This window comes from Leptospirales bacterium, from assembly GCA_019694655.1.
GTDB lineage: Bacteria > Spirochaetota > Leptospiria > Leptospirales > Leptonemataceae > SSF53.
Window position 1 is genome coordinate 1 of sequence record JAIBBN010000015.1, and the last position, 57,671, is coordinate 57,671.

General features: G+C 56.4%; 49 protein-coding genes (1 of these 49 running past the window's edge). 12 read left to right on the top strand and 37 right to left on the bottom strand.

What is annotated here, in order from left to right; all coding sequences use genetic code 11:
* Positions 1 to 74 precede the first annotated feature (74 nt).
* The 28 genes from K1X75_15505 to K1X75_15640 form a co-directional block, all read right to left on the bottom strand.
* A complete protein-coding gene (locus tag K1X75_15505) occupies positions 75 to 758 on the bottom strand; it encodes a TylF/MycF family methyltransferase (GenBank protein ID MBX7059468.1) in 684 nt (227 codons plus the stop codon).
* Positions 759 to 807: 49 nt separating this feature from the next.
* Positions 808 to 1,773 (bottom strand): hypothetical protein, encoded by a 966-nt coding sequence (locus tag K1X75_15510; GenBank protein MBX7059469.1) that lies wholly within the window; start codon positions 1,771 to 1,773, stop codon positions 808 to 810.
* A complete protein-coding gene (locus tag K1X75_15515; protein ID MBX7059470.1) occupies positions 1,773 to 2,573 on the bottom strand; it encodes an SDR family oxidoreductase in 801 nt (266 codons plus the stop codon). The genes K1X75_15510 and K1X75_15515 overlap by 1 nt, the downstream gene beginning before the upstream one ends.
* Positions 2,570 to 3,274, bottom strand: a complete 705-nt coding sequence (locus K1X75_15520; protein ID MBX7059471.1) for an acylneuraminate cytidylyltransferase family protein — start codon at positions 3,272 to 3,274, stop codon at positions 2,570 to 2,572. Before K1X75_15520 ends, K1X75_15515 begins: the two co-directional genes overlap by 4 nt.
* Positions 3,275 to 3,287: 13 nt before the next feature.
* Positions 3,288 to 4,304 (bottom strand): Gfo/Idh/MocA family oxidoreductase, encoded by a 1,017-nt coding sequence (locus tag K1X75_15525; protein ID MBX7059472.1) that lies wholly within the window; start codon positions 4,302 to 4,304, stop codon positions 3,288 to 3,290.
* Positions 4,301 to 4,945 (bottom strand): imidazole glycerol phosphate synthase subunit HisH, encoded by a 645-nt coding sequence (gene hisH / locus K1X75_15530; GenBank protein MBX7059473.1) that lies wholly within the window; start codon positions 4,943 to 4,945, stop codon positions 4,301 to 4,303. The genes K1X75_15525 and hisH overlap by 4 nt, the downstream gene beginning before the upstream one ends.
* On the bottom strand, positions 4,932 to 5,717 hold the full coding sequence (locus K1X75_15535) for an imidazole glycerol phosphate synthase cyclase subunit (protein ID MBX7059474.1): 786 nt from the start codon (positions 5,715 to 5,717) through the stop codon (positions 4,932 to 4,934). Before K1X75_15535 ends, hisH begins: the two co-directional genes overlap by 14 nt.
* A gap of 24 nt (positions 5,718 to 5,741) precedes the next feature.
* Positions 5,742 to 7,052, bottom strand: a complete 1,311-nt coding sequence (locus tag K1X75_15540) for an N-acetyl sugar amidotransferase (GenBank protein ID MBX7059475.1) — start codon at positions 7,050 to 7,052, stop codon at positions 5,742 to 5,744.
* Positions 7,043 to 8,110 (bottom strand): nucleotidyltransferase family protein, encoded by a 1,068-nt coding sequence (locus tag K1X75_15545; protein MBX7059476.1) that lies wholly within the window; start codon positions 8,108 to 8,110, stop codon positions 7,043 to 7,045. The genes K1X75_15540 and K1X75_15545 overlap by 10 nt, the downstream gene beginning before the upstream one ends.
* Positions 8,111 to 8,112: 2 nt before the next feature.
* Positions 8,113 to 9,315: a UDP-N-acetylglucosamine 2-epimerase (hydrolyzing) gene (gene neuC, locus K1X75_15550; protein ID MBX7059477.1), complete on the bottom strand. Its 1,203-nt coding sequence runs from the start codon at positions 9,313 to 9,315 to the stop codon at positions 8,113 to 8,115.
* 3 nt (positions 9,316 to 9,318) lie between these two features.
* The gene (gene neuB, locus K1X75_15555) at positions 9,319 to 10,320 is read right to left on the bottom strand and encodes an N-acetylneuraminate synthase (GenBank protein MBX7059478.1); all 1,002 of its coding nucleotides are present in this window, start codon (positions 10,318 to 10,320) and stop codon (positions 9,319 to 9,321) included.
* Positions 10,317 to 10,934, bottom strand: coding sequence for a NeuD/PglB/VioB family sugar acetyltransferase (locus K1X75_15560; protein MBX7059479.1), 618 nt, complete (start codon positions 10,932 to 10,934; stop codon positions 10,317 to 10,319). The genes neuB and K1X75_15560 overlap by 4 nt, the downstream gene beginning before the upstream one ends.
* The gene (locus K1X75_15565) at positions 10,931 to 12,064 is read right to left on the bottom strand and encodes a LegC family aminotransferase (protein MBX7059480.1); all 1,134 of its coding nucleotides are present in this window, start codon (positions 12,062 to 12,064) and stop codon (positions 10,931 to 10,933) included. Before K1X75_15565 ends, K1X75_15560 begins: the two co-directional genes overlap by 4 nt.
* Positions 12,065 to 12,104: 40 nt before the next feature.
* Positions 12,105 to 13,103 (bottom strand): NAD-dependent 4,6-dehydratase LegB, encoded by a 999-nt coding sequence (locus K1X75_15570; protein MBX7059481.1) that lies wholly within the window; start codon positions 13,101 to 13,103, stop codon positions 12,105 to 12,107.
* Positions 13,104 to 13,115: 12 nt separating this feature from the next.
* Entirely contained in the window at positions 13,116 to 14,069 is a 954-nt protein-coding gene (locus K1X75_15575) for a hypothetical protein (protein ID MBX7059482.1), read from the bottom strand.
* On the bottom strand, positions 14,059 to 15,000 hold the full coding sequence (locus K1X75_15580; GenBank protein ID MBX7059483.1) for a Gfo/Idh/MocA family oxidoreductase: 942 nt from the start codon (positions 14,998 to 15,000) through the stop codon (positions 14,059 to 14,061). Before K1X75_15580 ends, K1X75_15575 begins: the two co-directional genes overlap by 11 nt.
* The gene (locus K1X75_15585) at positions 15,000 to 15,344 is read right to left on the bottom strand and encodes a hypothetical protein (GenBank protein ID MBX7059484.1); all 345 of its coding nucleotides are present in this window, start codon (positions 15,342 to 15,344) and stop codon (positions 15,000 to 15,002) included. The genes K1X75_15580 and K1X75_15585 overlap by 1 nt, the downstream gene beginning before the upstream one ends.
* 431 nt (positions 15,345 to 15,775) lie before the next feature.
* Complete coding sequence (locus K1X75_15590; GenBank protein MBX7059485.1) at positions 15,776 to 17,599, bottom strand: ABC transporter ATP-binding protein/permease; 1,824 nt, start codon at positions 17,597 to 17,599, stop codon at positions 15,776 to 15,778.
* Positions 17,596 to 18,597 carry a UDP-N-acetylglucosamine 4,6-dehydratase (inverting) gene (gene pseB / locus K1X75_15595; protein MBX7059486.1) on the bottom strand — a complete coding sequence of 334 codons (1,002 nt, stop codon included), beginning with the start codon at positions 18,595 to 18,597 and terminating at the stop codon, positions 17,596 to 17,598. The genes K1X75_15590 and pseB overlap by 4 nt, the downstream gene beginning before the upstream one ends.
* A 12-nt stretch (positions 18,598 to 18,609) precedes the next feature.
* The gene (locus K1X75_15600) at positions 18,610 to 19,587 is read right to left on the bottom strand and encodes an SDR family oxidoreductase (GenBank protein MBX7059487.1); all 978 of its coding nucleotides are present in this window, start codon (positions 19,585 to 19,587) and stop codon (positions 18,610 to 18,612) included.
* Positions 19,584 to 20,564, bottom strand: coding sequence for a GDP-L-fucose synthase (locus K1X75_15605; protein ID MBX7059488.1), 981 nt, complete (start codon positions 20,562 to 20,564; stop codon positions 19,584 to 19,586). Before K1X75_15605 ends, K1X75_15600 begins: the two co-directional genes overlap by 4 nt.
* Before the next feature lie 22 nt (positions 20,565 to 20,586).
* A complete protein-coding gene (locus tag K1X75_15610) occupies positions 20,587 to 20,937 on the bottom strand; it encodes a MarR family EPS-associated transcriptional regulator (GenBank protein MBX7059489.1) in 351 nt (116 codons plus the stop codon).
* Between the two features lie 203 nt (positions 20,938 to 21,140).
* Positions 21,141 to 22,109, bottom strand: a complete 969-nt coding sequence (locus K1X75_15615) for a dehydrogenase (protein MBX7059490.1) — start codon at positions 22,107 to 22,109, stop codon at positions 21,141 to 21,143.
* Positions 22,106 to 22,537: a DUF86 domain-containing protein gene (locus K1X75_15620; protein MBX7059491.1), complete on the bottom strand. Its 432-nt coding sequence runs from the start codon at positions 22,535 to 22,537 to the stop codon at positions 22,106 to 22,108. Before K1X75_15620 ends, K1X75_15615 begins: the two co-directional genes overlap by 4 nt.
* A 5-nt stretch (positions 22,538 to 22,542) precedes the next feature.
* A complete protein-coding gene (locus K1X75_15625) occupies positions 22,543 to 22,941 on the bottom strand; it encodes a nucleotidyltransferase domain-containing protein (protein MBX7059492.1) in 399 nt (132 codons plus the stop codon).
* A gap of 71 nt (positions 22,942 to 23,012) precedes the next feature.
* Positions 23,013 to 23,666: a ribosome biogenesis GTP-binding protein YihA/YsxC gene (gene yihA, locus K1X75_15630; protein ID MBX7059493.1), complete on the bottom strand. Its 654-nt coding sequence runs from the start codon at positions 23,664 to 23,666 to the stop codon at positions 23,013 to 23,015.
* Positions 23,659 to 24,213, bottom strand: a complete 555-nt coding sequence (thpR, locus tag K1X75_15635; protein ID MBX7059494.1) for an RNA 2',3'-cyclic phosphodiesterase — start codon at positions 24,211 to 24,213, stop codon at positions 23,659 to 23,661. The genes yihA and thpR overlap by 8 nt, the downstream gene beginning before the upstream one ends.
* A 4-nt stretch (positions 24,214 to 24,217) precedes the next feature.
* A complete protein-coding gene (locus K1X75_15640; protein ID MBX7059495.1) occupies positions 24,218 to 24,916 on the bottom strand; it encodes a 2-C-methyl-D-erythritol 4-phosphate cytidylyltransferase in 699 nt (232 codons plus the stop codon).
* A 121-nt stretch (positions 24,917 to 25,037) separates the two neighbouring features.
* Between K1X75_15640 and K1X75_15645 the strand changes: the two genes are divergently transcribed.
* Complete coding sequence (locus tag K1X75_15645) at positions 25,038 to 26,405, top strand: serine/threonine-protein phosphatase (protein ID MBX7059496.1); 1,368 nt, start codon at positions 25,038 to 25,040, stop codon at positions 26,403 to 26,405.
* A gap of 6 nt (positions 26,406 to 26,411) precedes the next feature.
* Here the strand turns inward: K1X75_15645 and K1X75_15650 are convergent, their stop codons facing one another.
* The gene (locus tag K1X75_15650; protein MBX7059497.1) at positions 26,412 to 27,491 is read right to left on the bottom strand and encodes a KamA family radical SAM protein; all 1,080 of its coding nucleotides are present in this window, start codon (positions 27,489 to 27,491) and stop codon (positions 26,412 to 26,414) included.
* Positions 27,492 to 27,582: 91 nt separating this feature from the next.
* Here K1X75_15650 and efp point away from each other — a divergent pair, with 91 nt between their 5' ends.
* The 3 genes from efp to K1X75_15665 are packed head-to-tail and all read left to right on the top strand — an operon-like array spanning position 27,583 to position 30,419.
* The gene (efp, locus tag K1X75_15655) at positions 27,583 to 28,149 is read left to right on the top strand and encodes an elongation factor P (GenBank protein MBX7059498.1); all 567 of its coding nucleotides are present in this window, start codon (positions 27,583 to 27,585) and stop codon (positions 28,147 to 28,149) included.
* A gap of 43 nt (positions 28,150 to 28,192) precedes the next feature.
* Positions 28,193 to 29,350 carry an ACP S-malonyltransferase gene (locus tag K1X75_15660; GenBank protein MBX7059499.1) on the top strand — a complete coding sequence of 386 codons (1,158 nt, stop codon included), beginning with the start codon at positions 28,193 to 28,195 and terminating at the stop codon, positions 29,348 to 29,350.
* A gap of 34 nt (positions 29,351 to 29,384) precedes the next feature.
* The gene (locus K1X75_15665) at positions 29,385 to 30,419 is read left to right on the top strand and encodes an NAD-dependent epimerase/dehydratase family protein (GenBank protein ID MBX7059500.1); all 1,035 of its coding nucleotides are present in this window, start codon (positions 29,385 to 29,387) and stop codon (positions 30,417 to 30,419) included.
* A gap of 11 nt (positions 30,420 to 30,430) precedes the next feature.
* On the opposite strand, the gene K1X75_15670 is transcribed toward K1X75_15665, so the two are convergent.
* The gene (locus tag K1X75_15670; GenBank protein MBX7059501.1) at positions 30,431 to 31,546 is read right to left on the bottom strand and encodes a hypothetical protein; all 1,116 of its coding nucleotides are present in this window, start codon (positions 31,544 to 31,546) and stop codon (positions 30,431 to 30,433) included.
* Between the two features lie 128 nt (positions 31,547 to 31,674).
* Here K1X75_15670 and K1X75_15675 point away from each other — a divergent pair, with 128 nt between their 5' ends.
* Positions 31,675 to 32,454: a TIGR02206 family membrane protein gene (locus K1X75_15675; GenBank protein ID MBX7059502.1), complete on the top strand. Its 780-nt coding sequence runs from the start codon at positions 31,675 to 31,677 to the stop codon at positions 32,452 to 32,454.
* Here K1X75_15675 and K1X75_15680 read toward each other — a convergent pair.
* Both K1X75_15680 and K1X75_15685 read right to left on the bottom strand, forming a co-directional pair.
* Positions 32,375 to 33,415 carry a hypothetical protein gene (locus tag K1X75_15680; protein ID MBX7059503.1) on the bottom strand — a complete coding sequence of 347 codons (1,041 nt, stop codon included), beginning with the start codon at positions 33,413 to 33,415 and terminating at the stop codon, positions 32,375 to 32,377. The genes K1X75_15675 and K1X75_15680 overlap by 80 nt on opposite strands.
* Complete coding sequence (locus tag K1X75_15685) at positions 33,412 to 35,532, bottom strand: carboxy terminal-processing peptidase (GenBank protein ID MBX7059504.1); 2,121 nt, start codon at positions 35,530 to 35,532, stop codon at positions 33,412 to 33,414. Before K1X75_15685 ends, K1X75_15680 begins: the two co-directional genes overlap by 4 nt.
* Before the next feature lie 228 nt (positions 35,533 to 35,760).
* Here K1X75_15685 and K1X75_15690 point away from each other — a divergent pair, with 228 nt between their 5' ends.
* From K1X75_15690 to K1X75_15715, 6 genes are all read left to right on the top strand, one after another.
* Positions 35,761 to 36,093 carry an STAS domain-containing protein gene (locus K1X75_15690; GenBank protein ID MBX7059505.1) on the top strand — a complete coding sequence of 111 codons (333 nt, stop codon included), beginning with the start codon at positions 35,761 to 35,763 and terminating at the stop codon, positions 36,091 to 36,093.
* An 81-nt stretch (positions 36,094 to 36,174) separates the two neighbouring features.
* Positions 36,175 to 37,335: a metallophosphoesterase gene (locus K1X75_15695; protein MBX7059506.1), complete on the top strand. Its 1,161-nt coding sequence runs from the start codon at positions 36,175 to 36,177 to the stop codon at positions 37,333 to 37,335.
* Between the two features lie 138 nt (positions 37,336 to 37,473).
* A complete protein-coding gene (locus tag K1X75_15700) occupies positions 37,474 to 43,599 on the top strand; it encodes a hypothetical protein (protein MBX7059507.1) in 6,126 nt (2,041 codons plus the stop codon).
* Between the two features lie 47 nt (positions 43,600 to 43,646).
* Complete coding sequence (locus K1X75_15705; GenBank protein MBX7059508.1) at positions 43,647 to 45,920, top strand: transglycosylase domain-containing protein; 2,274 nt, start codon at positions 43,647 to 43,649, stop codon at positions 45,918 to 45,920.
* Positions 45,921 to 45,933: 13 nt separating this feature from the next.
* The gene (locus K1X75_15710; protein ID MBX7059509.1) at positions 45,934 to 48,558 is read left to right on the top strand and encodes a DUF4118 domain-containing protein; all 2,625 of its coding nucleotides are present in this window, start codon (positions 45,934 to 45,936) and stop codon (positions 48,556 to 48,558) included.
* Positions 48,545 to 49,261: a response regulator transcription factor gene (locus K1X75_15715; GenBank protein ID MBX7059510.1), complete on the top strand. Its 717-nt coding sequence runs from the start codon at positions 48,545 to 48,547 to the stop codon at positions 49,259 to 49,261. The genes K1X75_15710 and K1X75_15715 overlap by 14 nt, the downstream gene beginning before the upstream one ends.
* On the opposite strand, the gene K1X75_15720 is transcribed toward K1X75_15715, so the two are convergent.
* The 5 genes from K1X75_15720 to K1X75_15740 form a co-directional block, all read right to left on the bottom strand.
* The gene (locus K1X75_15720; GenBank protein MBX7059511.1) at positions 49,213 to 51,192 is read right to left on the bottom strand and encodes a KUP/HAK/KT family potassium transporter; all 1,980 of its coding nucleotides are present in this window, start codon (positions 51,190 to 51,192) and stop codon (positions 49,213 to 49,215) included. The genes K1X75_15715 and K1X75_15720 overlap by 49 nt on opposite strands.
* A 94-nt stretch (positions 51,193 to 51,286) precedes the next feature.
* On the bottom strand, positions 51,287 to 53,293 hold the full coding sequence (locus K1X75_15725; protein MBX7059512.1) for a KUP/HAK/KT family potassium transporter: 2,007 nt from the start codon (positions 53,291 to 53,293) through the stop codon (positions 51,287 to 51,289).
* A gap of 72 nt (positions 53,294 to 53,365) precedes the next feature.
* Complete coding sequence (locus K1X75_15730; protein ID MBX7059513.1) at positions 53,366 to 54,406, bottom strand: ABC transporter permease; 1,041 nt, start codon at positions 54,404 to 54,406, stop codon at positions 53,366 to 53,368.
* A complete protein-coding gene (locus tag K1X75_15735; protein MBX7059514.1) occupies positions 54,403 to 55,404 on the bottom strand; it encodes an ABC transporter permease in 1,002 nt (333 codons plus the stop codon). The genes K1X75_15730 and K1X75_15735 overlap by 4 nt, the downstream gene beginning before the upstream one ends.
* On the bottom strand, positions 55,401 to 57,395 hold the full coding sequence (locus K1X75_15740; protein MBX7059515.1) for a hypothetical protein: 1,995 nt from the start codon (positions 57,393 to 57,395) through the stop codon (positions 55,401 to 55,403). The genes K1X75_15735 and K1X75_15740 overlap by 4 nt, the downstream gene beginning before the upstream one ends.
* Positions 57,396 to 57,515: 120 nt before the next feature.
* On the opposite strand from K1X75_15740, the gene K1X75_15745 reads away from it, so the two are divergent.
* Positions 57,516 to 57,671, top strand: partial view of an extracellular solute-binding protein gene (locus K1X75_15745; protein ID MBX7059516.1) — the beginning only. The gene runs 1,632 nt beyond the window's last position; the window shows 156 of its 1,788 coding nt (coding positions 1-156); it begins with the start codon at positions 57,516 to 57,518; its stop codon lies beyond the right edge, outside the window.

The following is a 57,671-nucleotide window of genomic DNA, read 5'->3' on the forward strand; positions in this document are numbered from 1 at the left end:
ATATTCCTAGTCCCTGCTGTAGGGACCGGCCTTCGGCAGCTCAGTGAGTGTCCGCTATCGTGGCGATGGCCTCGCTACAGCTGAATATAGCTGATGTGCGGCTCAAAGGGAAATGACTGCAAACTGTAATCCCGCAGATCCAGAATCTCTAGCAAGGCGGCAGTCTCCCCTGGCCATTTCGGATCATTCAATTCATCAAAAGCAACTATGGCGCCTTTTGGCATGCGCGGAAGAAAGTGCTGCAGAGCAATTTTCGTGGGCTCATAGATATCGAAATCAAGGTATAGCAGCGATACCAGAAGATGTGGATTTGTGCTTAAATATTCCGGAATCGTCCTGGTTGCGTCTCCTTTAACGAGAATGATTTTCTCCTGGTGACTTAGGAGGCGGGTGCTATTGAAGTCCGCAATGCATTCCTGAATTTCAGCAAAGGTATCGTACTTTGGATCAAGATGGCCGATTTTCGCTGCGGAAGCATTGCCGCCAAGATCTTCGTTGGCAATGCTTGGAAAGCCTTCAAATGTATCAAAGCCAACAATTTTTCTAAGAAAATTGTATGGCTCAAGGCATTCGGCCAATTTTCCCCATGCAAGGACGCCGGAACCAAGGTAAACCCCGCATTCTACAATCGACCCCTTTACCGTCTGGGACATCTTGAATAGCTCATATTGAACAAGGAGTCGTGCAAGTTCATGCCGTCTGATATATTTTGTGAAGGTCAATATTTGTTGCGATGTCATTGGCGTGTTTTGAGGCATTGGAATTGCTCCGAAATACTTACATTCGCGCAGCGGGCCAGGAAAGCAGTCAGGATTTGTCTGGCGAGCTTGTTTGTTCAGGTCGTATTATCCCCTGGGCCAGACCCGTGACTGGCTGCTGCAAATAATCATGAAAATTGCGCAACTCGCCATACTCACTGGAATCTTCGAACGCTCTCTTGATTTTCCACATATCGCTCTCATGCCACGAACCGGCGAAGTGCAGGAAGTAATTGGACTGAAGGGCGGCTTGAATGCACTGAATTATCAGGCGATTGTCCTCTCGGCCGGAAGAATAAAGAAAGGGATAATTCCACGCCATTTCATAGACCCAGATGGCTTGAAACCTGTAGTCGAGCCAATTGACCGGACCGGCGCTTTGGATTTCAAAATTTATATGCGTTTGGTCCCCGCCTCCCGTCACTGATTGTACATTGCGATCGTACTGCATGAACCAGTTCTCCATGCATTCGGCATGAAATCCGGGGTTGAACAAAATCAGACCCATGCAGGCCTCGTCCTCTTGTGGCGGCAATTTATGGTAGCCGTACAGTTGCTCGAGGGACATAAATAGGGCTGAATCTAGCGGATAGCTGCTGCTGTAATGTGTATGACGGAGAAACGCCAATCGCCGCTGGACGAGGTGAAGCGGAAATGGCAATCCGCTTCGAATAGAAACCAATCCAATTTGACCCGGTTTGGTGAAATCAAATATGTTTGGCGCAAACGGATTAATAAGTATATCTGTGTCCAAATAGCAGACGTTTCCACCGCCTAGATTCGCTTCGAGCAAACGATGTCCGATCAACATCTTCTGCCAGGTCGCTTTTTTCCAGCGGGGGTGGTCTCGGGGTATCAAGTCTTCATCAAAGGCAATTAAGCCGAGGTCATATCGCTCGCAGTATTCCAGCCAGGCAGGCGAAGCGTAGAGCCGCCATGCATCGAAGTATTTCTGTCCAATTGCAATGGTGCAAATCAGATCGCCGCCGATCCCCGGTTGGCGCAGGATTTTCATTACCAGGCGCTCCAGCCGCCGTCGAGCGCTAGATTCTGTCCGGTTACATAGGAGGAAAGATCGCTCGCCAGATAAGCGATCGTTCCCATGATATCGGACTCGTCTGCCATACGGCGAAGTGGCGTGCGCGCCACATATCTTTCGACAAATTCGAGTGGTTGATTTCTCAAAAAGCCTCCTGGTGAAACAGCGTTCACCCTGATCTCTGGCGCAAGCGTCGTTGCCAGCCAGCGAGTGAGCTGTATTAGCCCGCCTTTTGATGCGGCATAGGCTGCCGGATTTCCCATCGTCGTTCCGTCGTAGAGCTTCCAATCAGGCCCGAGGTGTCCGTAAAGTGATGCAACATTGACAATTACGCCGCGCCCGGACCGACGCAGACTTGGCGCCAGACCCTGGCACAATTCAAAGGCGGCGGTCAGATTTACTTCAATTGCCCTTCGCCAGGTGGCAACGCTCTGTTTTTCGAAGGGCTCTACCCAGCCGCTGAGATTTGAATCACCTACGAATGCAGCATTGTTAATGAGTACATCCAACGGGGAGTCAAAGCCGATGACTAAAGTAATAAGGCGTTTCCGATCAGCTTCGACCTCAAGATCGCATTCAATAACCTGCGTCTTTTCGACTGCTTCGCCCAGCCGATCCAGGGTACGCGAGAAATCGGCGCCGGGTCGATCTACAAGCTGCAGAGTCGCGCCTTGGCCCGCCAGCATCTCTGCAATTGCCCCGCCCAGTACGCCAGCTGCTCCAGTCAGCAGAACGCGGCGGCCGAGGAGCGAGGAGAGAGACAAGAGGGCGCTCATTCAGTTGTTCCCTGACAGTTGAAGAGACAATTAGCGATTGCAAAATCCAGGGGCGTATCTATATCAATTGCGCGCTCGGCCGGAACCTCAATGGCTTCGACTCTGCCGGAAAAAAGACCCGGCGAATTCAGTACATAGCCTGGCCGCGCAACATAGACCACGGTCGTAATATCGAAAACAGCAGGAGCATCCTGGCGTCTGCTAATCTGACTGATCGGCGGATTCACAAGTCCAACGGCTCCGTCTGCTTTTGCAACGACCATATTAAAGTAGGGACTTCTATGCGCCGGAGTCATTGCAAGAACAAGGTCCGCAGTCCCATTGCCAAATTTGCTCAGGGCTCGCTGAATATCCTGCGGAATTCTCAAAGGTGAAGTCGCTGGGGCCACTACCAGCGCATCTGGAAGCCTGCCTTCACTCGAACTAAGAAACCGAAGTGCGTGCCGCCAAACTTCCCACTCCGGCGAATGATCCTGGGCGAGTTCGGTCGGCCGCATAAAAGGCGACTCGGCCCCGGCGTCGCGCGCTGCTGCTGCGATCTCTTCTGAGTCTGTTGAGATGAGAACACGACGTATTGATTCCGTTTGCATAAGATGACGGACAGCAAGACCAACCAATGTTTCGCCGCCCAGGCGACGTAGATTCTTGCCGGGTAAACCGCGCGAACCACCGCGAGCACATATAAGGCCAACCGCATCCATGGATACCACCGCTTCAGACCGCGTCAAGTGTTGCAGGTGAGATTCGCTGGCCAGTCTCTGCAGACTTGCGCGCGGCCTCCACGTAGCATAAGGCGCGAACTCCGTCATCCAGTCCAGGCTTGGCGTCCTCCCCTTTTTTGATCGATTCGAGTAGAGCTCGCCACTCAGCTCGATATGACCCGTCAGCGTCTTGCTCGCCAGCATAAACAGTTTTCCAACCCGCGGCGTCTTCGCTTCTTTCTACACGATCGCTTACGGCATTCCAGCGAAGCGATCCATATTCGCCGATAGCCAGACACATGCGAGCAGGAGTTCGTTGAAGGAAATCCAGATTGAGAGAAATCAGAGTTTGTTGCATATCGCCTGAGGAGTGTGTCACGGCAACCAAGCTAGCGCAATCCTCAACGTTGATTTGTAAATCACTCAAATGAGCCGAATAAGATTGAATCCATGCGAATTCGCCAAAAATCCAGCGCAAATAGTCCAGCTCATGACTAAGCTCGAGTAGCGCACCGCCGCCCAGTTCACTTCTCGCACTCACGGATTGGCGGTAGTCGCGCCCTGGCCGCCAGGATGGGAGCCATTGACCGACCGAGGCTTGGACGAAACGAACCTTACCAATTTCAGATGAATCAATAAGTTTTTTGAACTCCTGTAGTGCGGTACTGTAACGCAAATTGTATCCTAATTGTGCTATTCTTCCTCCCGCCCGAAGCGATCTTTCAATTTTCCGACCGCTTTCCGAATCGGCAGCCAGAGGTTTTTCAATCAGAAAGTTCGTTTCGGATGGCAAGAGACATTCTATAGCCGCACAATGCATGGTTGCGGGGCCACAAACAACGGTTAGCTGAGGCTTGAAGGCGCAAGCATCGGAATAGGAATTGAGCAGGCCATTGCTTTCGGATGGCGGCTCATATGCTGTGTCGCGCCTCAAGACTCGAATGTCGGCTTGCGGCAACAAGCTGCGCGCGATCCGCAGATGGCGTGCACCAATGCTGCCGTATCCGGCTATAACTATCCGTTCAATCACTGTAAGAAATTCTTGAGGATGCTTAGCCCTACAGAGCCGCTCTTTTCTGGATGAAACTGGCATCCCGTTACGTTGTTCCTTTTGACAACCCCGGCAACCGAATGCCCGCCATAATTTGCATCAGCCAATCGGTCTGAAGGATGGACTGGCATTGCCATAAATGAATGCACAAAATAGACAGAGTCGCCGGGTTTGACCTCTGCCAGCGAAGTGTCGCGCCAGGGGGGCGAATTTGTGGCTGGGTAGAGTGCGCTCCAACCTATATGCGGTATCCTTTGAGAGGAACCATCCGTTGTCACTGAAGGTACAGGCGCTACGCGACCGGGAATGAGCGCCAGGCCTTTATGCAGACCGAACTCTTCGCTTTCCTCAAATAGCATTTGCATGCCCAGACATATGCCAAGCAATGGAGCGCCGCTACGTGCGGCTTCCAATATTGGTTCAAAAAGTTGAAGCGAACGCAGAACATTCATCGCAGCGCCAAACGCCCCAACTCCGGGGAGCACCAATCGGCGCGCTCTGCAAATAATTTCGGCATCCGATGATAAAGTGACGCGTGCGCCGAAATGCTCGAAGCCCCGTTGGACGCTGAGTAAATTCCCTACTCCGTAGTCAATGATGACCACTTCATTCGATTGCATCATCGTACCTTCGAACCCGAATCCCCGCTTCTTGTGCAGTGCGGCGAACATCACTCACTCTTGCGCGACCGTAGTGAAGGATATCGGCAAAAGCGACCGCACTGACATTCTCGGCGGCAGCAGCAATGATATCCTCTGTTCTTCCCATGCCGCCGCTGGCGATGACCGGCACGGAAACGCGGCCGGTTACTGCTTTCAATAAAGGCAAATCAAAGCCGCGCCGCGTTCCTTCGCGGTCCACAGAAGTGAGCAGGATCTCCCCGGCCCCAAGGGCAGTGGCTTCCTCCACCCAGGAAACTACATCGCGACCGGTGCGTTCACGACCGTTGTCCGTGTAAGCTTCCCACTGATCAGCGGCCTGCTGTTTTGCTTCCACAGAAAGCACCACGCACTGGCTGCCAAAGGTCTCGGCAAGCTGACGGATAAGATTCGGATTGCTGATCGCCGCAGTATTGACGGCAACTTTGTCTGCACCTGATCGGAGCAGGGATCTTGCATCCTCAACGGCGCGAATACCCCCGCCGACGGTCATGGGGACAAAAATGTCCCTTGCCGCCTCTCGGACAATATCCGACAGGTGATTCCTGCCGTACAAGCTTGCCACGCAGTCCATATACAGCAATTCGTCTGCACCCTGGAGGTAGTACTTGATGGCATATTCGTTCGGCGGGCCGATAACTCGCAATCCTTCAAGGTGAACCCCTTTAATTAGATTGGGGCCCTTGATGTCCAGTCGAGCAATCAGTCGCAAATTCGCGCCACTTTCACTCATTTTAGAAGAAGCTTCATTCGTTGTTCAGTCAATTGGATAGCGAAGTTTCCAAGCGTCTCCTTCGGCAACCCATAAGTGCGGAGAGCGAAATTGATCAGCCAGGCGCAAGAAATACTCTCGATCCATTAGCGGACGCTCAAACATTCTGCTAGCTTCCGGGAATTCGCGCTCCGGAATACTCAAATATTGATATAGCTCGTTTTCAAAGCGAGCCGGAAATTCATGATCGAAGCGGCGTACCAGCGCCGCGCCCTCTTCGCGCGTAATGTCGCCTGATCGGATTTCCTGTGCGGCGTCATAAGTTGCGCGACCGATTCCAAATTTGACGCCCGTAGTGTAATAGTGCAAATCATCGATCCGATCATCAATGCTGTTGTATTTTGAATAAGTTCCTGGAGTCCTCTCGGGGGATGCCGCAAATCCGCCATGCTCTACAGCGTAGTAGTAGCAACTCTGAGGATGCCACTTCAGGTAATAGCCAAGATAGTGGACTTCAACGCCCGTTCTGTTCAAATGCTCCGGATTGGCTGGGAGGTACGGTTGAAGATCATTTTGATCGACACCAAATTGGGTCTTCAGATCCGCAACGGATACTCCGCCCAAGAATATCGATGCCTGATTCTCCGCGCTAAAGTAGGACCAATCTCGTTTGGCGGTTTCTGTGTCGCCAATCGGATTTCCATATTCTGCTTCGTTTTCACCAAAAAAAACAAGAGGGATATTGAAAAGCAGCGCCATCTTAGGCGCCAGCGATTTCTGCCCGAACATGAAGGCCTGAAAGGGATGAAAAAGCAGCTCAGTCGAAAGTCGAGTTAGCAGACGGTGGATTCGACCATTTGGCGTCATGAGATAGTTGTCGTGACCAGCATGAATCCATGATTGAAAATTTCTCCACCCCCATTCAGTGTAGACATGCGGAGCCCATGTTACCGTTAGCGGATGCATGCCATAGTTATGCTTGAGTACATGCGAGGCATAGAAGCTGTCTTTTCCGCCGGAGCCAGGGACGATGCAGTCGTACGATCCATCCGATTTGCGGTGGCGGTCGCATAACTCTTTTAGCTGCTGCTCGCGAAGATTCCAGTCAATGGCGTAGCGCTTGCGCTCAGCAAAATTGCAAGCATCGCAAATACCGTGCATGTCAAAATTGATAGTCGCTTTTCGAGATTCTTTTGTATGCTTGTATTCGACTGCGGAATTTGGCCGCTGATTGGAAATGACGCACTTTTTGCAGTAGGAGACAGTCTGCGGCAGCCCGTAGAGCGTGCGCGGATTCGGGTTATCTCGGGAGTATTCCGTCCTGTCAGTGACTGCGGGGTATTTCATCAATTCCATGAATCCAGGCTCCTTCGTTGCCGCGTATCGCTCGCTTCCCCGGCCCTTCGCAAGTCCTCTGGCGCACCAACGTCAAGCCACGGCTCGTGCATTGGGTAGGCGACCGTTCTCTGTCCTTTGGACCGCAGGCGCTCGAAGAGTGTCGGCATATCGCAGCGCTCATTCGGAAGAACTTCATCGAGGGCCGCCGGCTCAAGAGCGTAGACGCCGGCATTTACGTGTGTGCGATGGAGCGGCTTTTCCTCAAATCCGGTAATCTCGACGCCTTCGGTTTGGACTACGCCAAACGGATGCTGCCACTCATGGAGGCGCACTGCCATAGTCGCACAAGCACCATACCGGCTGTGGAAGGCGAGTAGCTCGCCGTATTGAATATCAGTAAGTACATCGCCATTGGTTACAAGAAAAGGCATATCTGGACGTGGAGCAAGGAGACTGAGCGCACCGGCCGTGCCCATTGGTCTTTCCTCGCGAAGGTAGTCAATTTGAACTCCCCAACGTTCGCCGTTCTGGAAGTATTCTTCGATCATGTGGCCCAGATACTGAATTGCCAGAACGAAACGAACGAACCCCTCGCCTCGAGCGCGGTCGATAATGTGCTCGAGCATAGGCTTCCCTGCCACAGGCAGGAGCGGCTTCGGACAGGTTTCGGTATGCGGTCGAAGCCTTGTCCCTAAGCCGCCAGCCATTATGATCACGATGTTGCTTCGCTCCGGCCCCGCCGCGACCTCGTCCCAAAGGTGCAGACCAACGACCCTGTGTAATCCATCAACAATAGGTACTTGTTGTATTTTATTGACATGCATTAGCTGATTGACCACTTCATGGCCCACTTCTGGCGGCACGACAAATGGCTTTCTGTGAAGTACAGACTCGATCGGGTCTGCTACGGTAACTCCGCGTAACATTCCTCTGCGGATGTCGCCGTCAGATACTGTACCCTCCAATTTATCACTTTCAGATACGACGAGGACAATCTTCAAACCGCTTTCATTCAGGCTTCTAACAGCGTCCCCCACCGTTGTCGCCAGTGTCAGTCTGCACTTCTTCCAGTCCATACTCAATTCGCGATCGGACAGGTTGCATCGCGAGCGCTACCTGACACTGGAAAAGTCACATCGTGAAAATGTTTCGAGGCCACTTTGGTCCGATCGAAGGATCGTATAACGGAGACTATGCGTTTTGCAGCGAAGCCATCTCCAAATGGGTTTTGGCTATTGCCCGCATTCGCTCTGAATCCGGGCGTCAAAGAGCGCCGTATCGCCGCGGCAATTTCGAATTCGTTCAAACTACAATCAATGACGCTGGACGCGCGAACGCGACCAGCTTGTCTAATGCCAATATTCACCGTGGGGGTTCCCAGCCCAGGCGCCTCGAGCAATCCGCTTGATGAATTACCGACTACGGCGCCGGCGACAGCCATGCATGAAAGGTAGCGAAGCTGACCTAAAGACTCAAAAGCAAATGCTCTTGGCCGATCGCTGCAGAATTGCTGGATCTGACTTCGTATAGTCGCATTCCCTGGATCGGCGTTTGGCATTGTAAACAAGATCGTAGCTTCGTCAATTGCAGCTAGTGCACGTAAAACGCATCCCATTTGCTCGCCCGGGTCAATTGGATCCAAAGTTGCTGGATGAAATGTCGTTAGCAAAATCGGCGGTTTCAATGAAACCTGCAGGTCCGATTCCAGCTCTAGCAAATTCAGCGGTCTAAGACGCCTAATGCTTTCTATTCCAAGGCCGCCAACGTTGTACACACGATCAGGCTCCTCCCCAAGCTGAACCACCCTGCGGGCATATTCTTCGCAGGCCACAAAGTGCAAATGTGACATCTTCGTTATTGCATGACGGATGGAGTCATCGAAGGCGCCCTCGCTGATCTCGCCGCCGTGAACATGCGCGATAGGAATTCGGCAAATCAAAGCTGCCGTAGCTGCCATCAGGATTTCATAGCGATCGCCTAGCAAAACGAGCCATTCCGGTTGCAATTCGCGAAAAGCGTCGGCCAAACCGATCAGTTCAAGTCCCATTGATTTAACTACGGAACCAGGGCTATCGTCAGCCAGAAGCATTTCGACCCGCTTACTAACTGTAAAGCCATCGCGTTCAATTTCAGCGATAGTTGCACCATGAGCGGCAGATAGGTGAGCGCCGGTTGCAAGAATCTGCAAATTCATATCGGGCGACTCTCGCACTTCCTCCATCACCCAACGCAACAATCCATACTCAGCACGACCACCGGTTACAAAGCAAACCCTGATCATAGATTACAACTCAATGGGCTCATCAGGTTGAAAATCGCGAACGGCCTTCCGACCAAGCAGGAGGTCCCAGTGCAACGGCGACAGACCGACTGTGTGGCGGCGAGTCGTCATGTTTTGTTCGCCGAGCGTATCCCCGGAGTGAATCACGGTTGCTGCAACAATGCGCTTCCGTGCTACCTGCGCATTGGCAAGCTCGGTATCGTAGGGCCTCTTTATTCCGTCGCCAAGAGCCAACTCAACATTTCTTACCGCCCGTACCATCTGCCCGAGCTCGTCTGGCTCCACACTCGCTCGATGGTCTGGGCCTCGCATATTTCGGTTCAGCGTGAAGTGTTTCTCAATGACCGGCGCGCCAAGGGCTGCTGCCGCAATGGCGGCCTCAATGCCAGAACTGTGATCTGAGTAGCCGCAGGGAATGCCAAAGGTGTTCGCCAGAGTGCGAATCGCTTTCAAATTTAAGGAAGCAAAGGGCGCAGGGTATTCCGTAGTACAGTGGAGCAATATCAATTGCTCTCGTCGCATGCCCGCATCGATCAAACAGCGCAGGGCCGCATCAATTTCACCCAGAGTAGCCATGCCCGTTGAAATCAACAATGGCGTATCAAGGCGCGCATGCTTTCTCAGTAAAGGGATGTTGGTCAGTTCGCCAGAGGGAATTTTCAAATATTTCGGTTTGAGCGCAGCCACAAGCGTTAGACTCTCTTCGTCAAAAGCAGTGGAAAGAAATCCTATCCCATGTTGCTGGCAGCGATCCGCCAGCAGCGGATAAGTTGATTCCGGGAGCTGCAAGGAAGAGAGCATTGCTAGTTGCGATTGATCATTTCCAATTGCGCTCTTTTGGTAACCAGCCTTGTCTGCATTCGCCGTGGCAAGTAGCTCCGCCCGAAATGTTTGAAATTTCACAAAGTCTGCGCCAGCTTCGGCCGCCACGTCCACCATTCGCAACGCAAGGTCGGGATCACCGTTGTGGTTTACGCCCGCTTCTGCAATCAAAATGATACTCATTGTCTCAACTCGGCTGAACTCGGCCAGGAGCGAATGACACGATGGCCCATAGGCACGATCGAATTATTTCCAATTGTGGTATTCTCACGCACTATGGCGCCGCTTCCGACGAAACTGCGCTCATGTACGCGTACGCCGCCATTCAGAATCACACCTGTGGAAATATGACAATGGTCCTCGACAATCACATCATGCTCCAGCAGTGCACAGGAATTGATGATGCAATTGGCTCCTACTGAGGCGCAGGAATTGACAAATGCAAAGTGAAATATGACTGTTCCATCGCCAATGGCAGCGCTTCGGGCGACCCGCGCGGTAGGTGCGACGATCTTCGGCGTAATAAATCCGGCATCGCGAACGCTTTGCCAGGCGCGAGTCCGCGACTCCGCGGTCTTGATTTGACCGATGGCTACTATGGCGTAGTCAGCTACAGCCCGCAATTTTTGCAAATCACCGTCGTGTCCCAGGATTGGCCTTCCCAGAAGTTGCTGTCCAACTTGCTCAGGCGTACCCACAAGCCCCACTATGTCATACTCGCCTGCCGTTTCAACTACATCAATTACCGAGCGAGCGTGACCGCCAGCGCCCACGAGCAAGATCTTTGGAGCTGTCATTCTTGTGCAACCAGCCCGGCTCCACTTGGGAGATTTATCAAAGAATCCTGAAGTTTAAGGGCCGTAGAAACAGGCAGGCAAGGGAAGCGACTGTAAGGCGCCTGTTCATGCAGTAAATTCCAGACGGGACGAGTTGTCAGCCCATTCTGATTGGTTTGTTGCAGAATCTGATCGCGTACTGCTCGATCACCTCGATTTAGCTGGATAGCCTGCAGCCAGAAATTGCTCCGCCCATGTGCCGGCTCCGCTATGAGCCGAATGCCCTGAATTGAGTCAAGCGCTGCAGCATAACGATGGTAGAGGAGACGCTTTCGCTCCAGCAGAACCGGCAGCTGCTCTAGCTGCGCACAGCCAAGGGCGGCATTCAAATTAGGCATTCGAAAATTGTACCCTACCGAATCATGTTCATAAAGCCAGGGATGCGGCTTTTTTGCCGTCGTGGACAGGTGTCTGGCTGTGCGGGCCAAATCGTCATCGTCTGTTAACAATGCTCCACCACCCCCGGTTGTAATAGTTTTGTTTCCGTTGAAGCTAAATATTCCGAACCGGCCAAAACGCCCCGTATGCACCCCGCCAAAATACGAACCAAGAGACTCGGCCGCATCCTCGATCAGCTCAAGGCGAAAATCGCGACAGAACTTTTGTGCGGACTCCAGGTTGGCAGGCCTGCCAAAGATATGTACAACTATTGCGGAGTGAATACGCCTGCCAGTCTGCTTGTTCCAACAATAGCCGCTTCGAAACTCGACAATTGACTTCAGTTGATCCGCTACCCGATCAAAGTCAAAAGCGAAGCACTCTTCATCGCAGTCGACAAAGTGCGGTATCCCTCCAGCGTGAACAACAGCGGCAGCGGTTGCGGCGAAGGTCAAAGTCGGAGTGAGCACTTCATCGCCAATTTGTAACCCGGTCGTCCTCAATGCCAGCTGAAGGGCGGCCGTGCCGTTGACGACGGCAATTGCGTTTCGAGCGCCAGTAAAATCGACCAGTTCGAATTCAAAGCGCTCTACAAACTTTCCAACTGAAGAAACAAACGTACTATCAATGCATTGCTTCAGATATTCAAGTTCATTTCCCTCAAATGTGGGCTCATGCAGCGGGGCCGGTCCCGAGGGGAGAATTCGGCGCATGGCTGTGACAATTTGTTGAGGGAGTTCGTGATTCACAACTTCAAATATTGTAGCGATCAGTCTTGTAGGTTGCTACGTGACCGGAATCGCGGAACCACTGAATTGTGGCATCTAGCCCCTTTCGGAAACCCTCTAGCCCGCAATAGACAGGCTGCCATTGTAGCAATTTGCCAGCCTTGTCGTTGGAAGCCCAAAGTCGCTCGACTTCGGATCGAGCGGGGCGCAGACGCATATCATCGGCGACGATTTCGATTTCGACGCCCAATAGCCGGGCAATTTCAAGGGCCGTATCGAGGATCGTCACCTCAAAATTGCTGCCAATATTGACGACCTCTCCCACTGCGGCGTCCGAATTCAGGGCGGCGAGAAAGCCAGCGCACGTATCCGTTACGTAATTGAAATCTCGCGTTGGATGAACAGCGCCGAGTTTGATTTTCCTTTTGCCGGCCAGGATTTGGGTAATTATGGTTGGAATCACTGCGCGCGCCGATTGCCGCGGACCGTAAGTATTAAAGGGTCGAACAATTGTCACAGGCAATCCAAACGAAAAATGAAAAGACATCGCCATTTGATCCGCGGCGATCTTGCTTGCCGAGTAGGGGGATTGCGGCTGGAGCGGATGCTCTTCGGTAATTGGAACAAAGCGAGCTGTTCCGTAGACTTCGCTTGTTGAGGTATGAATTACACGCTCCAAACCCAATCCGCGAGCCGCCTGTATGATATTTAGCGTTCCCTTTATATTAGTATCAACATAGGTATCTGGTGAATGGTAGGAGTAAGGTATGGCAATCAGCGCAGCCAGATGCAAGACAGCCCGGCAATCGGTCATGGCCTCGCGCACCCCATGCGGATCTCGCACATCGCCGGGAAACACTTCGAAGTTCCCCCGCACATCTGCGGCGCAATGATCCAACCACCCCCAGGAGGAAAAGGAATTGTACTGAACAAATGCACGTACGTCATAACCTGCGCGCACGAGCGCTTCCGTTAGATGAGAGCCGATAAATCCGTCGGCGCCTGTAATCAAAACTTTATCCAAGTGCGCACTCTCTCAGGTAATTGGTACGAAATCCGCTGACGCATCCATGGTCGCTCGGTAATGAACCAAGAGCGCGGAAAGGTACGCTACGTGCTGCTTGATCGATTGGTCGAGGGTCGGGAGCAGGCACGCGTCACGCTCAAGGAGCGACATAATCAAAGGTGTTGTCAGTTCGCTCTGTAGCTCACAGCGACCGCGAACGATTCGACCATCAGAACATTCCGCGATACCATCGGACTCGTGGATTTTCCAGACAAGATTTTCATAACTCAGGCTGCATCGAAACTGTCGATCGTGTTCCTTGCTGCTAACCAGCAGGCTGGAACCGTTACTGAAATTGAAATGTAGCGAGCCGTAAACATCGTAAAAGCCAGTGCGAGTTGAAGGACTCCACTGTCCTATCAATTCGTCTGTGGACATAGATTCAAGCGAGGCTTCGTGCCATCTCGAGGCAAGATCCAGGTAGTGTATAGCATTGCATGCCAGGCCACGGACATCCTCATATCGCCAGTGGAGAGTCCGATCCTGGGGAATTTCAAATCTGAGATTCTTGTAGAGCGTCCAACTGAGCATTGGCGTATTGACCCAGGTCCGCTGGCCTCCATTGGTCGCCTGGTGCAGTATATCAAGGTCCGACGGCCTTTGAGCGAGTACTTTTTCCAGCACCCAATAGCGTACCGTCGTGCGATTGGCTATTTGGACTACAGTATTGGCTCGGACATTGGCTGTGGTGGCGACAACGGCAAGATCTACTATTTTTGGCGCGTTCTTTGCTTGTGTCGTATATACGATTTTGTGCGCCGTCTTATCGCCGCCAGCTTCCTGCCACCGGATTTTTGCCTGTCGTAGAGCTTCCTCGGATGGATCAAGAACAGTGCAGTGGATACTTGCTGGAGCTGTGACCAAGCCTTGCAAATAGCGCGATCCCAGCTGGCCGGCCCCGGCGATTAACAGACTAGCATCCATAGATAGCGTGAATCAGTCGCATGGTCTTGACGCTTTCGCGAAGGTCAGGCAACATGGTAGGTCTGCGAGTGGCAAAAGCAATAGCGTCATCTGCCATTCGGCGCAGTCCCGGCTTGAATTCCGTATCCCAGGCATCACGCGGCTCTTCGACAATCTTGCGTTCACCACGTTTCTGGCTCGCTGCGACTTCAAGCGGCCGCAGCTCCCAGCGTTGCGATGCAGTGGAAATAGATACCGACCATGGTCCCGGCATGTTCCACAATGCTGTGTAAATGCCTCGGTCGCCAGAGTCAAAATCAAGAATGGCAGAGAACGCCTCTGGATTCTCAAACGTCCAATTCCCAAGGCGAGTTACTACATCCGCCTTGCCGCGACCGAATACAGAGAAATAGTCGATCAGATGGATTGAATTGGCGTACATCCAGTTTTCGAGAACCTCCCGGGGCTGGCCGCCGGCCGCGGCTCGTTCTAGGTCCTCTTGGTCTTGTATGTGTATTACCCGCGGTCCTTGGTCATTCTGGAGGCCCCGCGCCGCGGCCGCAGTGCTTGCATAGTACCGTCGATTCAACGCTACGCGTATGTCGCCGGCACGACTTCCCGCACATTCAAGTATGTATTCAGCCTCTGACAAATTTCGACCGACAGGCTTTTCTACCAGGAGCTTTGATGGAAATCTCAATGCATTGACGCATACATCCCTGACTGACAATTCAGGCACGGCTACTACTGTCAGATCGGGCCTGGCTTCTTCCAGGAGTTCATCGATGGAATCGGTTGCCAAAGGCAATCCAAAGGCGCCAGCAAATGCGATGGCCCGTTCTTTGCTTCGGGAGCAGACGCCGACCAGAACAGCGGTGTCGAGGCTCGCATAGACTTTAGCGTGCTCGGCTGCCATGTAGCCGGCGCCAATGAAAGCTACTCGCGCTTTCATCAGCAGCGCTCCATAGGACCGCGTTGATGTTGAAATTGTTGCGGCTCGAGGGTCGGAATCAAGTCCGGTCGTAGCGCTTCCCATATCAGCGCTGCTACCTGTTCGTGTCCCCGCGTAGTTAGATGGTGGCCATCGTCCAGGAGGAGTTCCGCCTCCAATGCTTCAACGCTCAAAACCAATACATTTGCCGGACTATCTTTCTTCATTGAGTTGTATTTTTCAACGGACGAGGTAATTCCGGGTGATCTACTCTCCATGGCATCCGGCGGACGCGGCGTAAGTAGGACAACACTGCGCCCGCCGACAGCAGCGACACTGGCTATCATGCTATTAAGGGTTTTCATGAATGGGCGAGGCCGTGTTAGTCGAAAGGACCAAATCCGCTGCAATAGAGGACGAAATTTGATCAAGTTCCTGCGCAACGTTGGCCAGAGCAGCGGGCCGAGGAAGGGAAGCCTGCGCAAAGCGCGGAGATGATATGTAAACGGCTGCGGTGCACAATCTACAATTCCAGAATTGAAAAAATAGTAGGAAGCCGTATCCGCCGCTGCCTCCGGAAGGTAGCCGAAATCGCGGTGAAGAATTTCGGCAAGTTCTTGGATTCTGGCGCCGCCAAGGCCGCGCAATATGCAGCGAACAGAAATACCGGACGGCACGGCTCTCTTCACTCGCTCTTCTACGAGCAGCGGGTATGTTTCACTGAGTCTTTGGATTCCACGACGGGGAAATGCAACGGAATCGGTGTAGAAGTACAGGTGTACTGCATGCGCTGGCATTAGGCGACGTCCGACTTTTTGCCTGCCAGAAGAACTTCTTGATAGCTGCCAATTCGCTCTACTCGCCCTCGGCCTAGCTCCACAATCCGGTCACAGCGTCTGAGAGTTGATATCCTATGAGCTACAATAATTATTGTGAGTTCGGCAGACAGCGCGTAAACTGATTCCATCACCGCCTGTTCCGTCTCATCGTCCAAAGCGCTGGTAGCTTCATCCAATAGTAGGACGCTGGGTGATTTGTAAAGAGCCCGCGCGATGCCCAGACGCTGCCGCTGCCCGCCCGACGTGCGAACGCCATTTTCGCCGACTTGAGTATGATAACCCATGGGTAAGGAGTCAATGAATTCGTCTATTTGAGCCATCGCAGCTGCTCTTTTGACCCTATCTACATTGATAGCATCCGCCGAATGTCCAAGGGCGATGTTTTCGAGAATAGTCGCATCGGCAAAAAAGATATGCTGGGGTACATGAGAAATTTGAGTTTGCCACGATCGAGCGGCTTGCGGATTAAGCGGCGTCCCATCAATGTCAATGAATCCCGCCGTTGGCGTTAGAAGTCCCATCAGTAAGTCTAGCAAGGTGCTCTTCCCTGATCCGGTGCTTCCGACTATGCCGAGCCTTTCGCCCTTCTTGATTGAAAAGGACACTGAATGTAGCGCGCGTTCACGTTCGGAATCATGGGCAAAAGCCAATTCATGAATAGAGATTTCTCTCTTAAACGGAAGTTTTCGAACGCTGTCAGGCTGGCTGAAGGCAGGTATCGGTTGTTCCAGAAGCGCGAGGACATCAAGTAGCATCGGCCTGCTGGAGCGAAGACTTACCCAGGATGCGTAAGCCATTTGCAAGACAGGCAAGAGTCTTTGAGCGCCGAGGGCCAGTGCAGCGAAAATCGGAATGCTGTTCAAAACAGACCCGGAAGATTCCTTTGCAATCGGTAAGATTACAACGGCAACCAGGACTATTGCTGCCGTTTCAATTAAAGTCCTGGGGCTACCGGCGACAAACATATTGACAACATTTGCTCTCGAAAGTCGAGCCTCAATTGTCCGAAACAATCCCGCATAGCGCTCCTGAGTGCCATCCAACAGTACATCTCGGATTCCACCGAGACTCTCCGTTAGCAGCTTTTTGGAGGCAACCGCTTCGCGTGAGAGTATTATTCCGTTTGCATAGACCTTCCGTCGCACTGTAGTCGCTACAAACAGATAGATGACGGCAAAGCCCGCAAATAAAACGACCGACTTGCTGGGATCGAGCAAGAAAAGGAACGCCGATACTGAGAGCACTAGCAATGCTCCGTTGATAATTGCGAATACCGGCAAAATAACGCCGCTAACCAGCGCCTTAGCCTTGGACGCGCCAATAGCAACTTCAGCGCTGTTTCGGCCAGTATGCACAAAATAAGGTTGATACAATGTCCGGCGAAAGACATCCACGGCAAGTTCCGCGCCTACGGCGAATGAAAGTGCGGTAGTGAGCCATTGCTGCAAGAGCCTTGCGCCACCAGACAGCACGGTTGCTCCAATAAAGAGAATAGTAATTGGAACCAGCAAGTCACCTGGCGTCGCTGCGCCAGTCGCAAAAACAAGGGGACTTGCGAAATTGGACTGAAATACCCGCTCGGGCATCGTTAGAATTGAAAGAAAAGGCACCAAACTACCAATTGTTAGCGTCTCGGCCGCTGAAGAAAAGACCATAAGCGCTAGAAGTAATGCAAGCTGCCGCTTGCGGCGAGTTGCCAATTTAGACCAAAGCCTTCGAATGGCGCCTTGCTCTTGCAGTGCAGGGGTATGCGATTGTTCTGCAGCTGATATCGAGTTCATCCGACAGAATCCCTCGGGGAGATGTTTCTTTTGATCCACTCCCGAAGCTGCGCCACGCTCATCCAGTCGCCATTGCTATCCGAACGATATGTAAAGCCTTCCGATACGAGCGCGCCTTTTCCAATCCTCATGGGGTCCTTGTTCCACTGATTGATTGCAGGTAGTATTTTGAAATAGTTTGTATATTCAAAGGTTGTAAGAGCGTCTTCGATTCCAATCATTTGTTCATGCAGTTTCTCGCCAGGGCGAATTCCGATCACTCGAGTCGCCGTCCCCGGACGTACTGCTTCGGCAATTTGGGTTATGGTCATCGAAGGAATCTTTCTCACGTATATTTCGCCGCCTTGCATATCTGCGAGCGCATGCCAGACTAGATCAACAGCCTGTTCTAGCGTAATCATGAAACGGGTCATACGAGGATCGGTAATAGGTATTGGCTGGTCCTCCGGAAGGGAAGCGAAGAAAGGAATTACGGACCCCCGAGAACCCATGACATTTCCGTATCGAACAACCGCAAAGCGAGACTGGTGGGCGCCCGCATTGGAATTGCTAGCGACAAAGAGCTTATCCGATGCTAACTTCGACGCGCCGTAGAGGTTCACTGGGCTGCTTGCTTTATCAGTAGATAGCGCTACTGTCCGGCGAATACCCCGATCGATACATGCATCGACGAGATTCATTGCGCCAATGACATTGGTCTTGATGCATTCAAATGGATTGTATTCCGCCGTGGGCACGATTTTTGTTGCGGCGGCGTGAACGACGATATCGACGCCATCTAAAGCGCGTCGCAATCGATCGATGTCGCGAATATCTCCAATCAGGAAGCGAACTCGAGGATCTTCGGAAAATAGCGCGGCCATCTCCCACTGTTTCATCTCATCGCGCGAGAAAACAACTATGCGAGCTGGATTCCACTTCTTCAGAGTTTCTCGAACAAATGTTCGACCGAAAGAGCCGGTGCCGCCGGTGAGGAGAATCGATGCGCCGTCTAACACTGTAGCAAATCCTTAATGAATTTCCGGCGGGAATTCCGTTGACCGGCTTGTTTGGATGCGATTGCTTTGGCTAAACAACCGGTGCAGCTGAAATGGCCTGTTCTCGGCAGCCGACTTCAAGTCCCGCAGCTGCCGATCAATATCGCCGAGGCTTGTACCCAAGAGCCTCGCAGTGAAATCGTTACAGAGGGACATATCGCGGGGCCTTGGCGCGGGGAATTTCTGATCGGAGAGTCTCCCGGCGAAAAACGTGGCGTCTGACTTGCCAAACGTTCGAAGCAGAGCAATCCCAAATTCGTACTTGCTTAGCCGCTGATCGCCAACTACATGATATACGCCTTTTGCCTGAGCATTGAGAAGTTGCTGGCAACATGCCACCAAGTTATCTACATAGATTGGAGTGAAGAAGGAGTCTGTAAAAAGGGGCTTCGATTCGCCTTTATCGGCGGCGGCGAGAACCCAGTCGCTCAGCGAGCTTCGACCAGCTGGCGCGTAGCCAAAGAAATTCGTTCGGATAATGAGCGCCTGCGAGTCAATCTCTAACACCAATCGTTCAGCGAGCGCTTTTGTAAGGCCGTAGACATTGATTGGCGAAATAGGATCACTTTCGATATAGTTGCCGCATTCGCCGTCAAAGAGCTGGTCGCTGGAAATATGGACGAATTTCAGTCGAAGTTGAACGCAGGCCCGGCAGAGCCTGGCAGCGAGAAGAGCATTTGCCTCTACTGCTGCAGCTGGAAACTTTTCGCATTCGTCCACATTAGTTAGTGCTACAGCGTTGACCACGTATGTCGGCTGGATTTCTTGTAGAAGCCCGACCATGGACTCTGTTGACCATTCAGTCAACTTGTGCCATGGCCGTCCAAGTGGTCGCCCTTCTACTCGACGATGAATCAACTCTATTCTGATTCCCTCTGGCTGACAGATGGCCCAGTTCGAACCGAGGAGGCCGTCGCCTCCGAAAATAGCAATGCAGCGGTTCTCATTCATGGAATATGGCGACGGGCGCTTGGCGGTATTCCGCTACTTTCGCTCAAGTAATCAGCATAGGCCTGTCGCAATCCTTCGCGCAGTTCCACTTGATGTCGCCAGCCCATTCGATGTAGTTTCGAAACATCCAGCAGCTTTCGCGGCGTCCCATCCGGACGGCTGACATCGAATGTTACCCGGCCACTGAAGCCTGTCACCTCCCTGATGGCTTCCGCCAAATTTTGTATGCTAACCTCAATGCCGGAACCAATATTGATGAAATCCCCGCCGTTTGCTACACCCTGAACGTCGTAGTTCCGCATCAAGAACACACAAGCACGCGCACAATCATCGGAGTACAAAAACTCGCGCAGGGGCTTGCCAGTGCCCCAGATCACAACTTCTGAATCGCCAGCGGTCTTTGCCTCGTGGAAGCGCCGAAGGAGAGCTGGGATTACGTGCGAGTTTTCAGGATGATAGTTGTCGCCCGGACCATAAAGATTCGTCGGCATGGCTGAGATGAAATTCGTCCCGTGCTGACGGTTATAGCTCTGGCACATGATGATGCCGGCGATTTTGGCAACGGCGTACGGTTCGTTGGTTGGCTCCAATTTGCCGGAAAGGAGCTGATCTTCGTCCATCGGTTGATGGGCAAATTTCGGATAGATGCACGAGGATCCCAGAAATAGAAGTTTCTTCGCGCTATACCGCCAGCAGGCATCGATGATATTGTTCTGAATCTCCAGATTCGAATAGATGAACTCCGCCGGAAAGGTGTTGTTAGCATGAATTCCGCCAACTTTTGCTGCGGCCAGAAAAACGTAGTCGGGGCGCTCTTTATCAAAGAAGCTGCGCACCTGGCACTGGTCCTGCAGGTCCAGTTCGGCGTGGGTACGTCCGATCACATTGCGATAGCCGTCGGCCTCTAAGGCCCGGACAATTGCCGAACCTACCAATCCGCGATGGCCGGCCACGTAGACTTTTGCCGCTCGATCCATGAGAGTTGTCGGCGCTTGCGCCCTAGCCCCGCTCCAGCTCCGGAAACATCTGCTGCGCCGTTTCCGCCTCAGCGGCCAGTTCATCGATCTGCGACTTGAGCTCCTCATATTCCCGGAGCTTGCGTCGAAAAAATCGCAGCGTCAATCTGGCCTTTTCCTCAATTCCCTGCGGGGTCAAATAGTAAGCATACGCAAACTTATTACGGTTGTTCTTGAAGTTACGCGCCTTGATCCAACCTTTCTCGATCAGCGCCGCAAGGCAATAGTTGGTCTTTCCTAAACTTACACCCAGAATGCTGGCCAGCTCGCGCTGGTTCACTTCCGGATGTTCAACCAGTATGCGCAAGATTCGATGACGGAGTTCGTCGTCCATGGTTGCTTGATCCGCCGGCAAGGCCAGCGGAAGGGGAGAGCGAGCAGGCCTGGCACGGCTTCGCCAGGTGAGTCCCAGGGCCTCAAAATGCAAGGCCACTAAAATGGCCCTATTGGAAACGTCAAATCATTTGTTCAACAGTTGAACACAAATCTAACCTGGGCGCCAGAAAATGGGCGCTGGACATAATGCCGCCTTTTGCCTCAAAATTCGCCCTCCAGGGGCGCGGCGCTGGCCAGCGCCTCGCCGCGCAGAAAGCGCAGGGCGTCTTCTGTGGCGCCTCGTTCCATAGCGGCGCGGGCGTCGGCGGCGCAAGATCCCATATGCTGGGTGAGCAGGATGCGGTCTTCCCCAAGCATCGGCCCGGTGTAGGGCTCGCTGCCAAAGACATCGAGCGCGGCGCCGCGCAGGTGTGCGCCTCGCACGGCGGCCAGCAAAGCGTCTTCATCCAGAATGCCGCCGCGCGAGGTCTGCACCAGCCACGAGCCTGCGGGCATGCGCTGCAATTGCGCCGCGCCAATCATGTTGCGGGTAGCCGAGGTCAATGGCAGATGAATGCTGATGGCGTCGGAGTTCGCCAGTAGCGTATCCAGATCGGTTTGCTCGGCTGGCAGATCGCCGGCAATGTCCTTCAGCGCTACACGGCGGTCGCGGATATCGTGAATTAAGATCTGACGCGGCCGGAAGGGAACGAGCAAGCGCGCCAGATAGGCGCCGGCGCGACCAAAACCAAGGATGCCAATGCGACAATCGCCGATGCGACGGCCAATGATCCGATCCCAGCGGCCAGCGCGCATGCCATGGTCGGCCTCGCCAACGGAGCGCATCGTCGCAATCAACAGTCCCAGAGCCAGCTCGCCGACGGCGGAAGTTACGGCATCTGGCGTGTAGCTCACGGCGATGCCGCGCTGCCGACATAGCTCCAGCGGCACAGAATCAAGACCAATGCCAACGCGCGCAATCATACGCAAAGTTGTGCTTAGCTCAATCAGCGGACGGAGCTCTTCTGAGCCCGCAATGATTACCTGGGCCCTGGCAGCAAGCGAAGCGCTTTCCTCAGCGCGTAGAATCCGTCCCTCTGGGTTAAGTTGAAAGGGAAAGCCGGAAGAGCGCAGCAGGTCCAGGGGGGCCGCATCAACGCGGCCAAAAGGGAAAGCCGATACAAAGATCATCTGACTTCGCCGCGATCCAGATAGGCGACAATGGCCGATGCAAACTGTTCTAATGCTTGCAATCCGGACGGCAGCTCGGCGACAATTCGATTGGCGTCAACTTGACTGTAGCCGTGGGCAATGCGATTGCGCAGCGCTGTCATCGCCGCCAGTTGCAATGCAAGGTTGTCCGGAAGGATGCCGTGTTGGGCCAGCGCCAGCGTCGCAGCTGCGGCCGACTCCGGCAGGGTCAGCGCTTCGTCGGTCAGAATATGCGATGCAATATCAACGACTTCCTGAATGCAAACCAGCAAACTCATTGCGATAGCATCATCGATGTCGGCAGAGGGGACGACGTTTTCCAGTCGGCGGTCCAGACGAATCTGCAAGCGCCGTCTGTGTTCGTTCATCGTGGTCAGTTTGCGAAGTACTATGTCGCGATTGGTCATGATGGCTAGGCTCGAAATTGTCGGGCTATTGCCTGCTGCCCAAGAAGGTAGACAGGTTCAAAATCCCAGTATTCAAGCGCCGCCCTGGCCTGCCAGGCCGCCCAGGCGCCGGGCTCAAATTCATATAATAGACGTCCATTCCTGGCGATTTCGTTCTTAAGCACCGTCGAAGCGCAATCCAGGTTGATGAGGTCGACTTCCCGATGGGCCAGCAGTGAAAATTTCACGCTCATGTTCAACTCGTGCGACAGTGAAAGCGGAACGCGCGCCTGCACGGCAATATCCACATCGCTTTTGGAATGAAAGCGCGGCTGCAAAGCCGAGCCAAAGACCGCGGCAAGGCGCAGATCCGCGCCTTCCCGAATGGATTCGGTCAGTCGCTGCAAAAGAGATTGCTCAATCAAAGAACGAGTCCTCTTACGCTAAAGTCTTGCCCGTCCACTGCAATCCGCAAGCGAAATCAAGAGGCGGGCAATCAAGAAGGATTCGCATTCTGGATGACCAGGGCTATGCTCTCCAGCGCTTCGCTCAATCCTTCGCCGTTGGTATTGGACACTCCTATGCTGATATCCTCGTAGCCGGCCTTTTGCCATTGGCGAGATTTCTGCAGCCGTTCTTGCTTGCTCAGCTTATCCCATTTGCTGCGCGCAAAGATCAACTCTCGTCCTTCGGCTCGACAAAAATCAATTACGCTCAGCTCTTCGTCAGCTGGTTCGCGCCGGCAATCGAGAACCAGTACGGTCAATGAAAGACGAGGAGCGTGCAGCAGAAACTGATCAACCATGCGTCGCAGCGCAGCGCGCTCAGCGTGCGAAGTTCGCGCGTAGCCGAAGCCCGGCAAATCGGCCAGCACCACGCCCTGCGGCGGGCAGGCGCCTGGCAGAGCGCGATACAGATTGATGCTGCGCGTCTTGCCCGGTTCGGCGGATGTTCGCGCCAGATTCTTCTGGTCGCAGAGGGCGGAGATGAGCGACGATTTTCCTGAGTTGGATCGCCCGGTAAATGCTATCAGCGGGGCCGGGCCAGTATCCGGCAGCATTCGGACATCCGGCCACGAGCCCAGGTAGCGAACCTCGCGCAGAAAACGCAACGCCTCGCGGCGTTCTGTCTTGCGTTGACCCTTATGCATCGCGAACCTCGCCTTGCAACGGAAATGACTGGATGAGTGTGTGGCGGGCGCCTTCTGGACGCAGTTCGCTGGCAAAGAGACCGAATTCTTCAATCGGAAATGGATCGCTGGCAAAGGCGCTGAATTCATTCAAATATTCCTGGAGTCTCTGGTCCGAGACTTGTTTCAGTCGAGCCAGAGTCAGGTGCGGATTGAAACCGCCGCGTTCGACGGGCAATCCAGGCGCACGGCAACAGCGTTCTACTGCGCGCTGCAGACCAAGCAAAGCCCCGTTTTGTTCAATGCCAGCCCACAGCGTTGCTCCTGGTCCTTTGCGCCGAAAGCAGCCGACGCCGCGCAAGCGCAGCTGAAAGGCAGGCATTACAATCCGCTGAAGCCGCTCGCTCAATTCGTCGGCCTGCGCCTCGTCCAGGTCTCCAAGAAACTTCAATGTAATATGCATTTGCTCAGCTTCGATCCAGCGTACGCCGGGCAATCCATGGCAAAGCTGCAGCGCAGCTGAGCGCGCACCCTCATCCAGGTCTACGGCCAGGAAAAAACGCGACACCGGCTCAGGCGACTCCGCTACCGCTTAGCAGACGCTCCAGCACTGCAAGATCGTGCAAGGACGTCAGCTTGAGATTTCGTTGGCCGGCTGGCGCAAGTTCGGCGCCAAGTCCCGCCGCCGCCGCCCAGGTTAATAGATCGGTATACTCGCCCTCCGGCGCCCGTTGCAGCATCGTACGTAGCGCTGCAGCCCGCGCCGCTTGCGGCGTCTTCACAGCAAAAAGACGGGTTCGATCCAGAGGGCGCAACATCGGGCCGCTCACGGCGGCTGCTTCGACGACGGTCTCCGTCAGCGGCGCAACCAGCGAAGCGATGCCATCTCTGGAGCGCGCGACCGCCGCTTCCAGCTCGTCCAGCTCTGCGGCCTCCAGGATGGGCCGCGCCGCATCGTGAATCAACACCAGGTCCGCCTCTGGCAGAGTCGCTAGCGGCACCGCTTCGAGCGCTGCCAGTGTAGATGCATGCCGCGTGGCGCCGCCAACAACAAGCGCATCAAATAAAGATTCCGCCAGGCGCCTTGTCGCTTCGAGGTGTTCGGCGGGTGCAACCACAACCAAACGGGCAGCCGGTCGCGCCTGATGGATTGCTTCTATAGAATGCAGAAGCACTGGTTTGCCGTGCAATTGCAGAAACTGCTTGGGCTGCGCGGCCCCGACGCGAGCGCCCACGCCCCCGCTCAAGAGGATGAAATGCAGCCGTGGCATGTGCGGTCATTTTTCGCCGGCGCCGGCCGGATTCGCCATTCTCTTTTGTCGAAAATAGGAATTGGGAAGCTCGAATATTTTGTCTGACCGGGCTATGCGAAGCCCGCCGAAGAATTGGCCAATGACCACCGTGCGACGCATTCTATATGAGCGAGTGCAACAGCTGAACTTTCTGCTGCACGGCGATCGCGTACGCTTCGCGGTAGAGCAGCGGCTGTTTAACATGGCGGCCCTTTACGGCGCTCTGGTGGGCATTGCCTTTACCGCATTCAACGTCTCGCTTGGACTGGGCTGGCAGAGCGTTGCTGTGCTGGCCCCCAGCGGCCTTATTTTTGGAGCGATCTATGCGCTCTCGCGCTTCAGTCGACGTTGGCGAGACCGCTACTATAAGATGGCCTTTCCGGCCATGCTGCTGGCTAGCGCTGGCATGCTGCAGCTGTGGTTTGTCAATGGCGGGTCATGGGGGGGAAGTCAGTACTTTCTGTTCGTGCACATTGCCATGGCCGTTATTGTTTTGCGCGGATGGCATCGCCGCTTTGGGGTCACAATGATTCTGGCGCTTGCCTTCTGTCTGCTGCTGGTAGAGTATCAGCATCCGGAGTGGATCCGCGACTATGATACGCGCAGCCAGCGCTATACGGATCTTTTTGTCAGCTTGCTCTCCGGTCTGGCAGCCATTGGCATTATCGTTGGAACTTTGCAGGTGGGTCTTTCACGCCGCGTCAAGAATGCTCAAGATGACCGCCTGCTCTTAAAAGAGGACCTCAGCCTGGCCAGAATGCTGCAGGGCAAGGTTTTCGAAATCAGCGCCGCCGAGGTGAGCGACTTTGAGTTTGAGGTAGCACATCATTCCTCAGGCGAATTGACCGGCGATCTCTACGACGTGACGCGCCTTAGCCCCGATCGCCTGCGCATCTTTCTGGCTGACGCGCGCGGACATGGCATCAATGCGGCGCTGTCGGCTATGATCATCAAGAGCGAGTGGCTGCACACCGATCCTCGATTGCGCAGTCCTGGAGAAGCGCTCACTGCAATCAATCAGACGATTGTTGAGCGTTACCAGGATTCCATCAGCTTCTCGGCCATTGTCGCCGACATCGATGCCGCCGAGATTTGCTATGCTTGCGCCGGTCAAATTTCCCTTGCTCTGGCTGAGGGCGGGCAGGTGCGCGATTTGACCGGCGGCGGTCCGCCTGTCGGCATGCTCCCGTCGCTGAGCTATCCTGAGGAGCGCGCCGCGCTCAGCAACCAATCGCTCTTGCTGTTCTTTACTGATGGCTTCACCGATGCCATCGATGTCAATGGACGCTTCCTGGGCGCCGACTGGGTGTCGCGATTGGTTGAGTCGCTCGTTGCGCCCAATGCCAGAAAGCTGGCAACGTCATTCGTTGACCGCTTTGCCTTGATGGTCGGCCAATCGCCGCGCGGTCTTTTGCCCCAGGATGACTGCACGCTGTTGGTCGTCAGTCCCTATCGTCGAACCGTGTAGCAAGAATCAGTCGAGAACAATATGCTGCGTCCCCGCATGAGAGCGGAAAACGAATTGGCGCCGGCCATCTGCGCCGTCGCTCGGTCCTGATTCCAGCATGTCCGGCGTCAGTTCTACTTTGCCGCCGCCGCCGGGCAAATCAACAATGTAGCGCGGGATGGCGATGCCTGGCAAACTGCCGCGCAGCTTACGCAGGATTTCCAGGCCGCGTTCCAGCGGGGCTCGAAAGTGGGATACGCCGCGGACTTCGTCGCAGCGATGCAAATAATAGGGCGTCACGCCAATACGCAGCAGCTGCAATAAGAGTTCGCGCTGCGCCTCGACGGTGTCATTGATCCCGCTCAACAGAACCGATTGATTCAACACCACGACGCCTGCCTCGCGCAAGCGGCGAACGGCGATTGCCGCCGCCGGTCCTGCTTCGCGTGCATGGTTGAAGTGCGTGACCAGCGTAATCGGATAGGACTCGGCCAGCGCTGCACACAAGGCCGCGGTGATTCGCATCGGCGCGGTGACCGGCATGCGCGTATGAATGCGGATGCTGGCCAGATGAGGCGCCTCGCGCAGCGAGCGCAGGATGGCCTCGAGGCGAGGATCGGATAGCGAGAGCGGATCTCCGCCGCTGAGAATCACTTCGCGCAGCGAATCTTGGCGGCGGATGTAGCGCAAGGCGGCATCGATGTCAGCGCTGGACGGCGCCGATTCGGCGCGCGATACCTTGCGCTTGCGAAAACAAAAGCGGCAGTAAACTGCGCAGCGATGGGTAACATACCACAAAGCGCGGTCGGGATAACGTCGCACCAGCCCCGGCGCAACCATGTGCGACTCTTCGGCCAGCGGGTCCTCGTCGCGATTCCACGGATCGTTGAGTTCGTCTGCGGCCGGCAGTAATTGCCGCAAGATCGGACAGTTGCGATCCCCGGCGTCGATCAGACTGACATAATGCGGCGTCGCTGCAAATCGAAAGCGATCGGCCAGCTCAGTTTCCAGTTGCGATTGCAGCAGCGCTTGCTCGGCGCTGAAAAAGTGCGCCAGCTCTGGCCGCATGCGCAGCAAATCTGCAAAACTGCGCGCCTGCCGCCGCATCTGCCAGCGCCAGTCCTGCCACTCGGCTGTGCGGCCCTCGCCAGGGAATGGTTTGACGCCCGACCCCATTTGCTAAACCCTTACGCCTGCCATGATCAATGCAATAGATATCAAGAAAGGCATGGTACTGAAGATCGATAACGAACTCTGGTCCGTATCCTTTGCACAATTTGTGAACCCTGGCAAAGGCAGCGCCTTTGTGCGAACCAAGCTCAAAAATGTAAAGCGCGGCAACGTAATCGAACGCACCTTCAAGTCCTCGGAAAAGGCCGAGGACGTCGAGCTGGAAAAGCGCTACATGACCTACCTTTACCGCGATGGCGAGGCCATCGTCTTCATGGACAAGGCGGACTTCGAGCAGTTCCATGTTCCAGCGGTCATGGTCGAAGATTTGATTCCGTTCATGAAAGAAGAGATGGAGGTTGAGGTCACATTCTACGAAGGTCAGCCGATTGGCGTCATCCCGCCAACTTTTGTCGAATTGATTGTCAGCTATGCCGAGGAAGGCCTGAAGGGCGACACCCAGGGATCGGCGCGCAAGCGCGTTCAGGTGGAAACCGGCGGCGAGGTCATGGCGCCGCTCTACATCAATCAGGGCGATCGCATCAAAGTCGATATGCGTGATTTCAGTTTTGTCGAGCGCGTCAACAAGTCCTGAGCCAGGGGCTCAGCAAATGTAGCTTCAAGCAGGGGAGATGCAGATGTCCGATACCTTATTTCAACAGGCGAAAGCAGGCCAGGCGCGCTTCTTTGTGCAGTTTGGCGGCCAGGGCGCGCCCTGGTTCAAGGAACTGTCAAAGTATTTTGCCGAGCCTCGCATGAAGCGCTTCTTTGACGTGGCGCTGGAAGCGCTCGACGAGGAGCGCCCGCGCGTTGAAGGTACGGTTGGACTGCCGCTGGGCCTGGACATCAAGCGCTGGCTGGCCGATGAAGCCAGTCTGCCCGACGATGAATACCTGGGTTGCGCGGCTGTCTCCATTCCGATGATTCAAGTTACGCAGCTGGCGCATCTGGAATCGATCGTACAAAACGGCTTTGATCGCAAGAGCCTGCTGGAGTACACAGTAGCGGCCAGCGGTCACAGCCAGGGATTGATCCCCGCTTCGCTTGTAGCGCTCGGTCTGGAGGGCGACGCATACTATGCAGCCATGGCAAAGTATGTGAAATACTTACTGTATCTTGGCGTCAGCGCGCAGAAGGCCTATCCGCACTTTGCGCCCAGCGAGGCGGAAATCGCCGAATCGACTGCTCTCGGATCGGGCGCGCCTGCGCCGATGGTCGCCATCCTGGGCGAAACTCACGCCAGCATCGAGGCTGCCGTGAAAGAAGTGAACGCCGGCCTGCCGGCGGACCAGCAGCTTCACGTCAGTCTCTATAACTCTCCGCAGAATCGCATCGTTTCATCCTTTCGCGCTTCGCTGATCGCACTCAACAAGAAGCTCAAGCCTTTGATCGACGAGAAGAAGCTGAAGTTCGTCTATTTGCGGACGACCTGTCCTTTCCATTGCCCGCTGATGAATTCCGTCGGCGAGTTCTTTGAACCGGAGATCAAGCGCATTGGCTTCGACTACTCCGGCGCTCAACTGCAGCGACCGGTATATTCCTTCTACGATTCCACGGACTTGCGTCTGCAGGCCGAAAAATTGCCGATTCGCATGTACGTCGACATGGCCATCCATCCGCTCTACTGGGAAAAATCGATGAAGCCGGCGGCAGAAAACAGCGCTATCACGCACATCCTGGATTTCGGTCCAGGCAAGACCAGCCAGCGCCTTTCCACGGATACGCTCAGCAGCTTGCCGCGGCAATTGCCGGTACTGGCGGCGGCCACGCCCAAGGAAGCTAAAGAGATCGTCTGAAGCGATCGTTGTTGGAGCAATAAGGAGCAGGGTGATGAAGGTTCTGGTTACGGGCGGATGCGGATTTCTGGGCTCTCATGTTTGTGAACTATTTCGCAAAGAGGGCTGGGAGGTTGTCAGCTACGACAACATGACCAAGTACGAGCTGGGACGCACGGGCTACGGAACGGATAAGACGCGCGACTTCAACTGGAACGAACTCAAAGCGATGGGCTGCCAGATGGTTAAGGCCGACGTGGCTGACGCCGAAGCAATCCGCGACCACAGCTCCGGTTGCGACTATATCGTTCACACCGCCGCTCAACCGGCGATGACGATCTCCTGGGAAGACCCGCGTCTCGATTTCAGTACCAACGTCCTTGGCACCTTCAATGTGCTGGATGCGGCCAGAAAACATAAGATTTCGGCGGTGAATACCTCGAGCATCCACGTCTACGGCAATCACATCAACAATACGCTGCGCGAGGGCCAAAGCTCCTACGAACGCGATCCAATTGCCATTGGCGAAGATGAGCCGGTGATGGTTGGCGAGCTTTCGCCTCTGCACGCTTCCAAGATGTCCGCCGAACACTACGTGCGCACCTTCACCGATATGCTGCAGACGCCGTCGGCCAGCTTTCGTTTTACCGGCATCTACGGCCCGCGCCAGTTTGGCGGCGAGGACCACGGCTGGGTCGCCAATTTTGCGATTCGCGCTTTTTTTGGTCAGCCTTTGCGGATTTTTGGAACTGGCAAACAGGCGCGCGATATTTTGTTCGCAGCGGACGGCGCCCAGGCCTATCTCGATTACTTTCGCAAGCCCGCGCCCGGAGTGTACAACATTGGCGGCGGACCGGATCATAAGATCAGTTTGATCGAATGCATCCACATGATCGGCGAAGTACTGGGTCGTAAACTGGATATCGAGTATCACGCGGAGCGTCCCGGCGACATGCGTTATTTCATCTGTGATATCTCGCGGGCGCGCAAGGCCTTTGGATTTGCGCCAAAATTCAAGCCACGGCAGGGCGTGGAGCGACTGCTGGCCTGGATCGAGGCCAACAAGTCAGTTTTTGAAATCAAGAACTGACAGCGATCGCCCTACAGCGGCAATCGACAGAGTTGCCGCGCCGCTTGCAGGTCTCCGCTGCGGATCGGCCGGGTCAGAGCGTCGACCTTCATACACAAATTGCTCTCTGGATCCAGATTGCTAAGCAAGCGCCGCTCGAGGCGCGACAGTTCGCCGTCAAAGGCGCAGGCCATGGCCAGCAGTTCCAGCGCCAGTCGTCGATCGCGCTGGGGCGCCTGCGATAGCTTAGCTACATAGAGATCCCAGTCGTCCAGCTGCTCGCTGAAGGGCAGCTGAAACTCGTGGTTGAAACGCAGCAGCAGGTATTCGAGCGTTGGATGAAAGCGTTGCGCCAGCACAATCGCATTGCCAATGGTTTGCAGCAGCAGCAGCCGCAGCCCGCGATCGAATTGCGGAAGATGGGGCAGCACCTGATCCAGGATATCCTCCGCCAGGATACGAGAAAGCAAACGAATGCGCACCTCGCGCAAAACGACAATCATTACCACGGCATCCCATAGCGCAGTGATCGGCGCCGCAATGTAGTCGGCGTAGGCGCGCAGTGCGCTACGGGCCAGAGCCTTGCGCAGCACGATCTTGGAAAGCACATTGGACAGCATGACTTTCAGCTTATAGACGACAGTGCGCACCAGGAGCGTGCGTTTGTTGACCATACGCATCGAGTCGATTTGCAGCAGCTTCAGATTGGGATCTGGAATCTCGAGGGCAACGCGCGAAAGCATGTTAGGCAGCCTGGTGATCAGCCCAGGGTGCTCTTCCTGGAGGTGGACCCCGGCCAGTTGAGCGATGCGATATACGGCGTAAAGGCCCAGGCGATAGAGCAGATAGATTTCCAGAGCGCTGCCGACGGCAAGCGAACCGCCTACAGCAGCCCACTTTTGATAAAATATGGAGGAGAACAATTCTGGCTCCGCCGGAAAACTCAACTCCAGCCAGACCAGCGGCGCAGTAATAACGAAGCCAATCACAAAGGAAAGCGCCGCCGAAAGAAGAATCAGGCGTTGGCTCTGGCGGCGAAAGTCGTGGTGATGCTCCCGGTCGGCGCTGCCGCTACGCATCAAGGATTGAAGTACGCGCAGGCCCCAGCGTTCCAGCAATCCAGGCTTATACTGATGCTCCTGTGACATGGTTCCTCCGCCAGCTACCGCGGTGGCGTCCGCTCTGGCAGTGGCCGCGCCCCAAGGCAACCCCGATGCGTTGATTTCGCAGCGGCTACGCCAGGATCGGAGTTTGCAGCGCCGAGTCCCTGCCGGAAATGGCGCAGGCGGCGCAGGCGGTGAAACACGGATCGCTGACTCATATTGTGGTGCTGGCAATTACAGGCTTGCTTGCCTTTTTGCTGGTTCGAATCGGCCGTCGGCGCGCCGGCTCGGCCATGGCGCGTCTGCTGGAACGGGGCATAGCAGCCTTGTTGTTGCTCAATGCCGTCGCCTACATCGTCTACCGCTGGCTGCAGGGTTACTGGGAGTTGCGCTACGATCTGCCGATGGAATTTTGCAGCTGGGCTACGATTGTTACGGCCTGGGCGCTCTTCAAGCGCTCCCAGGCGGTGGCCGAGCTGGCTTACCTGTGGGTCATGGCCGGGTCCTTACAGGGCGTTCTCACGCCGGATCTGCAGGTGGACTTTCCGCATCCCTATTTTTTTATGTTTGTAGTTGGCCATTCCGGTCTGGTCATTGCCGCGTTGTTGCTTGCCGCCGGAATGGGGCTGGCGCCGCGGCCGGGCGCGATCGGCCGCACGCTGCTCTACACGCAGATCTATTTTGTGAGCGCGCTGCTACTGGACTATGCGCTTGGCGCCAACTATGGATACCTGATGCACAAGCCGGCGGCCGGATCGCTTCTCGATTACCTTGGCCCCTGGCCCTACTACTGGCTGAGCCTGCAAGCGCTGATGATGGCGCTGGTGAGCCTCGCCTATCTGCCCTTTTATCTGGTCAATCGACGTTTAGCGGCTAGCGCGGGACATGTCGATGCAGAAAGCCCTCGTTTACCTGGTTCCACTGGTTCACCAGCTGTCCGCGTCGCTGATTGAGTCGCTGGTTTACCTGATTGTAGCGAGCGCCAAGCGCATTCATTTCGCCGACCAGACGATTGAAGCTGTCCACGGACTGCTGGGTGCGGCTCGCTGGCGGCATTAGATCCATTGAGCGCCTGGCTTCGTCGAATTGATCCTTTTTCAGGAGATAGTCCAGAATTGTCGGCATGTCGCGCGCGGCCTCATCGCGATAGAATTCCAGATTGTTTCGACTGGCCGCCAGCAGCGATGTGTCTGCATTGTAGGGTCCAAAGGAAGAAAGTTCGGTCAATCCTTGCTCCGCGTAGTCCAACAGTGTTTCCCGATTTTGCTCCAGGGAGCTGACATCTGCGCGGTTCAGCGCATCCATCAAGTGGCCTTCTTGCTTGTAGCTGCGAAAATTTAATAGAAAGATCTTTGAGTGGTAGTCCAGGACCTGTGACGCAATCTGCAATTTGCGACTGTTCTCGCTTTGCGCTTCAATGAGCGTAATGCGATAGTCTGCCGCAAAGAGGGCTTCCTGCTGTCGCAATCGCGCAGAGGCCTCGTCCAATTTTTCGTTGGCCTTTGCTCGGGCGCTCAGGTAGGCTTCCATGTCGTCGTAGGATTGCTCACGGATCTCTTCGAGATTGACCAGATTGGCGTAGTCGCGGCGCAGCACGGCATAGAGTGTGTTGTAAAAGTCGAGCACTGCATTTTTGTAGCGCTGATCGCCATTGTACGGATTGACCTGATTGGCGCGGAGGATTGCGTTTTCGACAGAGCCAATCAGGGCCGCGCGCTTCGCCTCAACTGCGGCGGGATTGGAGCCGTGCGCCCCGGCCTGGATGTAGGCCAGCATATCGGCGACAATGTGTTCGCTGGGGCCGGCCAGCGCCTGCATGTCGGCGTTCGCCCGCGCTGGATCGATGTCGCGCAGTGGCGAGGCGCAGCCCAGCATCGCTGCCACGCAGATGCTGCAAACCGTGATCCATTTCATGGTCTTCTCCTGATCGAAAAGATCGGGAGGGCATCGATCAAGATTTTGTAGGTTTCGTCAATATAAATGTCCTCGTCAATTTGCCGCCTTTGCTCGCTGTGCAATTCGCGGCGGTAGGAGTCGACGGCTTCCAGGCGCGCTGCAAACTCCGGGCTTCGAGAATGGAAGCCCTGCGAGCGGCGGCGGCTGGCATTCTGGTATTCCTCAAATTCGCGACGAAAGCGCTGCAATTCACGGAAGAAGCGCCCGCCCTCCAGCGGAATCTCCAGATCGGCGCTGAACTGGCGCTGGAAGCGGGCGCTTAGCTCGGCAATGCGCTGGAATTGTTCATCGTCCTCAACGCGGTCTTCGCTGGCTTCGATCAGATCGCTGAGGTCGGCGCTGGCAATGGGCGCAGTATTGATGCGGCGGTCGATGTCCTCAGCGCTTAGCGCTGCAGGCGATTGTTCTTCTCGTCCGCCCAGCGCCGATCCATCTGGAAGCAGGAAGTCCGGCTGGATGCCGCGCCGCTGGTGGCTGCGACCGTTTAATCCGTAGTACATATTGGTTGTCAGCTTGAGGTGGTCGGCGATTGGTCCGCTGCGCGGCATGGGCAGAACAACCTGCGAACTGGCCTTGCCGAAGGTGCGGCTGCCAACAATCAGCGCTCGTCGATAGTCCTGCATTACCCCGGCAAAAAACTCCGAAGCCGATGCGCTCCGAGCATTCACCATGACCGCCAGCGGACCGGAGTAGATCGCTCCCCGGTTTCGATCTTTGAGCAGTTCCAATCGACCGTCGCGATCGCGTTGCAAAAAGAGCGGACCCTGATCCAAAAAAATGCCGGCGAGGTCCTGGGCTTCGACGCGCGCTCCGCCGCCATTGTCGCGCAGATCCAGGATTACCCCTTCGATGCCTTCTCTCTTGAGCTGGATCAAGGCGCGAGCGACGTCGCTGGCAGCGCCGGGCGCCTCGAGGCCTTCCAGGTCCCGGTAAAAGGAAGGCAGATAGATATATCCGATGCGCTTTGTCCCGTCGAGGACATAGCAGAAAATGACATTCTCTTCCAGTTGCAGGGGCGCTTTCTGAAGCGCGACCTCCAGGCGACGACTGTCAGGTTTGCGGACGACGATGACGATTCTGCGTCGCGAAGCTTGGTTGAGCAATTCTTGCAATTCGTAGGGGTCGAGGTCAACAGTCTGGATGATTCGACCTTGCTCATCCGGGAACTTCAGTTCAAGTATAGAATCGCCGGCGTTGAGTCGACCGCTGCGCCAGGCTGGCCCGCCAGGAATCAAGCGAGCGATGCGATGTTCGCCAAAGACGGTCTTCTCCAGTACTATGCCAAAGGACTCGGCGCGCGTGGACAGGGCCGCTTCAAACTGCCGACGATCGTCGTCCAACCAGTATGCGCTATGTGGATCCATTGCGCTGGCAATTGCATTCAGCAGTAAGTATGAAATGTATCCCTCCACTCCGCCTCGAAAATCGAGCAGGGACTGGATGTTGGATTCCTCCCTCTGGAGACCGGCGCGTAGCGCCGCGGCGCCATCCCTGGCGATGAGCTCTTGAAACTCTGCGGCATCGGCGGGCAGATTGGCGTAGTAAAGTCGAGAGAGAGCGCGGTAGTGCAGGAGCTGTCGCCAGCGGCGGCGGAGTTCATCGTCATCCGCTGCGTAGCGCGGTCGTTCGCGGCTCATCCAGTCCAGTTCGCCGCCATCGTCGCTCAAGCGGACCTGAGCCGCTTGCTCTCGGGCCAGGCGCCGGGCGTCTTGCAAGCGCCGGCGAAGACGCAGGGCCGCCCCGTCCAGCAAAGCGCCATTGTCGGGGACGCTGGCGCGAAGCACATTGAGCTGAAACGCGCTCAGAGCATCGACGTCGCTCTGCTGCAGATAGATGCCATAGGGATCCAGGTTGCGCAAAAAGCTGAGCTGCGCGCCGCGCGCCAGTTCGTTCTGGGTCAGTCGTTGTGGCTGATAATGAAAGCGCGCCAGACCCTCTACCAGCAGCGCCATCTTCTGCAGCGTGAGCGAGGAGGATTGCGTCTGCGCCGAAGTTCCCGAAGCCCTTCCCAGAAGTAGAACAGCGAGAAGGACAAGGGCGGCAAAAGTGCGGCGGCGGGCGTGGATCGATTTCATGTAAATGACCGAGCTTTTGAAGCGATAGTCGCAGCGAATCCCGCAATTCCTTTTTTTGGCGGCAGCTTGATCTAAAGCCGTCTCGGGGCGCCGCTGAAACGTTCAGCTCGCCTGTTCCAGGCGCACTCTGCCCTTCCGGGCGGCTAAAATGACCGCAGCAGGGCTTTGCGGGGCAGGCGCCAATCTTGCATTGCTCTGTCGGCGACAGCGCCAGCTAAGGGGCAAACGATGGAGGTCAGACAACACAACGAGGGTCAGACTACCTTTTTTGAGATCGTAGGCGCTATGGATCTGTATACCATGCCGGAGCTGAAACGTCTGTTCAAGGAGAGCGTGGAAGCGGGCGCTCGAAAGGTCGTAATTCACATGGAACGCGTCGAGACGCTCAGCTCTTCCGGTATCGGCGCCTTGATTGCGTTTCAGCAGGAACTCAAACGAGTCGAGGGTCAACTGGCGCTGGCCGCCCTGTCCGAACCAAGTCGCTATGTCCTTCAATTGACCAAGCTGACTCCGCTCTTTCGAATCTTTGATACCATCGAAGAAGCGCGATCCTCCTTTTAGATTGCAGGCCGCGACCGCCATTCATTTCAGTTGCCCTGGCAGAAGCGATCCGCCTTTTGTATTCTTTGCAAAAGGTTCTCCATGCCCCGCGTTCGCTTCCTGATCTTTTTCATTTCGGCCCTGGCCATTCTTTCGCTCCTCTACGGCTACGCGGCCTGGCACATTCTGGATCTGTTGCCGCAAGGCCCCTGGCGCTGGCTTGGATGGGTTCTGGTTGCACTCTGTCTGGTTGCGCTTCCGCTGACTTTTCTGGCCCGCGTCCTGTATGAAGCGAACAATCCCGGCCTGGAGGGAATCGCATGGCTGGCCTACGTGGGCCTGGGCCTTTTTTCGCTTCTTTTTACCTTCTTCGCCATTCGCGACCTCGCCGGGTTGATCTGGCATGCTGCGGCCTGGGCCTTGCCGCAATTGCAGCAGCCGGGTCCGCAAGGGCAGACATGGATCAACGCCGCCGTGGCATTGGCTGCGCTGCTGCTTTTCGCCTTTGGTTTCTTTACGGCGCGGCGGGACCCTGTGGTCCGGCGCATTCGCGTTTCTTTTGCCAATCTCCATCCCGATCTGGTTGGCATGCGCCTTGTGCAGCTTTCTGACATTCACATCGGGCCCACTATCAAGCGACCCTTCATCGAAAGATTGGTCAAAAGAGTGAACGCCCTGGAGTGTGACGGCATCGCAATCACGGGCGATCTGGTTGATGGATCGGTGAAGGATTTGCTTGCTGACGCCCTTCCGCTGCAGGATCTAACGCACCGGCCAGTGTTCTTTGTGACCGGAAACCACGAGTATTACTCGGGCGCTCTGCAATGGCTGGCGGCGCTGGAAAAAATGGGCATTCGCGTTCTGGTCAACGCCCATGAAATTTTGCAACGAGGCAACGCGCGGGTGGTCATGGCCGGCGTCGCCGATATCACTGCACATCAAATGATTCCTCACCACCTCTCCGATCCTTTCAAGGCCCTTTCTGGCGCCCGGGGAGAGCTGCGCGTCCTCCTGGCGCACCAGCCGCGCAGCGTGTTTGCAGCGGCCGAAGCCGGCGCCGACCTGGTGCTTTCCGGTCACACGCATGCCGGTCAGTACTTTCCAGGCACGCTGATTGTTCGGCTTGTCCAACCATTTGTCGTTGGCCTTGGACGCTTTCGCGATACACAAGTCTACACCAGTCCGGGAACTGGCTATTGGGGTCCGCCGTTGCGTTTGGGAACGCGAGCAGAGATTACGATTCTCGAATTTGCAAGCACATAGGCGCTGGCAGCAGGCATGAAGCGGAGATCTGAAATCCGCGCCGCATTCTGACGAGCAGGCTCTGGGCGGCGCTCATTTCTGTTGCCCCGTCGAAGGCAACCTTCAGGCTGGGATTGCACGCAACGCCAGGAGGACGCCATGAACAATGCTTCCAATCAATCGAATGAATCCGGGGCGAAGGGCAAGGCCCGGGGAGCGTTCTCTGTCTGGCGCCGCCAGGTCTTGCAAAAATTGGGCAACGCAGTTCAAGGGCTCCGGCTGAAAACCGGTCCGTGGCGCGATCGTTTACGTCCGCTGCTGGAGCGACGGCCGCTTCGCGTCGGGATCATTGCTGCTGGCGGAACGCTGCTGGCGGGCATTCTGCTTCTAGTATTTTTCTATGCGCGCTCCGCTTTTGGCGAGGTCTACCGTCCCGACGCGCGCAATGCGCCGCCGTCGCCCCAGTTTGGCGCCAATGAGCTTGGCATCGTTCAAGCCACGCCTGCCGGCGCTATCAGCGTCGGCGATTTGAAAAAGGAAGTGGTTGTAGTCTTCAGCGATCCGATGGTCCCGCTGGCGGCGCTGGAGAATGAGGCTCAGCCTTGTTTCGAGATGACGCCGCGCCCGGCAGGGAAATTTCGCTGGTACGGCAGTCGCGTCTGCGCTTTTGTTCCGACCGAGCAGTTTCGACCGGGCGGTCGCTATCAAATTCGCGTGCGCGCAGGGACGAAGGCCCTCAACGGTAAACTTTTACGAAACAACTACGATTTCGCATTTCAAACGCCGCCCCTCGAGCTGCAGTACCTCTGGCCGCAGTCCGGCGCTCGCATCGGCTATGAGCAGAAATTTACTGCAAATTTCAATTATCCGGTTTCTCTGGCCACGGTTCGAGAAATGCTTACAATGCGCGCCGGCGGACGACCGGTCGCCTTCACTGCGCTCTACAATAGCGAACAGCCACAGGCGGCCGGCGAAGTTCCGGAGAGCGAGCTGCAAGATCACCATCGCGCCGTAGTCATCATTCCCCGCCAGCGGTTGCCGCGAGATACAGAGGTCCTGCTCGATTTCCGCAAAGCGCTGAGTTCTGAACGCGGCGGGCAGGGCCTGGTCGAAGCAAGTCATTTGCAGTACCATACTTATGGCCCGCTGCAAGCCGAGCTGGTGCAATCGGAGCGCTATTTTCAAGATGCCTGGGACATTCGTTTGCAGTTCAACAATCCTGTGGATCTGGAGCGCGCGGCAGCCGGCGTACGTTTTCAGCCGCCGGTCAATCGATTGAATCGCTTCGATGGCGAAGACACAGCGCTGACTCTTAAGAATTGGAATGTATTGCCGGAAACTGAGTATACGATCACGCTGCCGGCCGATTTACGAGATTCCAGCGGCAATCGTTTGCAGGGTCAGCGCCAGTTCACGATTCGCTTTCCGCGCATTCGCCGCGCTTTTGATGCAGAAGAGGGCGCGTTCACAGTTGAAAGCGCCAAACAGCAGCGCACGCCGGTAGATGTCAGCGGCATACCCGAGATGCAGAGCTCTCTGGCCAGCGTTGGTCTGGATGCTTTGTTGCGCTACTTTGGCGGGGCGGAGCGCAGTCTCAGCGCACTGAATCCTGGCGGCGCTCGCGAATCGCGATGGGCGACAGGCGTCGCGGCCAATCGTTTTGGACGCGCCGGCCTTGATCTGCGACCAATGCTGGACGCGCAGCATCGCGGTTGGGTGCTGGCCGATATTTTTGCGGATGTTGAGTCTTCCGACGGCGAGCGATCGAGGCGCAGCGTCCGTCAGCTGATTCAATCGACGGACCTGGGCCTCACCGTCAAAACCAGCTTTAGCGGCTCGCATGTCTGGGTCGATTCGTTGAGCAGCGGCGCCATGCGCGCCGGAGTGCGCGTTGCCGCTTATGATGGCCAGCGTCGCCTGGCAGAGTGTACGACAGCGGCCGACGGTCACTGCGCCCTGCGTCACAGCGACTTGCCCGCGCACCCGGTATTCGTTGCACAACTGGGCGCTGGCGAAAGCGGCGACCGCGCCTTTGTCAGCGGTCGTCACCAGGCCGTATACATGTCCGGACTGGCCCCGAACTATGATCTGATTGCGCCGCGCGCTGAATTGCTTGGACAGGTTGTCTTTGATCGACGTCTTTATCGACCGGGCGAAGAGGTTTTCTTCAAAGCCATGCTGGCTCTTCGTCGCGACGGGCAACTGAATACCGGCGCCAACCTCATCGGCAAAGTACACGTCCTGATCAGCGCTCCTGATGGAAAAACGATCTATGATCAAGATCTTGATGCAACGGCGCAGGGCGGCGTTTCCGGGGGCTTCAAGACCGACGGCGATGCGCCTCTTGGCCACTACACGGCGACCTTCTCGCTGAAAGCGTTTCCTGATGCCGCCGAATTGAGCGACGAAAATGGCGAAGGCGGACTTCGCCGCGAGCTGGGCTGGAACTACGCTCAAAGCCAGGGCCGCAATGAGGTGAGCGCCACTTTTCAGGTGGAAGAGTTTCGCGCCGTGTCTTTTCAGGTCGAGTTGAAGGAGCTACATGATATCAGGCACAGCGATCCGTTGAAGTTTCAAGTTCAAGGTCGCTATCTGTTTGGCGCGCCGATGAGCGGCGCCCGCGCGGCTTATACCGTATACCGCAGTCGTCGCTCGCTCAGTTTTCCAGAGGCGCCTGGCTATTCCTTTGGCGACGGACGTTATCTTTCTGATGAATACCCGGCGGAAGAGATCTATGCCGCCTCTGGAGAAGGAGCGTTGAATGCCGCCGGCGTGCTGGAAGTCGAATTAGGCGCCGGCGCTGTGCTGCGCGGCGATACTGCAGGCGGACTCCCCGACGGCGTAAGCGGCCTGGCGCCTGTATATACTTTGAGCGTCGAAGCGCGCGTTACCGATCGCGACGACAAGACCGTGGCCCGTCGCGCTTCGGCCATGGCCTATCCGGGCGATTTTCTGATCGGATTGCAGCATGATCAGTTTTTTGGCGAGGCTGGCAAGCCAATGAACTTTCGGGTGATGACGGCTGAGCACAGCGGTCGTCGTGATCAACGCGCCCATAGCCTGCAGTGGATGCTGGTGCGCAACGAGTGGAAGACGATTCAATCGCAGGGCGCCGGAGACTCCATCCAGCGTCGCAATACTCTGGTACATGAGATTGCTGCCAGCGGCAACTTGAGTACGCTGGGCGGCGAGGGCGCGCTGGCCCCGGTTCCAGAAAGGGCCGGCGCCTATACCTTGCTGGTGCGTGAAAGCGGCGGCGCCGTATACGGCGCCATTGACTTCTACGTTCTGGGCGCCGGATTTTTTGGCTGGGATTTTGCCGATGACGACCGCGTCCAGCTTTCTGCGGAGCGCACGGCGCTCAAGCCCGGCGACACGGCGCGCATTCTGGTGCAATCGCCCTTCGAACGTGCGCGGGCTGTTATCAGTCTGGAACGCGAGGGAGTGCTCTGGCAGCGTACCGTGGAGATCGTCGGCAACGGCGCGCCGATTGAAATTCCAATTAAGGCAGAGTACGCGCCGTCAGTCTACGTCGGCGTGATGCTCTTGACGCCGCGGGTCGGAGTCTCCGCCGACCAGCAGCGCGGAGCGGATGACGATTTGGGCCGGCCACAAATCAAGATGGGCTATCTTAGGCTTGATGTCGACGCCGGACACAAGCGACTGCCGCTGCGCATCGAACTGGACCGGCAGCGTTACGCACCCCGCGAACGAGTCAGCATAACAATCCACACCGCCCCTGGCGCTGAGGTATCGGTGGCAGTAGCCGATCGCGCCGTCCTGGATCTGATCGACTACCACTATGCCGATCCCTTGCAGATATTCTACAATAGCTGGCCGCTGGGCGTTACAATCCTGGAAAATCGACGATCGCTCATTCGACAGTTGAGTTACTCCAACAAAGGATCGAGCCCGGGCGGCAAGGGGCTGGATACAGCTCTCAACCAGCAAGCGGGGGGCGGTTATGACGGCGACGATGCCGACGGCGTACGTCGCATATTCAAGAACACAGCGCACTGGTCGCCGACATTGACCGCTGACGATCAGGGCGTCGTTCGGCTGAGCGTCGAACTGCCAGACAACCTGACTACCTTTCGGGTGATGGCGCTGGCCGGCAAAGCCGGACAATTCAACAGCGCCGAGCAGGAATTTGAAACCAGGCAGCCTATTGTGCTGCAGCCGATTGCGCCGCGCATCTTGCGCCCGGGCGACGAGGTAGAAGTTGGCGCGCTGATCGCCAACGATTCCAATGTATCTGGCGAGTTTCAGGTGTCTCTGGATGCAGCCTTGCTCAGCCCGACGACCGGCGTTGCCTCGCAGCGCATTGCCGTTCCCGCTGGCGAATCGCGCGAGGCCAGCTTCCGAGTGCGATTGAATGCAGCGCGTTACGCGGCCTTGCGGGAGCAAAAGCTGGCGCAGCTTCGTTTGCAAGTCAATGCAGCGGAAGGCGGCTTCCAGGCGGCCGAGGTTAGCGGCGTGATTCGGGCGGCGCCAGTCGATGTTGCGGCCTTTGGCGCCGCCGGCTATGCCGCCGGGCGCGTCAGCGACGCAGTGCGCATTCGCTTTCCAGTTCGCGAGGAGCCGCCGGCGGAGGCCTTTGCATTGTCCGGCGCACTGGATAGCGACCGCGCCGAAGAAGCGGCGCGACTTCCGGACCCGGCTTCGCTGCTTGGCGGGCTTGGCGAACTGGAGCTGCGTCTGTCCACCAGCGCCCTGCAGGGTCTGGATTCGGGCTTTGAGTACTTCCGCCTCAATCCCTATTTCTGTCTGGAACAGCGCGCTTCTGGCTATCTGCTGGCAATTACCGCTGGAAATTTGCTTAAAGAGTTCCGGGAAAGCAGCGTGCAGGCGCGCAGTTACGATTTCGACAATGCCGAGCAGTACTTTCTCAAATCGCTGGGCAGCTTCCAGAACCAGGATGGCGGCTTTCGCGCCTGGTCGGAGGGCGGACGCTCCGATCCGTACCTGAGCGCCTGGACAGTCTTTGCGCTGCAGGTCGCGCGCGAGCAGAACCGCCCGATCGATGGCGCCGCTTATGATCGGGCGATGAACTATCTGGGCGGTTATCTGCGCAGCCCGCCGGCCGATGATCGGCGCTACATCCTGGAGTGCTACAGTTTGATTGCTTTTGTAATGGCCAATGGCGGGCGAGCGCGGCAGGATCTTGAACGCGTGTTGCTGGAGAGCGAAGCGGACCTCAGCCTGCGCGCGCGCTCTTATCTTATTCTGACTTTGATTCGATCGCGAAATTTGCGGCAGCCCGCCGCCGATGCCGACGTGGCCCGTCTTTATGCCTATCTAAAGAATCGCATGGAGATCAGCACGCAACGCGTTGCCTTCCGCGAGGAGAACAACGGCGCCTATTCGCGAACCTACTATGCAAGCGGCGCTACGCTGGCGCTTGCGCTGCGGGTGTTCATGGAGCTGGAAAGTCGCCATCCGCTAATTCCGTCGATGGTGCGCCATATCATGGATCGCCGTAGCGCAACCTGGTGGCGCGACAGTCATTCCACGGCGCAGCTGGCCTATGCCCTGGGACTTTACCACAAGCGCTACGAGCGCGGCGACGGCGCCGCCTATGCAGCGCGCATCTTGCTTGCCGATCGTCGCTTGATCGCTGAACAAATGCAACCCGATCGACTGGCGCCCGTGACCCGCAGGATTCCGCTAGCCCAGCTGCTTTCGGGATCTCCTGCCAATCAAAATCTGCCTTTGCGCATTGAACGCGATGGGACTGGATCGCTTCTCTATTATTCGGCAATTCTTCGCTATATTCCAGCTCTTGCTCGCGTTGAGGCGCGCGATGAAGGAATTGAGCTCCGCCGCGAATGGATTCCCCTGTCCGAGGCGGCTGGCAGCGATGTTCGTCGCGGTCGTCCGCTTGGGCCGTCCGCCGGCATCCGGCGCGGGGCCATGATACTCGGTCGTTTGCTGGTAACACTGCCGCGTCCGGCTTACAATTTTGCGTTGAGCGACCCATTGCCAGCCAATATGGAAGCGGTCAACAGCAGCTTCAGCACGGAGTCGCAGGCTTACAGTCGATTTCTGCAACCAGCGCGCAGCGGTTCGGAGTGGTGGTGGGAGGACGCCAGCCCTGTCCAGGAGTTGCGCGATGATCGAATTGTCTACACCGCCAGCTATCTTTCCGCAGGGGTTCATGAGTTCTTCTATCTGGCGCGCGCTACGGTACGCGGGGTAGCAGCCGCGCCGGCTGCGCGGGCCTGGCTGATGTATGAGCCGGAAGTCTTTGGCCGAACCGAGGGAGGCCAGCGAACCGTTGAGTAATGTAAAATGTTTGATTTATTCCATCGATTGTTGCCATGAGCAGCTGCATGCCATTGAAAACGCTGGCCAGGATTTGGCTGACGTTTTCGGCCTCGTGGCAGCCGTGGCTGGCCGCACTTCTGGTCTGCCTGCCGCCGGCGCTCTTCCTTTTCCTGCCCTTCTTCAGCGACCCGCTGGCGACGGGCGGCGGACTGCAGCTCTACGCCGCGGATGGCGCGCTGCTGGAGGAGTTTCGGGCCGAGGATAGCGGGGCCTATCAGGAGTGGCGCACACTTGCATCCTATCCGCTATTTTTGAAAAGGGCCTTGCTGGTCGCCGAGGACCGACGCTTCTACTGGCACCCGGGAGTGGATCCCGTGGCCCTCGGTCGCGCTCTACTTACTAATCTCCGCGCCGGCCGCGTCGTTTCCGGCGCCTCCACACTCAGTCAGCAACTGGCGCGAATGGCGCCAGGGCTGCGGCTGCCGCGCTCCGCGCTGGCGCGTAAGCCGCTGGAGGCCCTGTTTGCTTTGCGGCTGGAACTTCACTATTCTAAAGCACAAATCCTTGAAGCCTATCTGAATCTCGCGCCGCTGGCGCGCAATCGACAGGGCTTTGCGGCGGCGGCGCGAGAGTCTTTTGGCCGGGATATAGCCTATCTGAGCAAGGCGGAAACGCTGGTATTGATCTGCCTGTTGCGGCGGAATCAGACGCAACCGGAGTTGCTTACGGAGCGCGCCTGGCAACTCAATCAAAGCATGCATGCCAGCCTGGATCGCAGGGATATTGAAGAGGCCGTCCGGCAGGCGCTCCGAGCAGGCGCCGCGCCCTCGCGGCCGCAGCGACAGGCCGCCGCGCCGCATTTCAGCGTCTGGCTCTCTGAAAAGTTTTCAGGGCTAAATGGTAGAGTCGATACAAATATATATGCGGAATGGAATCAGAGCCTCAGCCAAATCCTGAATCGCGAATTTGCCAGCCTGCGCGGCGGCGACGAATTGGACGGCGCCCTGATCGTTCTGGAGCGACTGCCAGGAGAAGATGCAAGCATGGCCTTGCGTGCGCTGGTTGGCTCACGCAACTTTGGCAATCGGCGCGGCGGGCAGGTGAATGGAGCGCTAGCGCATCGCGTAGCAGGCAGCGCTCTGAAGCCATTTGTCTATGCCCTGGCAATGGAACGCCTGGATCTGCGGCCCTATACGATTGTTGATGATTCCGACGTTACGCTGGCGGGCAGTCGACCGGGCGAGGGTTACCGCGCCCGCAACTATGATCTGCGCTACTGGGGCCGCATTCCGGCGCGCCAGGCTCTGGCTGCGTCGCGCAATATTCCAGCCGTCAGTCTGGCGCGCCAACTGGGAGAGGAGCAACTTTTTGACTCTTTGCGCCAGGCCGGCTTCGAAATGCCGCAAGAGGCCGCCAGAGACATTGGTCCGGGCCTTGCGCTGGGCGTTGCCGGCGCTTCGCTGCTGGAGCTCTGTCGCGCCTATGGCGCCTTCATCAACGGCGGTCGGCTGCCAATCCTGGACCTTGGTCGCGACCGACGCGGCCATTCATTGCAAGTCGGTCGAAGTCTGCGCCTCTTTCGTGAATCCACCGCAATTCGCATCACGGATATTCTATCTGATGCTGAGGAACGTCGGCGCAGTTTTGGAGCGCGTAGTTTTCTAGATTTTCCCTTTGACGCGGCGGCAAAAACAGGGACCAGCAAGGATTACTTTGATTCCTGGGCGATTGTTTATACTCCCCGCTTTGTCGTCGGCGCGTGGGTAGGACGCATTGAAGGCGGACCGATGGACGGCGTCTCTGGCGCCAGCGGTGCGGCGCGCATCGCGCAGCAGGCCATGCGATACGTAGTATATATGAATGGCGGACAGAGTGATCGATTCACAATTCCGGGCAACTGGCGGGTCCTGAATGTTTGCCGTCAAAGTGGCCGCTTGGCCGGCCCGCGTTGTCCCGTTCAGGCCGAGCGAGTTCCGCCGGGCGAGCCGTTGCCGCCGCCCTGCACGGACCATGGATCAGAGAGCGCGACGATGAATGGCGGGGCGCCGGACGACAGCGAAGCGATCGGTTCCGCAGGCGCCCTGGATCGCATAGTTGCGCCGTTGCCCGAGGAAGTTTTTTATCTCGACCCGCACATGCCGGCGGCAGCGCAGGCAGTGCCGATTCAGATTCGTATTTCCGGTCCAGAGCGGCAGTACTTGCTGCAAGTGAAAGGCCAGGCGGCCCGAACGGTAGGCTCACGGCGCCTCTTTCCAAGCTCGCTGCAGCGCGGCCGGCATCGCGTTGAGTTGCGGCGCAGTGGAGAAGTGGTCGACGCCGTAGAGTTTGAGGTTCATTGAACAAGAAAGCGCCATGAATTTGGTTCCATCCGGCGGTCCGCGGCGGCCAGCTGATCCAGATCTGACCGACTCCGCCGCATCGAAGCGGTCTCGCGGAAAACTGAAGGTATTTCTGGGACCCTGCGCCGGCGTCGCTGCTACAGAAGCCCTGATCGTCGCGGCCATTCAAGAACACCAACGCGGCGTTGACGTTGCACTGGGTCGATTGGCGGAGATCAGCGGCAGGGACCTGCAGCAGCTGAGCCACGCGTTTTCAATGGAGAGCAAGGCGCCCTTCAGCGAACAACAGTATGAGCTCGATGAGCTATTGTCCCGTCGTCCGGCGCTGGCGGTCATGGATCAAGCGGCGCAGATCAACGCTCCAGGCGCAAGACACGCGCGGCGCTATCTGGAAATTCTGGAATTGCTGGATCGAGGCATCGATGTGCTGACGACCGCCTATGTTGACCAACTGGAAAGCGAGGCGGTCGCTTCGCAGTTGGCCAATGCTCTTCAAGAGGGGCCGCGTCTTCCGGACGCATTTCTGGATCAAGCCAGCGAGCTGGTGCTGATTGATCGCAGCCCTGAACAGTTCTTCGGCGTTCGTTCCGGGGCAGTGTCGTCGCCGGCGGCAAGCGCGGGAGTCCTGGATCGAAGCGCCTATCTACTACTGCGAGAGCGTGCGCTGGCAATTGTCGGCCGTCGCGTAAATTGGGAACTTCGCCTGAGCGTGCCGGAAAACGGCGCCGCTGTTCGAGTGCGTGAGCGAATCCTTGTCGCCATTGGCGCTCATCCATATTCGGCAAGACTGTTGCGCCTCAGCCGAAGACTGGCCGCCGATGAACGTGCGGAGCATTTTGCCCTGCACGTCGATACCGGAAGAAACTTGAGCGAGGTTGAACAGCGGAACGTTGCCCGCAATCTGGAATTGGCCAGCAATATGGGCGCGGTCCTATTGCAGGCAGCCGGCGATCTTGCCGAAAGCATCGCTAAGATTGCGCAGCAACACGGAATATCCCAGATTGTTCTTGGGCAAAGCGCTCGTCGATCGCTATGGGACAGACTTCTGAGGCGTCCGTCGCTTGCCGAACGTTTGATGGAACTGGCGCCAGGCGTGGATTTGCATCTGGCGCCCGATCGAGAATCTGAGATACGCCGACTGCTGCCGCACTTTTCCGGCGCCCGGATTGGCTGGCGACGTTACGCAGGCGCGCTGGCGGCGCTGTCAGTTTGCACGGCGGCCAGTCTCTTCTTGAGTCGAGTCGCTCCCTACTGGGCGCCCTCAATTCTGTATCTTTCGATGGTGAGTGCGCTGGGAGTCCTGCTGGGACGCGGGCCAACTCTATTTGCCGCGGCGAGCTCGGCGTTGCTTTGGAATTTGCTATTTATTCCGCCCCGGTTTACTTTATGGATCTCTAGAATCGAGGACGCGCTGATGCTGCTGACCTATGTAACTGTGGCAACGGGCAGCAGCATACTGACCAGCAGATTGCGACGTAGCAAGAACAATCTTGAACGACGCGAAGCAGTACTGCATGCGCTTTTTGAATTGTCCAGCGCTCTATCGCGATCTGGCAATCTGCAACAGGTCTGTCAGGCTGCGGCAGAGCAATTCGCCAGCGCTACCGGTGCGCCGGTGCGCATTTCGGCGGCGGCGGATGGCGTCTTGAGGGAATTGGCCGCTGCTGGTTTGCCTTCCGAAGATCCTGCTCTCGAAGCTGTTCAGCAGTGGTGTTTACGAAACGGTCGAGTTGCAGGCCGCTTCAGCAACACCTTGAGCGATGCGCTCTATGCTTGCTGGCCGCTTCTGACTCCTGAGGGACCGGTTGGCGTAGTCTCGTTGCAAATTACCGAACGGCCCGAATTGATTCGATCCAATTTGCTGCGCAGCATGGCGGAGCAGACCGCCCTCGCCCTGACGCGCGCTCGAGCCGGCGACATGCAGCGACGGTTGCAGCTGATGGAAGAATCGGAGCGTCTCTTTCAGGTGATCATGAATTCGCTTTCCCATGAATTGCGTACGCCGTTGACAACCATCGTAGGCGCGGCAAGCGCTCTGAGCGATGAATCACTGGCGGAGCAGTCGACGTTGCGTCGGGGATTGGTGGAGAGTATTGCCGATGGCGCCAGCAGACTTCAGGGCCTTGTCGCACAGCTGCTGGATATGAGTCGGCTGGAAAGCGGGCATATGGAGCTGCGGCGCGATTGGGTCGATGCCGGAGAGCTGGTTCACGAAGCCTGTCAGTCGATTATGAGGGCTGATGCCGCAGCGCGTCTGCGTCTCGAGCCGCTGCCGGCGCCGGTATCACTGTGCGCGGATGCCGCATTGGTCGTGCAGGCCCTCAGCCTGATTATCGACAACGCAATCAAGTATTCCGCCGGGCCCATTGTGATCCAGATTGTGCGCGGCGCCGCCGAGTCAGTGCGTTTTCGAATTTCAGACTGTGGGCCAGCTCCCGAGGAGCAAGACCTCTCGCGACTTTTTGAGAAGTTCTATCGCTCCTCGGGGTCGACCGCGGGCGGAACCGGTCTGGGTCTTGCGCTTAGCAAGGGTATTGTGGAGTTGCATCATGGCGCGCTCAGCGTTCAGCGAAATAGTCTGGGCGGCCTGAGCTTTGATCTGGAAATCCCTCGCGGAGCCCCGAGTGTCAACCTCTGAGCAAGCGCGGATTCTCGTGGCCGATGATGACCGCTCCATTCGCCGCATGCTGCGGCTCAGCCTGGAGGGTCATGGCTTTGCTGTTGTCGAGGCGGCCACGGCCAATGAGGCGCTGCAGGGAGCGCTTGCGACGCCGCCGGATCTCATCTTGCTGGATCTTGAGCTTCCTGACTTTTCGGGAGCGCTGGCCCTCGAGCAGCTTCGATTGCGCGGCCAAATACCGGTCATAGTGATCTCGGCCTCGGCCGGGGAAGCGGATAAGATCCGTTTGCTGGATGCGGGCGCCGATGACTATTTGACCAAACCTTTCAGTATAGGAGAATTGCTGGCTCGCATTCGCGTAGCGCTGCGTCACGGACGTGCGGCTACGCCTCGCGACGTCTTGCGATTGGGCGCTTTAGGCCTTGATTCGATGACGCGCACCCTGCATGTCGGTCAGAGTGCAGTGCACCTTACGCCGACCGAGTGCGCACTGCTTTTGCTCTTTCTGGAGCATGCGGGACAGGCGATTACTCGCGAGCGAATTCTTGAATCGATCTGGGAAGGAGGATACAACGAACTAAATGCTTTACGTGTACATATCAATCAATTGCGCAAGAAAATGGGCCCGCCAGAGGGCTGCGGCGTGGCATTGGAAACGCTGCCTGGCAAGGGCTATCGACTTTCGGCGACAAACCAGCGGCGAGCAAAGGGGAGTATCTGAATCAGTATTTCTCGTCCGCTGATTGAGACACGCTCGCGATTGTACTCTACTTGAAGATCGGCATAGACTGATATGGCGTTCTTTAAGCGTTCGATACTATTTCCGAAGTACAGATTGCGCACCGGGTCGACGCCTTCCACAAGCAGGGGGATCAGATGAACGCGCGTGGGCCGCGTGCGTCGAACATATCGGGTGATAGCAGTAATGGTGTCCATGCCAGCAGGCGCCCGGATGCTCTGGAACCAGGCGGGCGCGTCAGCAATAGGTTCCTCCTCCGGGTCCGTGTTGAAATGTACAACGAGAGGCATGCTGCCGCCGCGCGCATAAGTCTTTAGAAAATGGATGACCCCTGGATGAATGTTAGACACCAGCAAGACATTGCCTCGGTCGATGGGCTTGTTCTGAAACGCCGGATACCACAACGCAAGTTGCAAGGGGGTTAGATCCAGCTTTTCCTGCCAGAGTCGATAGATGGCTTCCGAAATGAGGAAGATCAAAAAATACGCGCTCATCAGCAGAACGACAAACCAGGCCCCGTGAAAGAATTTGTTGTAGAGTATGTTAATCATCATGGCGCTCATCGCCACAAACGAGGCGATGGTCAGGGGAGAATATTTTCGCGCCCGAAACTGTCGCACTAGAAATGCAAAAACATCGATCGCCACGGCGCTAACCACAGCCAGACCGTACATACCTTCAATTTCATGGCTGCCCGGAAAAATGTAGAGAATTGCCAGGCTCAGCGCTCCAAGCATCAGAGTGGCCTGCGGATTGTGGACGCCCTCATGTCCTCCAATAACCGGCGCGGGGCGGGTTTTCCGCCAGGCAGTATCGCCAATGGCCCGCGGGAAAAAGCGCGAACGAGCGGCGCGCAGGATTTCCAGAGGAAAATCGGACTGCGCCGTCTGGGCCGCCAGCAAGAGCATGATGGTCGTAATCATGCCGAAGGGCGTTGCTATCAGGTCTGCGCCGCTGAGGACCTCGCCAAACAGCGGAATCGCTTCGGGCGCCAGCCTCGCGCCTACGGCGCGGGCGATTTCAATAGGCGCCGGGCGATAGTCAGCCAAATCGTAGACGGCCCCTAATCCAAGAAAGTTTACAATCTGTAAACTATATGTAACCAGAACAAGTGCATAGAGCATCCACATCGAGATGCGGATCGCTTTGCCCTTGTGGTACGGGAAATTGACCGATGAATATCCAACTTCTACGCCGGTGACCAGCGTTGCGCCATTGGCAATGGCGCCCAGCAGCGCTGGCCAAAATCCAGCGCTTGTAGCCTCAACATTTCGAATTTCTACATCCTTCCAGCCATCGCTCAAAATGATTCCCAGACCGCAGACTTGTATCAAAAGGTTGCTGGCATAGAATAGGACCACGGGCCAGATCATGTAGCGCGCCAGATTGCTCAGCCCGTATCTCTGTACGAATGACAGCAGCAGCACGAAGCCAAGCGCCCATTGCAATCTTTGCTCGCGCGGAATGAAATAGAGCGCTTCCACTCCAGCAATGACGCTGATCGCCTGGGTGGCGGGAAAATCCGCCAGCAGACTCGCTGTGCCGCCCAGGCCCAATAGATGGAGAATTTTCTTGAGTCGCGGATGACGGCGAACCTTATGGGCCGTGATTGTTGCCGAAACAAATGCCCCGCCGCCCAGCACGGGATGAACGTGTTTGCGCGTCATCTGATTGAAGGTCAGCACGGCCAGCAGATAGACTGCTAGAATGACGCCGGCGGCGACAGCTGTCGCGGCGATACCGGCCCTGGGCGACGCAACCATCAGAGTCACAGTTATGGCCAGAACAGAATCTGCGCCATAGGCCAGCGAACTGCCGGGATCGGTCAGGATGGTGGCGAAAATCAATCGAATGTCAGATGCCAGCGACGGCGGTGTGAGACTGTTGCCATCGCGAGGGGAATGCTTGTCCATTGTGCTGGCCATGAGCCAGTTTCACAATCGAGGGCGATCTCGCTGCGACAAGATCGATGCGGATGTTGGACAGCCAAAAGAGCTTAAGATCGTCTTAATCTGCCGCCGGGAAAAAGCGGCTCAGGCTGGGAAAAATGTGCAGAATAATCTCCCGGCCGCTGATCTTTACGCGTTCGCGATTGTACTCTACTTGCAAATCCACATGATAGGAGAGCGCATTCTTGAGCCGCTCGATACTATTGCCGAAATACAGATAGCGAACCGGATCAATTCCCGTAACCATCAATGGTATCAAATGAACTCGCTCCGGCTTCGTTCGACGAACAAAGCGAGTAATTGCCGAAATCGTATCGACTCCAGGATTGACGCGCACATTCTGAAACCAGGGCGGGGCATCCTGCGGAACAGCCTCATCCAGGTCGGTCTGAAAGTGAACTACCAACGGCATGTGAGAACTGCGCGAATAGTTCTTAAGAAAATGGATTACGCCTGGATGAAAGTTAGAGACCAACACCATATTTTTACGATCAACTTCCTTGCCCTGGAAGGCCGGATACCAGAGGGCTAGCTCCAGCGGCGCCAGATTGAGTTTCTCCTGCCAGAGATCGTAAATTGCTTCAGAGGCCAGAAAGACGATCATATACAGCGCCATCAGCAGCACGACGAACCAGGCGCCGACCAAGAACTTGTTATATAGAATGTTAATCAGCATCAACACCATGGCGATGAAGCCCGGAATGGTCAAGAACCAGACGCGGCGCGCGCGGATCTGCCGAATCATATAGGCAAGCATATCGATCGATACTGCGGTGATAACCGCCAGTCCATACATGCTCTCAATCTTATGGCTGGATGGAAAAAAGTATATGATCACCAGGCTTAGTGCGCCCAGCAACATGGTTGCACGCGGATTGTAGACGCCTTCATGCCCGCCAATGACGGGCGCCGGACGCGTTCTGCGCCACGCCGTATCGCCGACGCCGCGCGGAAAAAATCGCGAACGCGATGCTCGCAGTATTTCCAGGGGGAAATCGGACTGGGCGGTCTGCGCCGCCAGTAGCAACATCAAAGTGGTAATGAATCCAAAGGGCGTGGCCAGCAAATCCATCCCGGAAAATATGTAGCCCATCAATTCGATGCGTTCTGGAAAAATGATCCCACCGACAGTGCGGGCAATCTCGATTGGGACTGGGCGATGATGCAAGGCGTCATAGGTTGTTCCCAGACCGAGAAAATTGATCATCTGCATTCCATATGTGAACAGAACGATCAAATAGAGAATCCACATTGCAACGCGGATGGCTCGACCTTTGTGAAAGGGGAAGTTCACGGAGGAGTAGCCAACTTCAACCCCGGTAACGAGCGTGGCGCCGTTAGCAATCGCCGATAGAGCCAGCGGCCAGAAGCTGGCGTTTTCGCTGTGAACATTGAGCAGCTCGGGCGGCTGCCAGCCATTGGTAAAAATCAAGACCAGACCGGTCACCTGAATAATAAGATTGAGGCCGTAGAAAGCCAGCACTGGCCAGATCATGTAACGGGCCAGATTCGCCAGTCCGTAGCGTTGAATGACCGACAGAAAAATGACAAAGCCAAGCGCCCAACGCAGCCGCGACTCCACCGGAATAAAATAGAGGGCTTCGACTCCAGCAATCACACTGAGCGCCTGCGTCGCTGGAAAATCGGAAAGCAAGCTGGCCGTGCCGCCCATACCCAGCAAGTGCAGCGCCTTCTTGAGCCGCGGATGATGTCGAATTTTGTGCGCCGTCAATGTTGCCGAAACAAAGGCGCCGCCGCCAAGGATCGGATGGACGTGCTGTCGCGTCATTCGGTTGTAAACCAGAACTGCCAGCAGATAAACGCTCAGGATGACGCCGGCCGCCAGCAAAGTTGCAACGGCGCCGAGTCGATAGTCATGTACCATCAAGACGACAGTAACGGCGATCACGGAATCGGCGCCGTAGGCCAGCGAGCTGCCGGGGTCGGTAAGAATGGTTGAAAAGATCAACCGAATGTCAGATAGCAGGGAAGGTGGCTTGCCGTTGTCCTCGTGGCCCTGTCCCTCAAACGCTTTGTATTTGCCAGCTTTGCTCTCAGCGGTCATGAATTGCTGCGCTTACTACAATTGGATAAGAGCTGGCAGTGTCGTCGCCAGCAACATGCTCGCAAGCCCTTTTCAGTCCCGCAGCGTGGGCGCGCGTTCCGGGTCGAGAGCGCTGCGCAGCGCCTCGCCCAGCAGGTTCCAGGCAAGAGCCGCCGGCAAAATGCCCAGCAGCGATGCGCTGGCAAAAACCCACCAGATTGGCGGCGAGCGACTGAGTTCGATCTGAGCGTCGCTGAGCATCAGTCCCCAGGAGGAGGCGCCTGGCTGGGCGCCAATACCGATAAAAGTCAGCGCACTTTCAGCAAGGGTAAGAGCGGAAGCCTGCAGCGCCAACTGGATCGTCAGAGTGGGCGCCAGGTTAGGCAGTATGTGCCTGAAAAGAATACGTCCATGCGAAGCCCCGGCGGCGTGCGCCGCCCTTACAAAGGCCAGTTCGCGCAAGCGCAGAGTCTCGCCGCGTGTAATGCGCGCAAGTTCCACCCATCCGCTCAGTCCAAAGGCGACGCACAGCCAGAACAAGGAGCGGCCAAAAACGACCAGGAAAGCCAGGGTCAACAGCAGCCACGGAACGCTGGCCACAACATTGTACAGCCATTGAATGAGATCATCGATCCAACCGCCGCGATAACCGGAGATCAATCCGAGAGCGAGGCCCAGGGGCGCGCTGATAGCCAGAGAGCCAAGAATCAGCTTCCACGCAAGCCCGGCGCCCTTCAGGGTCAGATAGAGCGTATCCACGCCATTGCTGTCCGTTCCCAGCAGATGCCGCGAATGCAGGAGGCGATCCTCGCTCAGATCTGCACTGGCGCCGGCCAATTCGGTTTGCAGCGGTGCGCTGTAGCCGGCCTCCGGCGGCATCGACCGAAACGCCAGGTCCAACAAACTGAAATCAAATACTTGTGAACTATCAGTAAACCGAATCTGGTCGATCCAGGCTGTAAGCGAATAGAAGCTGAGCAATGCGACGGCAAGCCCCGCGCCGCGTTGTTGCAATATGCGTCGCAGAATACCGTCTGGATTGCGCACTGCGAAACAAATCAGCGCAAGCAGGGTCGCGGCGCCAGCTATCCACGCGGCGTTGCCAAGCCAGCGCATCAGATCAGCCTCGTTCATGACTGCTGATCCTGTCCAGGCCGAATGCGAGGGTCCGCGACGGCATAGGCAATGTCTGCTGCCAGCGCGGCCAGAGCGCCGGCGGCGCCGCCGAGGTAGACCAGCGCCTGGATAACCGGCAGGTCCTGGCCGGCCAGGGCCGAATACATCATATCGCCAACGCCGGCGATGCCAAAGAATTGTTCAATGAGCAGGGAGCCGGCGACCAGAAACGGAAGCATGAGCGAGATTTGGGTTATGATCGGCGGCGCGGCGGCCCGTAACACGTGAACAAAGAGCAGTCGGGATTCGGAAATGCCGCGCGCTCGCGCCGCTCGCAAGAATACGGCACGAGTCTGCTCCAGGAAGGCTGTACGATAGAAGCGCAAATTTGCGCCCAGCGTCGCCAGGACGGCGGTCAGAATTGGCGCTGCGATGTGATTGTAGACCGGCGCCAGTTTCATCGTCGACGCAAAGAGGTAGGTTGTGGCCAGAATAAACAGCGGCAGTGCAATACTGAGCATTACGATACTTGCCAGCGATACAATTCGATCGAAGGGCGTTGCGTACAGGTATGCCTGCAACAGGGCCAGCAGCAGGCTGATTACAATGGAGATAGCCAGGGCCGGTCCCATGATGGAGAGCGTGGCGCTCAATCGCTGGCCCAGCGATGCCAGTACCGGAGCGCCGCTGCGATCAATCCCGAAGTCAAGGCGCAGCAGAGCTTTCAGGTGCAGCCCCAATTGCGAGTGGAACAATCCCATGCCAGCGAATTCCGGGTGTTTCCGTCCATCGGGCCGCAGCGAATCCGCGTCAGCCGGCAGGTTCAAGAAAATCGGCAAATGATAGTTATGATTGCGAACCCATTGTTGCAGTCGTTCCTGGGGCGCTTGCGGCATCTGGACAGCAGCAATGGACAGAGGGTCGTTTACATGAAACAATAGAAAGGTCAATAGTATGACGCCCAGCCAAACGGGAATGAATTGCAGAGCGCGTCGAAATAGATAGGCCTTCATCATTTTCCTGCGTGGCGGCGAAAACTATGCAGCGAATACCATAAGAGCAGCAACAACGCGCCGGCGATTGCAGATAGGCTGAGCCAGGCGCTGTACCCGGGACGATTCCATTCGTCGGTCAGGGCCGCACGGCGCGCCGCATCGAGATCCCAGTATTTCATTTCGCGAAACTCCAGAGGGCTTGGCTTGACCGGCGCCGTCCAGGGCTGCACATACTGGTGACTGGCGCGATGGATCAGTACCGCCACGGGCATGTCGTTTTCAAGCATGGTCAGCATTGCTTCGATATGTCGCTCGCGCTCAGGTCCAGGCGGAAGTGCGCGAACCAGTTCATATTTGCGATCGTAGGCGGGATTGGCGTACTGCGTAGAATTGTAGGTGTTGCTGCGGTTTGGCGAATAGAACAGCTGCAGGAAATTTTGCGGATCGGGATAGTCTGCGCCCCACGCCCAGTGCATCATTACAAAGTCGCGCTGGTTCCATTTCTGTATCAGCGATGGAAAATCGAGCTGTTCAATGCGCAATCGAACGCCCGCTTCGGCAAAGCGGGCGGCATAGTAAGCGTAGACAGGTGCGCGGCCTTGCGCCGCCCGATCGAAGTAGGGTATCTCCAGCGCACTTCCAGAGCCTGGATCCCTTCCGTCTGGATAGCCTGCCTGGCGCAGCAGTCTTTGCGCCTCCTCAAGATTACGCTGCGCCCAGGGATTCTGATGATCGGCGCGGTAGCCTTCCATACCCGGCGGCAGGATGCTGGCCGCGGGCTGCGCGCGCTGATAGTAGAAGCGACGAATCAAATCGTTGCGATCAATCAACAAGGATAGCGCCCGTCGCAGGGCTACGTTATTTTGAAAGAGAGGATGCTGGAGGTTGTACTGCCAGCCAAAAGTGGCAAACTCAACCTGATCAAAGCGTTGGACGCCGCGCGTACGGTACTGTTCCAGCAGCTGGGGAGTCATCAACAATCGCTCTTGTAAGTCAAGCTTATTGCGGTAGAGATCAAGATAGCCCTGGCCAAAGAGTATCCATTTGGGCGGACCGCGTTTGATAATTGCGATGTGGACGCTGTCCAGAATTGGCAGGCGCTGTCCGGCGTGTTGCAGCAGTCCCGCTTGGGCATCCTGCGGCTCGCCGCTGGCGGGATATAAGTCGTCCTGCCGATAGTTTTCATTGCGACGCAGCAAGATATATTGCTGATCGCGCCATTCGGCGAGTTGAAAGGGCCCGGCGCCGACGGGATGCCGTGCAAAGGGAGGTCGACGCTGGCCGTCATAATAGAGTACACATTCCTCCGCGACCGGCGCTCCGCTTACGTTGGCAAAGAAGTAAATGGCTTCGGCCGGAGAGTCAGAAAAGAGCAGGCGTATGCCGCGCTGACCAAAGCGTTCAATTCCGGAGATCGGCGCGGCGTAGGCCCGAATTATTGCCGCCGGATCTCCGCTTTCAGCAGCACGATTGAGCTCGGCGCTGAACTGATCAAAGCCAAGCAAGCGACTCTGAAGCAGCGCCTTGCCAAAAGGGGCCAGTCGATCGTCGGCGGCGCGCTTGATTGCGAAAATCAGATCGTCGATTTGTACCGAGCGGCCGACGCCTCCCGCAAAACAGGGATCATCCTGAAAGCGAAGGCCTGGCTTCAATTCAAAGGCAAGCGTCCAGTACTGTCGTCCATTGCGCAGGAGGCGTTGGCGCTCAGGGAGCGCTGTGGCCATGGAGGGGATCATCTGCAACGGGCGTTTCAGGTAGTGAAACTCATAGGGCGTGTCATAGATTTGCGAAGCAATGTAGAATGAATCGATATCCGTCACCCGCGCCGGATCAAGGGTTGCCGGATTCTCTTCCATGCTTGTATAAAGGCTCTTGCCCGGTGCAAAATTGCCAAAGGGATGATTGTTACACGCGGCAAAGAACAACGCAAGACATGGCAATAGCAGAATGGCAAAGCCAGAGAGCCGACCGGAAATCCGCACGCTTTTGCTGGTTTGGCCGCTCCCGTACACTTCCCCTCCGATACCGACAGCCAGTGCAAATCTCCTTGCGCTGCAATGCCAGGCCGCCGATGGGTCGTCTATTGCAGAGTCCGTCGTCTGCGTCACCCCTTTCCAGGATTGTTCCCGCTCATGATGAAACTTCCCGCTTCGATGATAACTGGCATATTCGCTGCGCTGGCGATCCTGTCCGGCTGCGGGGACAATGGCGGCGCTCAGCTGCCGGCGATAGTCGATCAGCCGCTGCCGCTGCAGGGCGGCGGTCAGTTTGATCCAGTCGCAGCAGCC

Coding starts and splice junctions, on each gene's coding strand:
- K1X75_15505 (MBX7059468.1), bottom strand. CDS start 758: ATGCCTCAAAACACGCCAATGACATCGCAACAAATATTGACCTTCACA.
- K1X75_15510 (MBX7059469.1), bottom strand. CDS start 1,773: ATGAAAATCCTGCGCCAACCGGGGATCGGCGGCGATCTGATTTGCACC.
- K1X75_15515 (MBX7059470.1), bottom strand. CDS start 2,573: ATGAGCGCCCTCTTGTCTCTCTCCTCGCTCCTCGGCCGCCGCGTTCTG.
- K1X75_15520 (MBX7059471.1), bottom strand. CDS start 3,274: ATGGATGCGGTTGGCCTTATATGTGCTCGCGGTGGTTCGCGCGGTTTA.
- hisH (MBX7059473.1), bottom strand. CDS start 4,945: ATGCAATCGAATGAAGTGGTCATCATTGACTACGGAGTAGGGAATTTA.
- K1X75_15535 (MBX7059474.1), bottom strand. CDS start 5,717: ATGAGTGAAAGTGGCGCGAATTTGCGACTGATTGCTCGACTGGACATC.
- K1X75_15540 (MBX7059475.1), bottom strand. CDS start 7,052: ATGGAATTGATGAAATACCCCGCAGTCACTGACAGGACGGAATACTCC.
- K1X75_15545 (MBX7059476.1), bottom strand. CDS start 8,110: ATGGACTGGAAGAAGTGCAGACTGACACTGGCGACAACGGTGGGGGAC.
- neuC (MBX7059477.1), bottom strand. CDS start 9,315: ATGATCAGGGTTTGCTTTGTAACCGGTGGTCGTGCTGAGTATGGATTG.
- neuB (MBX7059478.1), bottom strand. CDS start 10,320: ATGAGTATCATTTTGATTGCAGAAGCGGGCGTAAACCACAACGGTGAT.
- K1X75_15560 (MBX7059479.1), bottom strand. CDS start 10,934: ATGACAGCTCCAAAGATCTTGCTCGTGGGCGCTGGCGGTCACGCTCGC.
- K1X75_15565 (MBX7059480.1), bottom strand. CDS start 12,064: ATGCGCCGAATTCTCCCCTCGGGACCGGCCCCGCTGCATGAGCCCACA.
- K1X75_15575 (MBX7059482.1), bottom strand. CDS start 14,069: ATGGATGCTAGTCTGTTAATCGCCGGGGCCGGCCAGCTGGGATCGCGC.
- K1X75_15580 (MBX7059483.1), bottom strand. CDS start 15,000: ATGAAAGCGCGAGTAGCTTTCATTGGCGCCGGCTACATGGCAGCCGAG.
- K1X75_15585 (MBX7059484.1), bottom strand. CDS start 15,344: ATGAAAACCCTTAATAGCATGATAGCCAGTGTCGCTGCTGTCGGCGGG.
- K1X75_15590 (MBX7059485.1), bottom strand. CDS start 17,599: ATGAACTCGATATCAGCTGCAGAACAATCGCATACCCCTGCACTGCAA.
- K1X75_15600 (MBX7059487.1), bottom strand. CDS start 19,587: ATGAATGAGAACCGCTGCATTGCTATTTTCGGAGGCGACGGCCTCCTC.
- K1X75_15605 (MBX7059488.1), bottom strand. CDS start 20,564: ATGGATCGAGCGGCAAAAGTCTACGTGGCCGGCCATCGCGGATTGGTA.
- K1X75_15610 (MBX7059489.1), bottom strand. CDS start 20,937: ATGGACGACGAACTCCGTCATCGAATCTTGCGCATACTGGTTGAACAT.
- K1X75_15615 (MBX7059490.1), bottom strand. CDS start 22,109: ATGATCTTTGTATCGGCTTTCCCTTTTGGCCGCGTTGATGCGGCCCCC.
- K1X75_15620 (MBX7059491.1), bottom strand. CDS start 22,537: ATGACCAATCGCGACATAGTACTTCGCAAACTGACCACGATGAACGAA.
- yihA (MBX7059493.1), bottom strand. CDS start 23,666: ATGCATAAGGGTCAACGCAAGACAGAACGCCGCGAGGCGTTGCGTTTT.
- K1X75_15640 (MBX7059495.1), bottom strand. CDS start 24,916: ATGCCACGGCTGCATTTCATCCTCTTGAGCGGGGGCGTGGGCGCTCGC.
- K1X75_15645 (MBX7059496.1), top strand. CDS start 25,038: ATGACCACCGTGCGACGCATTCTATATGAGCGAGTGCAACAGCTGAAC.
- K1X75_15650 (MBX7059497.1), bottom strand. CDS start 27,491: ATGCGGCGGCAGGCGCGCAGTTTTGCAGATTTGCTGCGCATGCGGCCA.
- efp (MBX7059498.1), top strand. CDS start 27,583: ATGATCAATGCAATAGATATCAAGAAAGGCATGGTACTGAAGATCGAT.
- K1X75_15660 (MBX7059499.1), top strand. CDS start 28,193: ATGTCCGATACCTTATTTCAACAGGCGAAAGCAGGCCAGGCGCGCTTC.
- K1X75_15665 (MBX7059500.1), top strand. CDS start 29,385: ATGAAGGTTCTGGTTACGGGCGGATGCGGATTTCTGGGCTCTCATGTT.
- K1X75_15670 (MBX7059501.1), bottom strand. CDS start 31,546: ATGTCACAGGAGCATCAGTATAAGCCTGGATTGCTGGAACGCTGGGGC.
- K1X75_15675 (MBX7059502.1), top strand. CDS start 31,675: ATGGCGCAGGCGGCGCAGGCGGTGAAACACGGATCGCTGACTCATATT.
- K1X75_15680 (MBX7059503.1), bottom strand. CDS start 33,415: ATGAAATGGATCACGGTTTGCAGCATCTGCGTGGCAGCGATGCTGGGC.
- K1X75_15685 (MBX7059504.1), bottom strand. CDS start 35,532: ATGAAATCGATCCACGCCCGCCGCCGCACTTTTGCCGCCCTTGTCCTT.
- K1X75_15690 (MBX7059505.1), top strand. CDS start 35,761: ATGGAGGTCAGACAACACAACGAGGGTCAGACTACCTTTTTTGAGATC.
- K1X75_15695 (MBX7059506.1), top strand. CDS start 36,175: ATGCCCCGCGTTCGCTTCCTGATCTTTTTCATTTCGGCCCTGGCCATT.
- K1X75_15700 (MBX7059507.1), top strand. CDS start 37,474: ATGAACAATGCTTCCAATCAATCGAATGAATCCGGGGCGAAGGGCAAG.
- K1X75_15705 (MBX7059508.1), top strand. CDS start 43,647: ATGCCATTGAAAACGCTGGCCAGGATTTGGCTGACGTTTTCGGCCTCG.
- K1X75_15710 (MBX7059509.1), top strand. CDS start 45,934: ATGAATTTGGTTCCATCCGGCGGTCCGCGGCGGCCAGCTGATCCAGAT.
- K1X75_15720 (MBX7059511.1), bottom strand. CDS start 51,192: ATGGACAAGCATTCCCCTCGCGATGGCAACAGTCTCACACCGCCGTCG.
- K1X75_15725 (MBX7059512.1), bottom strand. CDS start 53,293: ATGACCGCTGAGAGCAAAGCTGGCAAATACAAAGCGTTTGAGGGACAG.
- K1X75_15730 (MBX7059513.1), bottom strand. CDS start 54,406: ATGAACGAGGCTGATCTGATGCGCTGGCTTGGCAACGCCGCGTGGATA.
- K1X75_15735 (MBX7059514.1), bottom strand. CDS start 55,404: ATGATGAAGGCCTATCTATTTCGACGCGCTCTGCAATTCATTCCCGTT.